The sequence below is a fragment of the Paenibacillus sp. fava2 genome, from assembly GCF_058313675.1.
The window spans coordinates 4,146,056-4,203,726 of the sequence record NZ_CM177755.1 but is presented as its reverse complement, the minus strand read 5'-3'; the positions used below and the strand labels follow the sequence as shown (position 1 = coordinate 4,203,726).

General features: G+C 52.0%; 50 protein-coding genes (2 of these 50 running past the window's edge). 38 read left to right on the top strand and 12 right to left on the bottom strand.

Going from position 1 to position 57,671, the window contains the following annotated elements; translation table 11 throughout:
- The 14 genes from metH to AC4G46_RS18130 all read left to right on the top strand — a co-directional run.
- Positions 1-926, top strand: partial view of a methionine synthase gene (gene metH, locus AC4G46_RS18195; protein WP_491128921.1) — the end only. It extends 2,452 nt beyond the left edge of the window; 926 of the gene's 3,378 nt are visible here — the last part of the coding sequence; its start codon lies beyond the left edge, outside the window; it ends in the stop codon at positions 924-926.
- A gap of 206 nt (positions 927-1,132) precedes the next feature.
- A complete protein-coding gene (rnz, locus tag AC4G46_RS18190; protein WP_491123967.1) occupies positions 1,133-2,062 on the top strand; it encodes a ribonuclease Z in 930 nt (309 codons plus the stop codon).
- Positions 2,063-2,393: 331 nt separating this feature from the next.
- Positions 2,394-3,182 (top strand): HAD-IIA family hydrolase, encoded by a 789-nt coding sequence (locus tag AC4G46_RS18185; RefSeq protein WP_491123966.1) that lies wholly within the window; start codon positions 2,394-2,396, stop codon positions 3,180-3,182.
- A gap of 46 nt (positions 3,183-3,228) precedes the next feature.
- Entirely contained in the window at positions 3,229-4,044 is an 816-nt protein-coding gene (locus AC4G46_RS18180; RefSeq protein WP_491123965.1) for an Fpg/Nei family DNA glycosylase, read from the top strand.
- On the top strand, positions 4,034-4,891 hold the full coding sequence (locus AC4G46_RS18175; protein ID WP_491123964.1) for a deoxyribonuclease IV: 858 nt from the start codon (positions 4,034-4,036) through the stop codon (positions 4,889-4,891). The genes AC4G46_RS18180 and AC4G46_RS18175 overlap by 11 nt, the downstream gene beginning before the upstream one ends.
- Positions 4,892-4,896: 5 nt before the next feature.
- The gene (locus AC4G46_RS18170) at positions 4,897-5,238 is read left to right on the top strand and encodes a cyclic-phosphate processing receiver domain-containing protein (protein ID WP_491128920.1); all 342 of its coding nucleotides are present in this window, start codon (positions 4,897-4,899) and stop codon (positions 5,236-5,238) included.
- The gene (locus tag AC4G46_RS18165; RefSeq protein ID WP_491123963.1) at positions 5,235-5,567 is read left to right on the top strand and encodes a thioredoxin family protein; all 333 of its coding nucleotides are present in this window, start codon (positions 5,235-5,237) and stop codon (positions 5,565-5,567) included. Before AC4G46_RS18170 ends, AC4G46_RS18165 begins: the two co-directional genes overlap by 4 nt.
- Positions 5,568-6,344, top strand: a complete 777-nt coding sequence (locus AC4G46_RS18160) for an ABC transporter ATP-binding protein (protein WP_491123962.1) — start codon at positions 5,568-5,570, stop codon at positions 6,342-6,344.
- Between the two features lies 1 nt (position 6,345).
- Complete coding sequence (locus tag AC4G46_RS18155) at positions 6,346-7,413, top strand: SAM-dependent methyltransferase (protein WP_491123961.1); 1,068 nt, start codon at positions 6,346-6,348, stop codon at positions 7,411-7,413.
- Positions 7,414-7,536: 123 nt separating this feature from the next.
- A complete protein-coding gene (locus AC4G46_RS18150; RefSeq protein WP_491123960.1) occupies positions 7,537-9,039 on the top strand; it encodes a serine/threonine-protein kinase in 1,503 nt (500 codons plus the stop codon).
- Between the two features lie 111 nt (positions 9,040-9,150).
- A complete protein-coding gene (locus AC4G46_RS18145) occupies positions 9,151-10,704 on the top strand; it encodes an ABC-F family ATP-binding cassette domain-containing protein (protein ID WP_491123959.1) in 1,554 nt (517 codons plus the stop codon).
- 78 nt (positions 10,705-10,782) lie between these two features.
- Positions 10,783-11,838, top strand: a complete 1,056-nt coding sequence (locus tag AC4G46_RS18140; RefSeq protein WP_491123958.1) for a ThiF family adenylyltransferase — start codon at positions 10,783-10,785, stop codon at positions 11,836-11,838.
- A gap of 17 nt (positions 11,839-11,855) precedes the next feature.
- On the top strand, positions 11,856-12,158 hold the full coding sequence (locus AC4G46_RS18135) for a Dabb family protein (RefSeq protein WP_491123957.1): 303 nt from the start codon (positions 11,856-11,858) through the stop codon (positions 12,156-12,158).
- Positions 12,159-12,299: 141 nt separating this feature from the next.
- Complete coding sequence (locus AC4G46_RS18130) at positions 12,300-13,007, top strand: winged helix-turn-helix domain-containing protein (RefSeq protein ID WP_491123956.1); 708 nt, start codon at positions 12,300-12,302, stop codon at positions 13,005-13,007.
- Between the two features lie 36 nt (positions 13,008-13,043).
- Here the strand turns inward: AC4G46_RS18130 and AC4G46_RS18125 are convergent, their stop codons facing one another.
- Complete coding sequence (locus tag AC4G46_RS18125; RefSeq protein ID WP_491123955.1) at positions 13,044-13,550, bottom strand: C40 family peptidase; 507 nt, start codon at positions 13,548-13,550, stop codon at positions 13,044-13,046.
- A 276-nt stretch (positions 13,551-13,826) separates the two neighbouring features.
- A complete protein-coding gene (locus tag AC4G46_RS18120) occupies positions 13,827-14,468 on the bottom strand; it encodes a thiamine diphosphokinase (protein WP_491123954.1) in 642 nt (213 codons plus the stop codon).
- Positions 14,469-14,648: 180 nt separating this feature from the next.
- Here AC4G46_RS18120 and AC4G46_RS18115 point away from each other — a divergent pair, with 180 nt between their 5' ends.
- Positions 14,649-15,113, top strand: coding sequence for a low molecular weight protein-tyrosine-phosphatase (locus tag AC4G46_RS18115; RefSeq protein ID WP_491128919.1), 465 nt, complete (start codon positions 14,649-14,651; stop codon positions 15,111-15,113).
- 177 nt (positions 15,114-15,290) lie between these two features.
- Here the strand turns inward: AC4G46_RS18115 and AC4G46_RS18110 are convergent, their stop codons facing one another.
- Positions 15,291-16,022: an alpha/beta hydrolase gene (locus AC4G46_RS18110; RefSeq protein ID WP_491123953.1), complete on the bottom strand. Its 732-nt coding sequence runs from the start codon at positions 16,020-16,022 to the stop codon at positions 15,291-15,293.
- A gap of 265 nt (positions 16,023-16,287) precedes the next feature.
- Between AC4G46_RS18110 and pdhA the strand changes: the two genes are divergently transcribed.
- The 8 genes from pdhA (at position 16,288) to AC4G46_RS18070 (ending at position 25,902) form a co-directional block, all read left to right on the top strand.
- A complete protein-coding gene (gene pdhA, locus AC4G46_RS18105; RefSeq protein ID WP_491128918.1) occupies positions 16,288-17,355 on the top strand; it encodes a pyruvate dehydrogenase (acetyl-transferring) E1 component subunit alpha in 1,068 nt (355 codons plus the stop codon).
- Positions 17,356-17,370: 15 nt separating this feature from the next.
- Positions 17,371-18,348, top strand: a complete 978-nt coding sequence (locus AC4G46_RS18100; RefSeq protein ID WP_491123952.1) for an alpha-ketoacid dehydrogenase subunit beta — start codon at positions 17,371-17,373, stop codon at positions 18,346-18,348.
- Between the two features lie 110 nt (positions 18,349-18,458).
- Positions 18,459-20,111 (top strand): 2-oxo acid dehydrogenase subunit E2, encoded by a 1,653-nt coding sequence (locus AC4G46_RS18095; RefSeq protein WP_491123951.1) that lies wholly within the window; start codon positions 18,459-18,461, stop codon positions 20,109-20,111.
- 3 nt (positions 20,112-20,114) lie between these two features.
- Complete coding sequence (gene lpdA / locus AC4G46_RS18090; protein WP_491123950.1) at positions 20,115-21,527, top strand: dihydrolipoyl dehydrogenase; 1,413 nt, start codon at positions 20,115-20,117, stop codon at positions 21,525-21,527.
- A 146-nt stretch (positions 21,528-21,673) separates the two neighbouring features.
- Positions 21,674-22,648 (top strand): S66 peptidase family protein, encoded by a 975-nt coding sequence (locus tag AC4G46_RS18085; protein ID WP_491123949.1) that lies wholly within the window; start codon positions 21,674-21,676, stop codon positions 22,646-22,648.
- Positions 22,649-22,851: 203 nt separating this feature from the next.
- Positions 22,852-23,646, top strand: a complete 795-nt coding sequence (gene thyA, locus AC4G46_RS18080) for a thymidylate synthase (RefSeq protein ID WP_491123948.1) — start codon at positions 22,852-22,854, stop codon at positions 23,644-23,646.
- A 43-nt stretch (positions 23,647-23,689) separates the two neighbouring features.
- The gene (locus AC4G46_RS18075; RefSeq protein WP_491123947.1) at positions 23,690-24,181 is read left to right on the top strand and encodes a dihydrofolate reductase; all 492 of its coding nucleotides are present in this window, start codon (positions 23,690-23,692) and stop codon (positions 24,179-24,181) included.
- Positions 24,182-24,414: 233 nt separating this feature from the next.
- Positions 24,415-25,902, top strand: a complete 1,488-nt coding sequence (locus tag AC4G46_RS18070) for a glutamate synthase subunit beta (RefSeq protein ID WP_491123946.1) — start codon at positions 24,415-24,417, stop codon at positions 25,900-25,902.
- A gap of 116 nt (positions 25,903-26,018) precedes the next feature.
- Here AC4G46_RS18070 and AC4G46_RS18065 read toward each other — a convergent pair whose 3' ends face one another.
- Complete coding sequence (locus AC4G46_RS18065; RefSeq protein WP_491123945.1) at positions 26,019-28,019, bottom strand: methyl-accepting chemotaxis protein; 2,001 nt, start codon at positions 28,017-28,019, stop codon at positions 26,019-26,021.
- Positions 28,020-28,557: 538 nt separating this feature from the next.
- On the opposite strand from AC4G46_RS18065, the gene AC4G46_RS18060 reads away from it, so the two are divergent.
- From AC4G46_RS18060 to AC4G46_RS18050, 3 genes are all read left to right on the top strand, one after another.
- A complete protein-coding gene (locus tag AC4G46_RS18060; protein ID WP_491123944.1) occupies positions 28,558-30,261 on the top strand; it encodes a proline--tRNA ligase in 1,704 nt (567 codons plus the stop codon).
- A gap of 119 nt (positions 30,262-30,380) precedes the next feature.
- Positions 30,381-30,956, top strand: a complete 576-nt coding sequence (locus tag AC4G46_RS18055) for a GNAT family N-acetyltransferase (protein ID WP_491123943.1) — start codon at positions 30,381-30,383, stop codon at positions 30,954-30,956.
- Positions 30,957-31,160: 204 nt separating this feature from the next.
- Positions 31,161-33,461 (top strand): type IA DNA topoisomerase, encoded by a 2,301-nt coding sequence (locus AC4G46_RS18050; RefSeq protein WP_491123942.1) that lies wholly within the window; start codon positions 31,161-31,163, stop codon positions 33,459-33,461.
- A 96-nt stretch (positions 33,462-33,557) separates the two neighbouring features.
- Here AC4G46_RS18050 and AC4G46_RS18045 read toward each other — a convergent pair whose 3' ends face one another.
- From AC4G46_RS18045 to AC4G46_RS18035, 3 genes are all read right to left on the bottom strand, one after another.
- A complete protein-coding gene (locus AC4G46_RS18045) occupies positions 33,558-34,319 on the bottom strand; it encodes a DsbA family protein (protein WP_491123941.1) in 762 nt (253 codons plus the stop codon).
- 100 nt (positions 34,320-34,419) lie between these two features.
- Positions 34,420-35,172, bottom strand: a complete 753-nt coding sequence (locus AC4G46_RS18040) for an HAD family hydrolase (protein WP_491123940.1) — start codon at positions 35,170-35,172, stop codon at positions 34,420-34,422.
- 55 nt (positions 35,173-35,227) lie between these two features.
- Positions 35,228-36,151, bottom strand: coding sequence for an ArsR/SmtB family transcription factor (locus AC4G46_RS18035; RefSeq protein ID WP_491123939.1), 924 nt, complete (start codon positions 36,149-36,151; stop codon positions 35,228-35,230).
- A gap of 143 nt (positions 36,152-36,294) precedes the next feature.
- Between AC4G46_RS18035 and AC4G46_RS18030 the strand changes: the two genes are divergently transcribed.
- From AC4G46_RS18030 to AC4G46_RS18010, 5 genes are all read left to right on the top strand, one after another.
- Positions 36,295-37,470 carry an MFS transporter gene (locus AC4G46_RS18030; protein ID WP_491123938.1) on the top strand — a complete coding sequence of 392 codons (1,176 nt, stop codon included), beginning with the start codon at positions 36,295-36,297 and terminating at the stop codon, positions 37,468-37,470.
- 90 nt (positions 37,471-37,560) lie between these two features.
- On the top strand, positions 37,561-38,286 hold the full coding sequence (locus AC4G46_RS18025; RefSeq protein ID WP_491123937.1) for a phosphonate ABC transporter ATP-binding protein: 726 nt from the start codon (positions 37,561-37,563) through the stop codon (positions 38,284-38,286).
- A gap of 30 nt (positions 38,287-38,316) precedes the next feature.
- Positions 38,317-39,606: a hypothetical protein gene (locus tag AC4G46_RS18020; RefSeq protein ID WP_491123936.1), complete on the top strand. Its 1,290-nt coding sequence runs from the start codon at positions 38,317-38,319 to the stop codon at positions 39,604-39,606.
- Positions 39,599-40,297: a response regulator transcription factor gene (locus AC4G46_RS18015; RefSeq protein ID WP_068725065.1), complete on the top strand. Its 699-nt coding sequence runs from the start codon at positions 39,599-39,601 to the stop codon at positions 40,295-40,297. Before AC4G46_RS18020 ends, AC4G46_RS18015 begins: the two co-directional genes overlap by 8 nt.
- Entirely contained in the window at positions 40,294-41,739 is a 1,446-nt protein-coding gene (locus tag AC4G46_RS18010; protein ID WP_491123935.1) for a sensor histidine kinase, read from the top strand. The genes AC4G46_RS18015 and AC4G46_RS18010 overlap by 4 nt, the downstream gene beginning before the upstream one ends.
- Before the next feature lie 101 nt (positions 41,740-41,840).
- On the opposite strand, the gene AC4G46_RS18005 is transcribed toward AC4G46_RS18010, so the two are convergent.
- The gene (locus AC4G46_RS18005) at positions 41,841-43,064 is read right to left on the bottom strand and encodes a glucose-1-phosphate adenylyltransferase (RefSeq protein ID WP_491123934.1); all 1,224 of its coding nucleotides are present in this window, start codon (positions 43,062-43,064) and stop codon (positions 41,841-41,843) included.
- Positions 43,065-43,366: 302 nt separating this feature from the next.
- Here AC4G46_RS18005 and glgB point away from each other — a divergent pair, with 302 nt between their 5' ends.
- Positions 43,367-45,211 (top strand): 1,4-alpha-glucan branching protein GlgB, encoded by a 1,845-nt coding sequence (gene glgB / locus AC4G46_RS18000; RefSeq protein ID WP_491128917.1) that lies wholly within the window; start codon positions 43,367-43,369, stop codon positions 45,209-45,211.
- A 30-nt stretch (positions 45,212-45,241) separates the two neighbouring features.
- Positions 45,242-46,666: a glycogen synthase GlgA gene (gene glgA, locus AC4G46_RS17995; protein WP_491123933.1), complete on the top strand. Its 1,425-nt coding sequence runs from the start codon at positions 45,242-45,244 to the stop codon at positions 46,664-46,666.
- A gap of 332 nt (positions 46,667-46,998) precedes the next feature.
- Here the strand turns inward: glgA and AC4G46_RS17990 are convergent, their stop codons facing one another.
- From AC4G46_RS17990 to AC4G46_RS17980, 3 genes are all read right to left on the bottom strand, one after another.
- Entirely contained in the window at positions 46,999-47,511 is a 513-nt protein-coding gene (locus AC4G46_RS17990) for a DUF4334 domain-containing protein (protein ID WP_491123932.1), read from the bottom strand.
- A 259-nt stretch (positions 47,512-47,770) separates the two neighbouring features.
- Positions 47,771-48,976 carry an IS4 family transposase gene (locus AC4G46_RS17985; RefSeq protein ID WP_491123931.1) on the bottom strand — a complete coding sequence of 402 codons (1,206 nt, stop codon included), beginning with the start codon at positions 48,974-48,976 and terminating at the stop codon, positions 47,771-47,773.
- A gap of 149 nt (positions 48,977-49,125) precedes the next feature.
- Positions 49,126-50,871, bottom strand: coding sequence for an alpha-glycosidase (locus AC4G46_RS17980; protein ID WP_491123930.1), 1,746 nt, complete (start codon positions 50,869-50,871; stop codon positions 49,126-49,128).
- A gap of 393 nt (positions 50,872-51,264) precedes the next feature.
- Between AC4G46_RS17980 and AC4G46_RS17975 the strand changes: the two genes are divergently transcribed.
- The 4 genes from AC4G46_RS17975 (at position 51,265) to AC4G46_RS17960 (ending at position 55,265) form a co-directional block, all read left to right on the top strand.
- Positions 51,265-52,083 carry a transporter substrate-binding domain-containing protein gene (locus AC4G46_RS17975; RefSeq protein WP_221797414.1) on the top strand — a complete coding sequence of 273 codons (819 nt, stop codon included), beginning with the start codon at positions 51,265-51,267 and terminating at the stop codon, positions 52,081-52,083.
- 154 nt (positions 52,084-52,237) lie between these two features.
- Positions 52,238-52,897: an amino acid ABC transporter permease gene (locus AC4G46_RS17970; protein ID WP_221797412.1), complete on the top strand. Its 660-nt coding sequence runs from the start codon at positions 52,238-52,240 to the stop codon at positions 52,895-52,897.
- On the top strand, positions 52,884-53,606 hold the full coding sequence (locus AC4G46_RS17965) for an amino acid ABC transporter ATP-binding protein (protein WP_090712050.1): 723 nt from the start codon (positions 52,884-52,886) through the stop codon (positions 53,604-53,606). The genes AC4G46_RS17970 and AC4G46_RS17965 overlap by 14 nt, the downstream gene beginning before the upstream one ends.
- A 129-nt stretch (positions 53,607-53,735) precedes the next feature.
- A complete protein-coding gene (locus tag AC4G46_RS17960) occupies positions 53,736-55,265 on the top strand; it encodes a Ppx/GppA phosphatase family protein (protein ID WP_221797410.1) in 1,530 nt (509 codons plus the stop codon).
- On the opposite strand, the gene ppk1 is transcribed toward AC4G46_RS17960, so the two are convergent.
- Positions 55,213-57,327 (bottom strand): polyphosphate kinase 1, encoded by a 2,115-nt coding sequence (gene ppk1 / locus AC4G46_RS17955; protein ID WP_491123929.1) that lies wholly within the window; start codon positions 57,325-57,327, stop codon positions 55,213-55,215. The two genes, AC4G46_RS17960 and ppk1, sit on opposite strands and share 53 nt — an antisense overlap.
- A 338-nt stretch (positions 57,328-57,665) precedes the next feature.
- Here ppk1 and AC4G46_RS17950 point away from each other — a divergent pair, with 338 nt between their 5' ends.
- Positions 57,666-57,671, top strand: the beginning of a protein-coding gene (locus AC4G46_RS17950; RefSeq protein ID WP_491123928.1) for a 3D domain-containing protein. Its footprint extends 669 nt past the window's final position; 6 of the gene's 675 nt are visible here — the first part of the coding sequence; it begins with the start codon at positions 57,666-57,668; its stop codon lies beyond the right edge, outside the window.

The window sequence follows — 57,671 nt, the reverse complement described above, 5'->3', positions numbered from 1 at the left end:
AGCGGGTCAAGCTGGAAGAAGAGGTGCGCCAGGAAGCTGAGGCTGCGGTAGCGGTAGCTCCGAAGCAGGAAATGCCGGAACTGACCCGGGCTGTCCGCTCGAAGATTTCAGCGGATGCGCCGGTGTTCACTCCGCCGGATCTGGAGCGGCATGTACTGCGGAATTATCCGCTTGGCCACATTGTTCCTTATGTGAATATGCAGATGCTGCTCGGCCATCATCTCGGCCTGCGCGGATCGGTGGAAGCCCAGCTCGCTGCCGGAGACAAGCGTACGGTTGAGCTCAAGGAGACGGTCGATGATATTCTGCATCAGGCCATGGTTGAAGGGACGATTGCTCCTCATGCAATGTACCAGTTCTTCCCGGCGCAGTCACGCGGCAACGATATTCTGATCTACGATCCGCAGGACCAGTCGAGCGTGCTGCATACCTTTACTTTCCCGAGGCAGAATGTAGAGCCTTATCTGTGCCTCGCTGACTTCCTGAAGCCTGTGGACAGCGGTGTAATGGACTATGTCGGCTTCCTGGTTGTGACGGCCGGGCACGGCGTCCGTGAAATGTCGACCGAGCTGAAGGAGAAGGGGGATTACCTCCGCTCCCATGCTCTGCAGGCTGTCGCGCTGGAGGTGGCCGAAGGGCTGGCCGAGCGTGTCCACCACATGATGCGGGATACGTGGGGCTTCCCTGATCCGGCGGATATGACAATGAAGCAGCGGCACGGTGCACGCTACCAGGGGATCCGTGTTTCCTTCGGATATCCGGCCTGTCCGGACCTGGAGGATCAGGGGCCGCTGTTCAAGCTGATGAAGCCGGAGGACATCGGCGTCCAGCTTACAGACGGCTTCATGATGGAGCCGGAAGCCTCTGTCTCGGCGATGGTCTTTGCCCATCCGGAAGCACAGTATTTCAATGTGGAGAAGCTGTAGTCTCCCGTACTGAACCTCAACTTAGCGAAGGAGGAGCGATCCTTTTTCGGCAGCGGACCTCCCGTAACCGGGAGGTTTTTTGCTGGTAATAGAGAGCTCTAGAAAGAAAATGTGCTTTCAGCGCCCAAAAAGGGTAAAATTCAGTTCAGAGACTAAGCGGCTACGGCTGCAGTGCATATTAAAGAGTGAAGAAGGGAGGATCTGGAATGGAAATCTATTTTCTTGGCACCAATGCCGGAGTGCCTACAATACAGCGCAATGTAACCTCGGTGGCCCTCAGGCTGATGGAGGAACGGCGCAGCTTCTGGATGTTCGATTGCGGGGAAGGGACACAGCATCAGGTGCTGCGCTCGCCGCTGCGGCTCGGCAAGCTGGAGAAGCTGTTCATTACCCATCTGCACGGTGACCACCTGTTCGGTCTGCCCGGCCTGCTGTCCAGCCGCGGCTATCAGGGAGGTACGGCCCCGCTGACGGTGTACGGGCCGCCGGGGCTGAAGGCTTTTCTGGATGTGTCCCTGTCAGTCAGCCAGTCAAGGGTTCCCTATAAGCTGGAGATTGTTGAGCATACAGGCGGACTGATCTTCGAGGATGACGCGTTCAAGGTAGAAGCGGGTCTGCTGGAGCACCGGATTGACAGCTACGGATACCGGGTAACAGAGAAGGACAGTCCAGGCAGCCTGAATACAGAGCTGCTTCTGAGTTACGGGCTGAAGCCCGGCCCGCTGTACGGAAGACTGAAGAAGGGTGAGGATATCACGACTGAGGACGGAACAGTCGTCCGGGCGGCTGAGGTAATCTGTGAGCCGAAGAAGGGGCGGATTGTAACTGTGCTGGGCGATACACGTCCATGCCCGGGCAGTCTGCCGCTGGCCCGGGGGGCGGATCTGATTATCCATGAAGCAACCTTCGCCCATGATCTGGCGGATATGGCTTATCAGTATCATCACAGCACGGCTGCACAGGCGGCGGAGCTGGCCAGTCAGGCGGGCGGCCGAGAGCTGCTGCTGACCCACTTCAGCTCACGCTATGTAACACAGGAGGAGCTGGCCCCGCTGCTGGCGGAGGCACAGGCCATTTTCCCGCAGACGCTGCTGGCCGAGGAGTTCTGCACATTCCCGGTATACCGGAGAAAGTAAGCGGACTTTAGGTCCGGAAAATAACCGGGGAAATCAAAATTATTTTCCGGGAAAGCGCAGGAAATGACAGGGAGCTGTCAAAAAAACACCGTCACTGCAGCCGTTCGCTAACGTTCGACTGGGTACGTTAAATTTTAAGTAAAGAGGTGCCGCTTACTCTACGAAGCAGTGGAGATTATGACGAAACCGGGACGCCGCTGAGGGGCTAATGGTACATTGTGACTAGTATTATCATCCGGCAAAAGCAGAGGTTTTGAGCTGTCTAACCTAATTTAATTGTGTTAATAGTTAATGATATTAATAAAAGATTCAGGAAGAAGGAGGCTGCTGTATGAAGAATATCGGAGGCTTGCTGATAGATCTGGACGGAACGCTGTTTCACGGCGGGCGGATGATACCCGGAGCGGATAAGCTGATCGAAGGGCTGCGGACGGCAGAAATTCCTTTTTTATTCGTAACGAATAATTCGTCACGGACAGCGGCCGGCGTGGCTGCGCATTTGCGGGGAATGGGGATTGCGGCAAAGCCGGAGGAGGTGTGTACCTCGTCGCTTGCGGCTGCTCGTTATATCGCCGGGGAATTACCGGAGGCGCGGGTGGCGATACTTGGGGAAGAGGGACTGGTTGATGCCTGTGCGGCAGCAGGCCTGAAGATTGTTGAAGATGATCCTCAGTATGTGGTTCAGGGCATTTATAGAGCTTTTACATATGATTCACTTGCAAGGGCTTCCCGCTGGATTATGGGCGGTGCAAAGTTCGTGCTGACCAATCCGGATTTGATGCTCCCGTCTGATGACGGGGTTATGCCCGGAGCAGGGACGATTGGTGCTGCAATTGAGGCGGCAAGCGGTGTTGCACCAGTGGTGATCGGCAAGCCGGAAGCGTATCTGATTACCTATGCGGCGTCTATACTTGGTATCAAACCGGAAGAAGCGGTTGTTGTCGGAGATAATATGCGGACAGATATTTCGGCAGGAGTGAATGCCGGCTGCAGGACGGTGCTTGTGCTGACAGGCCTGACTACAGAGGAGAATCTGGAGCATTATAAAACCGTTACAGGTGTGGCTCCTGACGAAATTTGCAGTGATTTAGCTGAACTTATGGCAATGCTCGGTGTATAATGGCAAAGGTGTGAGTTTTTTACCAACCTCGAAGGGACGATGATCAATGCCGGAATTGCCGGAAATGGAGAACTACAGAAGGCTGCTTAGCCAGCATCTTATAAATGTACCGATTACGGGTGTGACCGTAAACCGGGAGAAGACGGTTAACATGGAGGCGGAAGCCTTCAAAAATGCCCTGCTTGGTGCCCGTATTGTATTTGTGGAGCGCCGGGCGAAGCATATTCTGTTCCATCTGAATGACGGGCGCAGGCTGCTGCTGCATCTGATGCTGGGCGGGCTGCTGTATTACGGGACAGAGGCGGAGCGTCCGGACCGGACTACCCAGGTGGAGCTGGCCTTCGGTGACAAGATCCTGTATTTCATGGGACTGCGCCTGGGGTATCTGCATCTGCTGTCGGTGAAGGAGAGCGAAGCGGCGATGGGCAAGCTGGGACCGGAGCTGCTGGACCGCCGGATGACGGCGGAGCGGTTTGCGGCGCTGCTGAAGGGACGCAGAGGTGCGCTTAAGACGCTGCTTGTGAACCAGCAGGTGATGGCCGGCATCGGCAATTGCTATGCGGATGAAATTGCTTTTGAAGCAAGGCTGCTGCCGTCGGCCCTGGTACAGAATCTGTCCCCGGAGGCCGTTACGCGCCTGTATGACAGTGTGCGCAAGGTACTGACGGAAGCAACCGAAATCGGCGGATACATGGAAATGCCGTTTATGGCGGGCGACAGCGTGACCGGCTCGTATAATGACCAGTGCAAAGTGTATGACCGTGAAGGCGAATCGTGCCTGCGCGGCGGGGGAAACATTGTTAAAGTTGAGCTGTCCGGCCGCAAGGTGTTCTACTGCCCGGACTGCCAGCATGAAGGATAGCCCCAAGATCGGGGCGCATGTCAGCATCCGGGGCGGATACGGCCGTGCGGCCAGGTTCGCCTGGGAGAGCGGTGCGGCATGCTTTCAATATTTTCCGAAGAACCCGCGCAGCCTGAAGCTGAAGCCGCTTGATGTGCGGGATGCAGAGGAATGTGCGGACTTTTGCCGCAAGCATCAGATGGTGTCCATTGCCCATACCCCTTATCCGACCAATATGGCCGCGGGGGCTGCCGGTGCTTCCCCAAGAAAGGTTATGGTGGAGTCGCTGCGCAACGATCTGGAGATCGCCGAAGCCTGCGGCTCGCTGGGCATTGTTGTGCATTTCGGAACCTTCGGCGCGCTTGAGCCGTTACAAGGCTATCAAAATATTATACAATGTATGAATGAAACGCTGGAGGCCTGGGAGGGCCGGGCCAAGCTGCTAATTGAGAACCAGGCCGGCAATCACGGGCGTGAAGGCATGACGCTGGAAGAGCTGGTCAAGGTCCGCGAGCTTAGCCGTTATCCCGGCAAGATCGGCTTCTGCTTCGATACCTGCCATGCTTTTGCCGCTGGCCTCTGGAACCCCGAGCAGACTGAAGAGCTGCTCAGACGCGGAACAGAGCTGGGCTACTGGCCTCAGCTTGTTGCGGTTCATCTGAATGATTCCATGTTCCCTTACGGGCTGCGCCGGGACAGGCATGCGGGCATCGGGCAAGGGTATATTGGTGAAGACAAGCTGCGGGAGCTGCTGCTCACGGAGCCGTTCCGCCGGGCTGCCGTTGCCATGGAGACGGCCAAAGGTTCTGACGGTACCCACCGCGGGGAAATCACAGCTGTACGCAAATGGTATGAAGCGGAGGGTTAGCCGTGATTAATATATTTATGGATGATTACCGCAAGCGGCCTGAGGGCTTTACGCTGGCCAGAACGACTGAGGAATGCCTGCTGCTCCTGCGTGAATGTGAGGTCAATATTCTGTCTTTGGACTATGACATGGGTCCGGACGATTACAGCGGGGATGAGGTGGCCAGGCGGATTGTGCTGGAAGGGCTGTATCCGCGTGAAATCTATCTGCATACCTCAAGCCCTGCAGGCCGCAAAGCCATGTATGAGCTGCTCTATGCTGCAATACCTGAAGGGACCGTGCTGCATAATGGTCCGCCAGGTTATGAGCTGCTGGCAGCAATCGCAGCCGGAGTGACTGCGATATGAAGGTATTTAAGCAGATGAATGAACAGGAGCTGACGTTAGCATTGCAGCAGCCGGGCGAGCCGCTGGTGGTTTTCCTGCATACGCCGCTGTGCGGAACCTGCAAAGCCGCCCGGCGCATGCTGGAGGTGGCAGCGCATCTGCTGCCTCCCGGCCTCGTAATTGCTGAAGCGAATGTAAATATGCTTCCGGGGATCGTCAGCCGCTACCGCATATCAAGTGTGCCGGCGCTGATGACGGCCGCGGCAGACCGGACTGACGGGCCGGAAATTTTGTATTCGATGGGCTCTGTAGAGCAGATGCTGGATTACATAAGGAGAGTGGCCTCATAAATGATTTCATTACAACATCTTACCCTGCGGAGAGAGCAAAGCCTGATTCTTGATGATGTATCCCTGGATATGAAGCCAGGCGAAAACTGGGTCATCCTGGGACGGAACGGCTCCGGCAAAACAACGATTCTCGAAATGATGACGGGCTATCTGTTCCCGAGCAGCGGATCAGTGGAAGTACTCGGATACAAGTTCGGGCAATGTGATGTCCGTGAAGTGCGCAAGGAAATCGGTTATATCGGACCCTCCCTGATGGAAAAGCTGTCGCTGAGCGATCCTGTCTGGGAAGTGGTGGCTACCGGCGCATATGCATACCTGCGCTTCTATCAGGCAATTCCGCAAGAGGTTAAGGAACAGGCAATCAAATTGCTTGAAGATATGAATCTGGGCGGGCTGGCCTATCATCCGTTCGGCACCCTGTCCCAGGGTGAGCGCAAGAAGGCGATGCTGGCCAGATGTCTGATCGCTGAACCAAAGCTGCTCATCATGGACGAGCCCTGCGCCGGTCTTGACCTGTATGAACGGGAAAAAATGCTAGCGGAAGTTGACAAGCTGAAGCAGCGCAATGTTTCGGTCGTCTATGTTACTCATCATGTTGAAGAGATCGTACCGCTCTTTACCCATGTGGCGCTGATCCGTGACGGCAAGCTGGCCGGCTCCGGACCCAAAGAAGAAGTATTAACGAAGGAAATGATCATGGCTACATTTGATATTCCTGTGGATGTTGAATGGGATGGCGGTCGTCCCTGGATAAAAATCAGACCTGGAGGCAATTGATTTGAACGATTTAACACAAGAAACCGGAGCGCAGGCTGCTGCTCCTGAGGATAAAATCCTGTCCCGCTATATCTGCACCGCCAATCACGGCTTTGCCCCCTATGCCCAGGAGGAGCTTCGCCGCCTGTTCGGGGCGGTGAAGAGCACGCTGCTGCTGCCGGGAGAGATTTTTCTCGCTACGCTGGAGGGCGAACCTGCTGATATAGCAGAGGTGCTGAGCAGTAATCCGCCCATCTTCCTGCGGCATATCCAGCCGGTGGAATTTCAGGACCAGGGCGATATGTCCGCTTTGGAGCGGCTGGCGGTTTATCTGAGCCGGCGCAGTGAGCTGGAGGGCCAAAAGGTGTCCCTGCACGTCCGCAAGGGTACCGCTTCCTTCTGGCCGGACAGTCCCGGTGAGCTGCGCGAGTGGCTGCAGGAGCGGCTTTCAGACCTGGAAGCTGACTTTACAGTACAGGAGCCTTCCTGGATCATTTCCGTTTATGCGGACGGGGATGCGCTATACGCCGGGGTCTCCCGGCCGGAAGATAACCTGTCCAGCTGGAACGGCGGGATGATCCGCTTCCGCAAAGAGGACGGGCAGATCTCGCGGGCCAAGTTCAAGCTGATGGAAGCCGAAAAGGAATTTGCCATTCCGTTCTCAAGCTTCCGGAATGCTGTGGATATCGGCGCTTCGCCCGGCGGCTGGACTTCGTTCCTGCTGGAACGCGGCCTGAAGGTTACAGCAATTGATCCGGCGCTGATGCATGAATCGCTCCGCAATCAGCCGAACCTCAAGATTCTGCGCAAGAATGCCGGCGAAGTCAAATTCAGTGATAGTGAATTTGATCTGCTCGTATGTGACATGAGCTGGAGTCCCAAGCTGATGGCTAAGCTCGTCACCGGACTGCTGCATAGCCTCGCACCGGGCGGAACGGCCGTAGTTACCGTAAAGCTGATGCATAAGAAGCCTATGGCAGTGATCAAAGAGATCATCGCCATGTTCGAAGGGGAACGGATGCAGCTCCAGCGGGCAAAACAGCTTTTCCATAACCGAGATGAAATAACGCTTTATATGATTAAATATTAATCATGTAATTAACATGATTAACCGGGAAAGCCTCCCGTTGTCTGCGCCTCCGGCCTTGAGCCGGTCCGGCTGCAGCACGGGAGGCTTTCTTTTTTTATAATCCAATCGAAGGAGAGACAGCTAATGACTTTTGAATCGAAGCTTGCTGAAGGGCTTCTTCTGGGCGGGCGGTACCGGATTATACGGAAGCTTGCCTCGGGGGGGATGAGTCATGTATATCTGGCTGAGGATATGCGCCTGCCGGGCCAGTACTGGGCGGTGAAGGAGAGCTTCGGCCAGAACGAGTGTTACGCTGCTATAGAAGCGGAGGCAGGGCTGCTTATTTCCCTGAATCACCGGCTGCTTCCGCGGGTTACGGATTTCTTTCCGCCGGATGAACAGGGCTGCAGCTATCTGGTTATGGATTACATCGAAGGGGTAACTCTGGCCGAATACATAAAGACTAACTCCGGCCCGCTGGCGGCTGGAGAGGTGATCTCCTATGCCTGTCAGCTGCTTGAGGTGCTGCAGTATCTTCATAATCATCGGCCGCCTGTAATCTACCGGGATCTGAAGCCGGCCAATATCATACTGACCGGAGCCGGAGGGCTGAAGCTGATTGACTTCGGTATTGCCCGCAGCTTCAGAGCCGGAGCAGGAGAAGACACGGAGAAGCTGGGAACGGCAGGCTTCGCAGCCCCCGAGCAATACGGAGGCGGGCAGAGCGGACCGGCGGCAGATTTATATGGTCTTGGAGCGCTGCTGCTCTATATGGCTTCCGGCGGACTATACAGCAGCTGGGGACCCGGGATGGAGAAGGTGCTGCAGCCGCATTTTCCGGACCGGCTGATTCCGGTCATCCGCCGGCTGCTGCGTTATCATCCTGAGGAGCGCTATCAGAGTGCGGCTGAAGTGCTTGAGGTACTTCAGCCGCTGGTTGAGTCAACACAGAGAAAACGGACTGAATCACCGCCTGATAAGCCTGCTGCTGTGCGGACCACTGCCGTTATCTCCCTAATTGGCGTTGCTGCAGGTCTGGGAACTACCCATACCTCGCTGGCAGCGTGCAGCTTTCTGGCAGGGAGGGGGAAGACGGCATGGGTTGGCCTCAGTCCGGACTCTACAGTGTACGAACGTTTTTGCAGCCTGCTGGATTTGCCTCCGGGCTCGAAAGAAACAGGGGCAGAGAGGCTGCCTGTAAGCTGGAAAGGTATCGATTTCTGGCCGCGACCCGAGCAGGGGGAGCTGGCGGCGCTGACAGATGGAAGCTATGCATTCCTCGTTGTGGACCTGGGCACCGGAGGTTATGCAGGTGACCTTGAAGCTTTTAACGGTAGTGATGCAGCGCTGCTGCTGGCCTCCGGGGCAGACTGGCGGCTGGAGGATACGCTTCGCTGGCTGCGCCGGAGCGGTCTTTCACCGGAGACGGGAGCATGGCGGATTTGCCTGCCGCTGGCCGGACGCGGGTCTGTGCAGATGCTGTCCACTGCACTCGGCGGGCAGGTTAACGTATCGGCACTGCCATTTCAGCAGGACCCGTTTCAGCGTAAAGGCAAGCTGATCCATATGCTCGACCGCCTGCTGACAGAGACGGGAAAGCTCCATTTGCCTGTAAAACGCAGTGGAATATTTCAGAAAAGGATATAAAACCGCTAAATTCCTGTTTCAGAGGGGTAGGCCACTGTGCTAAAATGGTCGTTATATGCACAGACAGATATAGCGTCATGTTATAAATAGATAGGAGCTTAACGAGAATTTATGAGTTTACTTACTGTAGAAGATGTTTCACATAATTTTGGTGATCGGCAGCTGTTCAAGAATGTGTCATTCCGCCTGCTTGACGGCGAGCATGTCGGATTTGTTGGGGCGAACGGTGCGGGCAAATCGACGCTGATGAATATTCTAACCGGAACCCTGCTTAAGGACAGCGGAAGAGTGGAATGGACGCCGCGGGTACGGTACGGTTATCTGGATCAGCATACCAATCTTGCACCGGGCAAAACTGTGCGGGACGTGCTTAAAGACGCCTTTTTGCCGCTGCTGGAGCTGGAGAAGGAAATGATGGCAATTACGGATAGAATGGGCAAAGCTTCACCGGAGGAGCTTGAACTGCTTCTGGAGCAGATGGGTGAAATCCAGGAACAGCTCGATATCGGTGATTTCTATCTGATCGATGTTAAAGTGGAGGAAATGGGCAATGGCCTCGGACTCTCGGCGATCGGGCTGGACCGTGATGTAGCTTCACTGAGCGGGGGACAGCGGACTAAGGTGCTGCTGGCGAAGCTGCTTCTGGAGAAACCGAATGTACTGCTGCTCGATGAGCCTACCAACTACCTGGATGTTGAGCATATCGACTGGCTGACGAACTACCTGAAGCAATATCCGTATGCTTTTATGCTGATTTCCCATGATACCGAATTTATGAATAAGGTCGTTAATGTCGTGTATCATCTGGAATTCGGCAAGCTTACACGTTACACGGCTAACTATGAGAAGTTCCTGGATATGGCCGAAATGAACAAGAACCAGCATATTGAAGCCTATGAGAAGCAGCGCGAATTCATTAAGAAGCAAGAGGATTTTATCCAGAAAAATAAAGCGCGCGCCTCTACTTCGGGCCGGGCGAAGAGCCGTGAAAAGCAGCTCGACCGCATCGAGCGAATCGATCGTCCGGAGGAAGCGACCAAGCCGAGCTTCTCGTTCAAGGAGAGCCGCTCCAGCGGTAAAACCGTGTTTGAGGGGATCGACTTTGAAATCGGCTATGACCGCCCGCTGCTGCCGAAGCTGAATATGATGATTGAACGCGGTGACAAAATTGCGATCGTCGGCAGCAACGGAGTGGGGAAATCTACACTGCTGAGGACCATTCTGGGTGTGATTCCGCCAATCAGCGGAAAAACCTATCAGGGAGATTACCTGAACACTGCTTATTTCCAGCAGGAGGTGAAGGCTGCCAACGTTACGCCGATTGATGATGTTTGGAATGAATTCTCGAGCCTTACCCAGAATGAGGTGCGCGGCCATCTGGCCCGCTGCGGACTGAAAAACGAGCATATTACCCGCCCACTGAGCATGCTCAGTGGGGGCGAACAGGCTAAAGTACGCCTGTGCAAGCTGATGATGCGTGAGAGCAATTGGATTCTGTTTGATGAACCGACCAATCACCTTGATATTATTGCCAAGGCTGAGCTTAAGCGGGCATTACAGGAGTACAAAGGTACTGTGCTGCTTGTCTCCCATGAACCGGAGTTTTATGAGGATTGGGTAACGAAGACCTGGAATGTTGAGCAGTGGTCTGCACAGAGGGTATAGAATAATTTCAGAGATCCGGGTAAAAGCGGCTATGAAAGCTGCTGATTCCCGGATTTTAGTATAGGAGGTTGTTCAGGAATGAGTGACAGCAATCATACCCAAGTTACCGGCCGGAACGGGCGTTATTCCCGGCAGGTGCGCTTTGCACCATTCGGTGCCGGAGGTCAGGCAGGGCTTGCACAGGCCAATGTATTAATTGTAGGTACAGGTGCGCTGGGAACCGGCATTGCAGAGACTCTGGCCCGCTGCGGTGTGGGAAGGCTGATTCTGGCTGACCGGGATTATGTGGAGTGGAGTAATCTTCAGCGCCAGCAGCTCTACACGGAAGAGGATGCCCGTCTGCGCACTCCCAAAGCCGAGGCGGCCAAGGTCAGGCTGCAGCAGATTAATTCGGAGATTCAGATAGAAGCCCATGTGATGGATGTGCGTGCGGAAGAACTGGAGAGCCTGTTGTCCCGGGTAGATCTGATCATGGATGGCACAGACAATTTCGACACCCGTCTGATCATCAACGATATGGCTCAAAAACACGGCATTCCCTGGATATACGGGGCCTGTGTCGGCAGCTACGGCGTTACATACACCATTCTTCCGGGAGAGACACCGTGCCTGAATTGCCTGCTGGGAACCGTTCCCCTGGGAGGAGATACCTGTGATACGGCGGGCATTCTGCCGCAGGCGGCGCAGCTGGTAACTGCCAATGCTACCGCAGAGGCGCTCAAGCTGCTGGGCGGCCGGCGCGAACAGCTGCGCGGGAGACTGCTGAGCTTTGATGTGTGGCGTAATGAACACCAGGAAATAGGAGTGAAGGCTGCGAAAAAAGCAGACTGTCCGTCATGCGGCAGCCATGCGGTCTATCCTTATCTGACCGCAGCCAACACGGAGCGCAGCGATGTGCTCTGCGGCAGGGATACCGTGCAGATCCGGCCGCCTCAACGCCGGCAGCTTAATCTGCAGGAGACAGCTGCCAGGCTGGCCAAGCTGGGCACCGGCAAGGTGGACAGTAATCCGTATTTAGTCTCGTTTACAGAGGAGCCGTACCGTCTGGTCATCTTTGCTGACGGCCGGGCCTTGATTCATGGAACCAGTGATATTGCCGCAGCGCGCAGCATCTATCACCGGTATTTTGGCTGACGAAGGGAGAACACAGGATGGAGACAGGGACAATCCGGCACATGGCACTGTTTACGCTTAAGGTTCCGGCAGATTCCAGGGAGGCGCAGACCTTCCTTAAAGACGGCGAAGAGATTCTTAGCAGTATTCCGGTTGTACGCCAGTTTGAGGCGCTGCGCCAGATAAGTGCCAAGTGTGAATATGACTTCGGCTTTTCAATGGAGTTTGCGAATCAGGAGGACTACGACAGCTATAATAATCATCCGGACCATCAGGCTTTTGTAAGCGAGAGGTGGGAAACCGAGGTTGCGAAATTTCAGGAAATTGATCTTCTGAAATAATTCATTGCAGCAGACTGCAGGCACATATAGAGCAGGAAAGACCCTTCCTTCCGGAATGGTCTTTTTGCTTTGTGGGGACTCTAAGCATTATCTGCGGCGGGATTACCGTTCTGCAAGGCTGATGGATGCGGGGTAAAAACGATGAATGAAACAATCGTTTGGTTCAGGGCTGGGGGAAGAGATGGCGGGCAGAGGGAAGCGCAGCTGAGTGAGCTGGGGCTTCAGACAGCAATAAGCGAAGATCCTGAGGATCTTCGCTTATTGTTAACCAGAATGCAGCCTGTACTGCTGCTTGCGGAAATTTGTGATGCCGGGGCATGGCCGGGGTGGGAGATCATCTCGGAGTACCGGTCGCAGGGGACCTTTATACCGGTAATGGTAATAGCAGGCGAGGGAAGCAGCGAGGAGGCAGTTGCCGTATTTGAAGCAGGCGGAAATGAATATATGAACAGCCCGCTCCATGACGAAGAATTCAGATGCAGGGTGAAGAACCTGCTCTGGCTCACCGGACGCCGGCGCGGCATAGAATCATTGATCAAAATCGACGGCCTGATGCTGGATGCAAGCCGCAGGCTGGTCAGCCGGGACGGAATCAGGCTCAGCCTGACCCCCAAAGAATTTGACCTGCTGTATTATCTCGCTGTTAATCAGGGAGAAATCTGCCCGCGGGACGAGATTTTACGGCATGTCTGGGGATACCATTTTCATGCGGATACCAATGTGGTCGATGTGTACATCAGACATATCCGGATCAAAGTGGATAAAGGTCACCGGAACAAGCTGATTCATACGGTGCGCGGCACCGGTTATGTACTGAGGGCGCCTGGCGGCAGCCCCTCAGGTGTATAACTGTATTTTCAATACACGGTACAGATATATACAGCCCTACAGTACCCGGCGTGCTTTCAGATACGTTCTTTTCCAGTTGCCGGAATTCAGGTCAGAAACGGTTACGCCCGGGGAACCGTAAGTGTGCAGGATTTTGCCGTTGCCGGCGTAAACAGCCACGTGTGTAACGTTCTTGCCGTTAGCCCGGCTGCCGCTGGAGAAGAACACAAGGTCGCCGACACGGAGATTCGATTTGGATACCGCTTTTCCGACCTTGGATTGGGCTACAGAGGTACGCGGCAGGTTTACACCGTATTTTGCAAAGATATATTTAGTAAAAGAGGAGCAGTCAAAATATTTAGTAGTCGACGTGGAAGCGCCGAATTGATAGCGGGTGCCCAAATATTTTTTACCGAAGCTTACGATGCTTTGTCCGGTAGAGGCTGTCACAGATGCGGCAGCAACGGGTGCTGTGCCGGCTCCTGTAGCCATCAGAGTACTCAGTCCGATTGTAGTGCACATTCCCACGACTACCGCTTGTTTGAACCATTGGTGCTTTTTCATGTTGTAAAACCTCCCAGGTTTATATCTTTCTTGTATGTTTCTTTCTCTGTTTCGTAGTATAGCAGTTTATAGCAGGCCTATATTTTACCATAAATGTATCAAATTCAAGCCGGGCCTGGGTTGAAAGCGTTTTATTAAAAAAACATTAAAAGTTACAAAAAATTAATAATTATAAGAAAATGCATAACAAAAAAACCGGAAAACCCTTATGTATCAAGGGGAATCCCGGTTTTACACTTTTGAAACAAAGGTTACAACGATGTCTCCGGATATGTATTAATCCTTGCTCTGGATAATAAGCAGCAGGCCGCTTTCGATGGTAACCGTTCCTGTCTCTTCCAGCAGCCGGTTGCTGACAGCGAGGGACTGGCCCAGCTTGAGCGTTGCATTGTCCAGCGGGTATTGAAAGCCCTGCAGGGTAATCCCGGTTACTTCAGGGGTCAGCGGGAGCAGGGAGACATAGGTGAAGCCCTGTTCATGAACATGTACCTGAGATCCGGTAAGCGTGATAAAATTATTGGCATCCATTACAGAACAGCTTACCTGCCGCTGCAGCGCCCTCGTCATCATCTGAATGCTGGCCAGCGTATGGTCCATTCTTGTGCCTGTTACACCCATCATTAGGATCGATTCAGGCTGGGTGTTCAGCGCCAGGTCAAGCGCCAGCTCACTGTCAGTCAGGTCCTTGTCAACAGGATCGCAGGTAATGGTCTCTTTACTGCCTGCTCTGATCTGCTCCAGCGCCTCAGGGCTTACCGAATCAAAATCTCCGACGGCGATATCCGGCGTAATCCCGCGGCTGACAAGAAATAAAGCGCCGCTGTCCGCCCCGATAATAAAATCCTCTTCATCTATATGGTGCAAAAAGTCCTCGGAGAGCATACCTCCGGCAAAGATAACAACGCGTTTGGATGGCAAATTAATCTCCCTCCCTCTATTGGTGTTATAGTTTGTCATCCTTCACAAAGTATAATGCAGGATCCAAAAGTTGTACAATTACAGCTGATAACGCTAAAATAAAGACAGCGGATTTTTTTCTTCTATAGAATAAATCCTGCATACTACACAACAGAATCAGAGCTGCGGGAGGTGAGAGAAATCGTAAACGTATTATTCGTATGCCTGGGCAATATTTGCCGTTCGCCAATGGCGGAAGCGGTTCTCCGCAGCAAAATTGCAGAGCGCCGCCTGACGGAATCCATCAAGGTGGATTCAGCGGGAACAGGAGACTGGCATATTGGAAAAGTGCCGCATGAGGGAACACGGCGCATTCTCGATCAAAAGGGGATCAGCTATGCCGATATGAATGCACGCCTGGTGGACAGCGGCGATTTTGACAGCTTTGAGTACATAATCTGCATGGATCACTCTAACGCTGAGAATGTCCGCAAGCTGCCCGGAGGGGATAAGGCGGAGCTGCTGTTCTTCATGGATCTGCTTCCGGACGAGGAGCTGCGCGAGGTGCCTGATCCTTATTTCACCGGTAATTTCGAACAAGTATATGACCTTATTGATGCGGGCTGTGATGTGCTGCTGGACAAGATTATTCAGGAGAAGCTATAGCAGTCTACAGGCAAAAGCAGTAGTAGGTTAGAATTAGCGTTCAAAATTAGCCGGCCCGGTAACCGTCCTTAAAAAAGAGGACGGGCACCGTGTGCCCGTCTCGGAATGGAAGCGTAATCATACTGCATCTATACATAAGCTGACTGATTGTTCACTGTTTCGTCATTTTAAGCTGTTTCATGGGGTTAAGAAATAGAGTAATGATTCTGGGAGCTCTTTTTGCCAAAATCCCCAAAGATGCTTGCCGTCCTTCTCGCGGTAGGAGACGGTGGCTCCGCGGGCTTCAAGCAGCGCCTTCGTATCCCGGTTCATCTGAACGAAATCGTATACGCCGGTGTCTGTCTGATAATCGGTCTCCTGCAGGCCTACCACCATATTGATATCCAGCCAGGACAGATCATCCTCCCGGGCAATCAGATCACGGGATTCGGGATAATAAGCTCCTGATAGGCTTAACACACGGCTGAACAGGCCGGGATAGGCAAGGGCAAGATGCAGTGAGACGCTGCCGCCCAGCGAGTCTCCGGCGATGATCCGCTGATCAGGAGTGCGGCGGACCGGATAATTATGTTCAATGAAGGGAATAATTTCTTCGGCAAAGCAGGCAAGGTATTGCTTGAAGCGGCTGCCGAAGGGGGCGTACTCCTGTGTGCGGACGGCCACGTTCACCTCGACGCCTACAATTATGAACGGCTCGATGTCTTCTTCTATAATGAGCTGTCCGGCAAGGGTGGCGATCCGCCCGAAATTGAAAAATTCTTCGCCGTCCTGACAATAAATTACGGGATAGCTGAGTACTTCGTTGTAGCCCGGGGGAAGATAAATGCGAAGCTTGCGTTCCTCCTGCAGCTGCTCGCTCCAAAGGGTTTGCTTAACGATTGTTCGTTTCAGAAAAACAGGTTCGCTCATGACTGAATCGTCGCCTTTCTTGTCGAATTTTGCATTACACATGCGGTTACGTTAAAATTACCCAAGCGGTAAATGTGTGAAAAATCATTTACTCGCTCGAAAAAAACAAATCTGTTATAGGATATTCAAAATCCTGTTATACATACAAAATTTATGAGAACATAAATTTTATGCGTATTTCTTTGACGAAACAGATAAAACAGGTGTATAATAATTCTATAACAGATACCACTGATGTTCAAATTTTTTTATTGAGGTGAAAATGATGACTAGAGTTCCTTATGAAGTGTATACAGAGGACGTGGAGGCCCTTTCGGTGCTTTCTCCGGATGGAGAGGTTATCAACAAAGAGAAGATGCCTGCACTTACCGATGATCAGCTGAAAGAAATTATGTACCGTATGGTATTTACCCGCACTTGGGATGACCGTGCGGTTAACCTTGGCCGTCAGGGCCGCCTTGGCTTCTATGCTCCGGTATCGGGACAGGAAGCAACTATGATCGGCAGTGAGTTCGCACTGCAGAAAGAAGATTTCGTATGCCCGGGCTACCGCGATATTCCACAGCTGGTATGGCACGGACTTCCATTATATCAAGCATTCCTGTATTCCCGCGGTCACCAGCACGGCGGACAAATTCCGGACGGTGTTAATGTGCTTATGCCGCAGATCATCATCGGCGCGCAGATTCTGCATGCTACCGGAATTGCAATGGGCTTCAAACTGAAGAAACAGCAGAATGTTGCAATCACTTATACAGGTGACGGCGGTTCTTCCGAAGGCGACTTCTACGAAGGCCTGAACTTTGCAGGACGCTTCAAACTGCCGGTAATCTTCTTCGTACAGAACAATGGTTATGCGATTACGACTCCGTTCGCTAAACAGACGGCTTCCAAATCCATTGCCCACAAAGCAGTAGCCGTTGGTATTCCGGGAATCAAAGTAGACGGCATGGATGTCTTTGCTGTAATCGCTGCGGTTCAGGAAGCTGCAGAACGTGCACGCAGAGGCGAAGGTGCAACGCTGATTGAAGCTGTAACTTACCGTTTCCGTCCGCACTCCCTCTCCGATGACGCCAGCAAATACCGTTCCAAGGATGAAGAAGGCCAATGGAACGAGAAAGATCCTATCGCCCGTCTTGCCAAATACTTGGAGAAGAAAGGCCTGTGGACCGAAGAAGATACAGCTCGCGTGAGAGAAGAAGCGAAAGCGACTGTAAACGAGCAGATCAAAAAAGCAGAGCAAACCGAAAAAATGACCGTTTCAGGCTTGATCGACAGCATGTTCGAGGTAACTCCGAAGCATCTGGAAGAGCAAAAAGCCGATTTCGAATAAGGGGGATATCAGGCAATGGCACAAATGAATATGAAAGAAGCAATTCGTGACGCACTGCGCGTTGAACTGAATCGCGACCCTAATGTTATGATCTTTGGGGAAGACGTTGGTAATGTAGGCGGCGTTTTCCGCGTAACTGAAGGACTGCAGAAAGAATTTGGCGAAGACCGTGTATTTGATACACCGCTTGCCGAGTCCGCGATCGGCGGTCTGGCATTTGGTCTCGGGGTACAAGGTTTCCGTCCAATCGCTGAAATCCAGTTTATCGGCTTCATCTACGAAGCTCTTGACCAGATCGTTATCCAGGCAGCACGCCTGCGTTACCGTTCCGGCGGTAAATATAACGCTCCAGTCGTATTCCGTACACCATTTGGCGGCGGCGTAAAAGCGGCTGAGCTGCACACAGATTCCCTTGAGGGCCTGATTGCTCAAAGCCCTGGTATCAAGGTTGTTATTCCTTCCAATCCTTACGATGCCAAAGGTCTGATGATCGCTTCGATCCGCGACAATGACCCTGTATTCTTCATGGAGCACCTTAACCTGTACCATGCGTTCCGCGCTGAAGTACCTGAAGGTGAATACACCGTTGAGCTCGGTAAAGCAAATGTTGTCCGTGAAGGTTCTGATGTAACCATCATCGCTTACGGTCTGATGGTACATACTGCTACTAAAGCGGCTGATCAGCTGGAGAAGGAAGGCATCAAGGCTGAAATTATCGATCTGCGGACCGTTAGCCCGATCGATATTGATACCATTGTGGCTTCCGTGAAGAAAACTAACCGTGCGATTGTAGTGCAAGAAGCTCAGAAGAGCTCCGGCGTTGCTGCCGAAGTTATCGCGCAAATCAACGAAAAAGCAATTCTGCATCTTGAAGCGCCTGTACTCCGTGTAGCAGGTCCGGACACCATCTATCCGTTCGCACAGATCGAAGATAGCTGGATTCCTACACCGGCCCGCGTAGTAGCAGCTGTGAAGAAAGTTCTGGAATTCTAAGATAAATTTGTACTTGCCGTCCTTTTACAAGGGCGGCACCCTTTTCTGCAATATATCTTAAACTTAAGCTTATGCTTTCGAAGCACACAAACTTTTAGGAGGTTATCAAGGTGGCAAAATTTGAGTACCGGTTCCCTGAGCTGGGCGAAGGTTTGCATGAAGGTGAAATTATCAAAATGCACATCAAAGCCGGCGATAAAGTAACCGATGACGATATCGTAATGGAAGTACAGAACGACAAGGCGGTAGTAGAGGTTCCTTGTCCGGTTAACGGCACAGTGCTTGAAGTATTCACTAAAGACGGCCAGGTATGCCGCGTTGGTGAAGTTGTAGCTATTATCGATGCAGAAGGCGATGTTCCTGAGCAGGAAGGCGGCCATCCGGCAGAAGCGGCTTCCCAGGAAGCAGACGCAGCTAAGGGCGGAGCAGATACTACTTCTTCCCCTGCAACCAGTGCTCCTTCGGCCGGCGGCGCTGTAAACTTCGAATACCGTTTCCCTGAGCTGGGCGAAGGCCTGCATGAAGGTGAAATCATCAAGATGCACATCAAAGTCGGCGACAAGGTAACCGATGACGATATCATCATGGAAGTACAGAATGACAAGGCGGTAGTAGAAGTACCTTGCCCTGTTAACGGAACTGTAATTGAAGTTCGTGTTAAAGACGGACAGGTATGCCGCGTAGGCGAAGTTGTGGCGATTATCGCTGCAGAGGGTGAAGTTCCACAGCAGGAAGGCGGCCACGCTGAAGCTCCTGCAGCGCAGGAAGCTGCGGCACCAGCAGCTGCACAGGCTGCTGCTCCGGCACCTAACCGTGATATTCTGGCTACTCCAAGCGTCCGCAAAGCGGCACGTGAGCAAGGTGTTGATCTTGCGAAGGTGAACGGCAGCGGCAAAAACGGCAAAATTACCCATGACGATATCGCAGCCTTCCTGAAGGGCGGCTCCGCAGCTCCGGCTGCAGCAGCAGCGCCTGCAGCGGCGGCATCCGCACCTGCAGCAGCTCCGGCAGCTGAAGCCAAAGCACCTGCGGCAGCTCCAGCTGCATCCGGCAATGTTAGCCTTGAGGAAGAACGCGTACCATTCAAAGGTATCCGCAAAGCGATCTCCAATGCTATGGTTAAATCGGCCTACACAGCGCCGCATGTTACCATCATGGACGAAGTGGATGTTACCGAGCTGGTGGCTTTCCGTACCCGTATGAAGCCTGTAGCCGAGAAGAAGGGCGTGAAGGTTACTTACCTGCCATTCATCGTTAAGGCTCTGGTTGCAGCATCCCGTCAGTTCCCTGCGCTTAACGCAATGATTGACGAAACCACTAACGAAATTGTGTACAAAAAGTACTACAACATCGGTATCGCTACAGATACAGACAACGGTCTGATCGTACCGGTAATCAAGGATGCTGACCGTAAGAGCATCTGGATGATCGCAAGTGCAATCACTGATCTGGCTGTGCGCGGACGCGACGGCAAGCTGACTGCTAACGAAATGAAGGGCAGCACGATCTCCATCTCTAACATAGGCTCCGCCGGCGGTATGTTCTTTACTCCGATCATCAACTTCCCTGAAGTTGCGATTCTGGGTACAGGCCGCATCACTGAGAAGCCTGTTGTGAAGAACGGTGAAATCGTAGCAGCTCCAGTAATGGCGCTGTCCCTGAGCTTTGACCACCGTATCATTGACGGTGCAACTGCACAGAACTTCATGAATTACATTAAGACCCTGCTTGCAAATCCTGATATGTTAGTTATGGAGGTGTAATAAATGGTAGTCGGAGACGCTTCAATCGAAATCGACACATTGGTTATTGGTGCAGGTCCCGGCGGGTATGTGGCGGCAATTCGTGCCGCCCAGCTCGGCCAAAAAGTCCTTATTGTAGATAAATCGGAGCTCGGCGGTGTCTGCCTGAACCGCGGCTGTATTCCTTCCAAAGCGCTGATCTCTGCAGCACACAGCTATGAAGCTGCACAGCACGGCGATGTTTTCGGTGTTACTGCCGAGAACGTAAAGGTAGACTGGGCCAAAACCCAGGAATTCAAAAACGGTGTAGTTAAGAGAATGACCACCGGCGTAACCAGCCTGATGAAGGGCAACAAGATTGAAGTATTCAGCGGCGAAGCGATGTTCATCAGCACAAACGAAGCCCGTTTGTTCAATGACCATGAATCCCCGCGTTACAAATTCAACAACTGCATCATCGCGACTGGCTCCCGTCCGATTGAACTGAAGCCATTCCCGTTCGGCGGACGCATCCTGTCCTCTACGGAAGCTCTGGATCTGCCGGAAATTCCTAAGAGCATGATCGTAATCGGCGGCGGCTACATCGGTGCTGAGCTTGGCCAGATGTACTCCAAATTCGGCACTAAAGTAACGATCATTGAAGGTCTGGATACTGTGCTGCCAGGCTTCGATAAAGATATGACCCGTCTGGTTGCCAAGAACATGGCGAAGACAGGCATCGAGATCGTAACCAATGCCAAAGCGGAAAGTGCTGTTCAGAACGACAAGGAAGTAACCGTTAAGTACTCTGTCGGCGGCGAAACCAAAGAAATTACTGCAGATTACCTGCTGGTAACTGTAGGCCGCCGTCCAAATACTGACGGTGAGCTGGGTCTTGATCTGATCGGCGTTGAGCTTGACGAACGCGGCCTGATCAAAGTTGACCACCAGGGCCGTACCAACATCCCTAATATCTACGCTATTGGAGATATTGTTCCTGGTCTTGCGCTGGCACACAAAGCATCCTACGAAGGTAAGGTTGCTGCTGAAGCGATCTCCGGCCACAAATCCGTGGTTGACTACAAAGTTATTCCGGCCGTTGTGTTCACAGATCCTGAATGCTCCAGCGTAGGCTTGACCGAGAAGGAAGCAAAAGACAAGGGCTACAAGGTAAAAGCAGGCAAGTTCCCGTTCGCGGGCAACGGCCGTGCAGTTTCCCTGAATGCTCCGGAAGGCTTCATCAAGATTGTGGCTAACAGCGAGAACAACCTCGTACTGGGCGCACAAATCGTGGGTCTGGAAGCTTCCAACCTGATTGCCGAGCTGGGTCTGGCGATTGAAATGGGCGCAACGCTCGAAGATATCGCACTGACAATCCACGCGCATCCAACCCTTGGCGAAATCGTCATGGAAGCGGCTGAGCTGGTAGAAGGCCACCCGATTCACGTAGTGAAATAATACATTACCGTCTGCTGTAAGGCAGAATCATCATAGAAGGGACTCCCAATGTCATGGTAATGGCTGAGGGAGTCTTTTCTTTTATTCAGCAGTCTATTAAATATGTTGAAGCAATAGAAAAGGACTGTTACGAGAGGAGTTATCCTATGAAGGCACCAAAACTGCAGGCAGGCGACGGAATCCGTATCATCTCGCCGTCAAACAGTCTCGGCATTATCGCACCTGAGCAGATAGAGGCTTCTGCCAGGCTGCTGGAGAGCTACGGCTTCAAGGTTTCTTTTGCAGCACATGCTTATGAAATGGATCAATTCTCCTCGTCCTCTGTCCGCTCCAGGGTGGAGGACATTCACGAGGCTTTCCGCGACCCGGATGTCAAAGGTATTCTAACTACACTGGGAGGGCATAACTGCAACCAGCTGCTGAGGGAGCTCGATTACAGGCTGATCGCAGACAATCCTAAACGTCTTTGCGGGTACTCCGATATAACGGCGCTCGGCAGTGCGATTTACCGCAAGACCGGATTGATTACATACTCAGGACCGCATTTCTCCACCTTATCCATGCGGCTAGGCAATGAATATACGGTCAGGCATTTTATCCAAATGATGATGGAGGATGAACCGGTCCTAGTGCAGCCTTCGGCTGAGTGGAGTGACGATGCGTGGTTCCTTGATCAGGAGAACCGAAGCTTTGAGGCGAATGAAGGGCCTTATACAATCTGTTCCGGATCAGCAGAAGGTACAATAATCGGCGGTAATCTGTGCACAGTGAACCTGCTGCAGGGTACTGAGTTCATGCCAACCCTGAAGGATGTTATTCTGTTTCTGGAGGATGATTTTGAATCGGGGCCGGAAGTCTTTGACCGTGATCTCCAGTCGCTGATTCATCAGCCGGACTTTGAGCAGGTGAGGGGGCTTGTAATCGGCAGGTTTCAGCGGGCGTCAAGGATAACAAGGGATATGCTGGAAGCAATCATCCGTAGCAAGAAGGAGCTGCTGCAACTTCCGGTTGTGGCTGACGTAAACTTCGGCCATACCTCGCCGCTGATTACTTTTCCTGTTGGGGGCCGGGCCAAGCTGAGAGCAGATGCAGATACTGTAGAGCTGAGAATCTGGGAATAGCAGGAGAACCAGGTGCAATCAGGATCACGGATTAACCGGTATATACAGCCTGTCCTCCCACTATTTTCGTGCAAAGGAAATCACTGTGCGGAGGAGGGCTGGTGAACGACAGGAAATTGCATTTTCTACGCTTAATTAAGTTACAAGGGTGGTCAGGTCATGGTAAACTGGGATAAGAAAAAAAGGGGAGAGGAGTTTAAACTTTGCGCAACTACTTAGATTTACTTCAAGATGTATTTGATCACGGCACGCCCAAAAGCGACCGCACCGGAACAGGCACCATTTCCGTGTTCGGGCGTCAGCTCCGCTTTGATCTGTCCGAAGGCTTTCCGCTGGTTACGACCAAGCGCATTCATCTGAAATCCGTTGTTCATGAGCTCCTGTGGTTTTTAAAGGGAGATACCAATATCTCTTACCTTAAAGAAAACGGTGTTTCGATCTGGGATGAATGGGCCGATGAGAATGGTGAACTGGGACCGGTATACGGCTCGCAGTGGCGTGCCTGGGAGAGCAGTGACGGCCGGCATATTGACCAGATCGCTGCAGTCATTGATTCCATCAGGAACAATCCGGACTCCCGCCGTCATATTGTAAGCGCGTGGAATGTCGGGGAAATTGAGCAGATGAAGCTTCCGCCGTGCCACTTTGTGTTTCAGTTTTATGTAGCTGACGGCAAGCTGAGCTGTATGCTGACCATGCGCTCTGTAGATACGTTCCTCGGCCTGCCTTTTAATATTGCAAGCTATGCCCTGCTCACCCATATGGTCGCCCAGCAGACAGGTTACGAGGTGGGGGACTTCATTTGGTCCGGAGGGGATGTGCACATTTATACAAATCATCTGGAGCAGGTGGCCACCCAGCTGTCCAGAGAGCCGCATCCGCTGCCGAAGCTGAATATCCTCAGAAAGCCGGATAGCATTTTTGATTATACATTTGATGATTTTGAGTTTGAAGGGTATGTCTATCACCCGGGGATCAAAGCACCGGTTGCCATTTAATCTTTCCGGGACATGATGATTCTTGGTAAAGGAGGGCATAGATATGAGTATCAGCATGATTTGGGCCATGGCGGAGAACGGTGTAATTGGTAAGGATAACGATATGCCGTGGCATCTGCCGCTGGATTTTGCCTATTTTAAAGAACAGACGCTGGGTAAAAGAATGCTTATGGGCCGCAAAACCTGGGAGTCACTTGGCGGGAAGCCGCTTAAGGGCAGAACGAGCATCGTTATTACGAGAGATGCCGGATTTCAGGCGGAGGGGGCACAGGTCGTCCATACGCTGGAGGAAGCGCTGGCTGAAGGACGTAAGGACGATGAGCTTATGATTATCGGCGGAGCTGAAATCTACGGGATGATGCTGCCGTACGCCGACAAGCTGCTTGTAACCCGGATTTATGAGGATTTTGAAGGTGAAACGAAATTTCCGGATGTCCGCTGGGAAGAATGGAAAGAGGTCTCCAGCATTCAAGGGATCCGCAATGAGCAGAACCCGTATGATTACCGTTTTTACGTTTATGAACGTACGGTTTAAGGAAAAAGCGTTTTCTCTGACACAACATGTGAAATAGTACAAATAATCAGCAGATTAATCCATTACAGTGCGAAAGTATAGAATGCTACTATAGTTAAAATTACAATTGCTAAACTTAAAAATAGTATAGAATGTGCAGGTACTTCATTGCGCTGAATCGACACGAATCTGCCGCAGTATGCTACAATGTACTATACATCAACACGAAGAGAACGGATGGGGGAAACGTAAATATGTCTACACCTACTGGATTTATGGAGTATAAGCGCCAGCTCCCAGGTGACCGGGATCCTGAACAGCGCGTTAAAGACTGGGAAGAATTCCATCATCACCTTACCGAGGACGAGCTCCGCACGCAGGGCGCGCGCTGCATGGACTGCGGAACCCCCTACTGCCATACCGGCATTGATATGACCGGAGGCACATCTGGGTGCCCGGTTCACAACCTGATTCCCGAATGGAATAATCTGGTTTACCGCGGCCTGTGGAAGGAAGCGCTGGAGCGTCTGCACAAGACGAATAACTTCCCTGAGTTTACAGGCAGCATCTGTCCTGCGCCTTGCGAAGGCTCCTGTACCGTCGGTCTGATCGGACAGCCGGTTACGATCAAGACCATCGAGCTTGCAATCGTGGATAAAGGCTTTGAGGAAGGCTGGGTTGTCCCTAATCCGCCCGAGAAGCGCACCGGCAAGCGAGTAGCCATCGTCGGCTCCGGACCGGCCGGACTTGCTGCAGCAGCCCAGCTGAACAAAGCAGGACATACCGTGACTGTATATGAACGCAGTGACCGCGTCGGCGGTTTGTTGACATATGGCATACCTACAATGAAGCTGGATAAGCGCGTCGTTCAGCGCCGGGTGGATCTGCTGGCTGCTGAAGGCATCACCTTTGTTGTAAACACCGAGATCGGCAAGGATATTCCGACCCAACAGCTCGTCGATGACTATGATGCGGTCGTACTGTGCGGGGGAGCAACTAAAGCGCGCCAGTTCAATGTCGAAGGCAGTGAGCTGAAGGGTGTCATGTACGCGATGGATTATCTGACCGGCACGATCAAGAGCTACCTGAACTCCAATCTGGAGGATGGCAACTTCGTCTCGGCAGCAGGTAAAGATGTAGTTGTACTGGGCGGCGGGGATACCGGTTCTGACTGTGTAGCAACCTCATTGCGCCATGGCTGCAATAGCATTACCCAATTCGGCACACATGACAAAGCGCCGCTTGAGCGTGATCCGATTGCCAACCCTTGGCCGCAGTTCCCGAACGTGTACACTCTTGATTATGCACAGCAGGAAGCCAAAGCCATCTTTGGCGATGATCCGCGCGAATTCTCGATCATGACGACCAAGTTTGTCGGTGATGAAGAGGGCAAGCTGAAGGAGCTGCACACCGTGCAAATCCGCCGTATGGTGGATGAGACAGGCCGCAAGATCTACCAGCCTGTACCGGGTACAGAAGCTGTCTACCCGGCTCAGCTGGCGCTGATCGCGATCGGCTTCGACGGACCGGAGCAGGATATCATTCAGGAGCTGAGCCTGGAAACGGACCGCCGCAGCAATGTGAAGGCCCGTTACGGCAAATTCAATACCAATGTGGATAAAGTTTTTGCTGCAGGTGACATGCGCCGCGGACAGAGTCTGGTGGTCTGGGCGATTAACGAAGGCCGCGCTGCCGCACGTGAAGTTGATAAATATCTGATGGGATCGACCGTTCTCGTCTAATTGATAGCCTGTGGATCACCAAGAGCCGCCCTTCCAGCAATTGCTGGAAGGGCGGCTCTTGTTATACATCATAAGAGATGCCGCGGGTAAACTACGGCATCTCTTTAAGGAGTTCTCTAATCCTCCAGCTTAAAGCGCTCGATCTTCACCTGCAGGTCTGAGGCCATCTTGGACAGCTCACCGGAAGAAGCGGTAATCTCGTCCATGGAGGCAAGCTGCTCCTGGGTCGCTGCGGTTACGCTCTGGAAGGCATCAGAGGTGGACCGTGAGATATTGGAGATTTCAACGACGGAAGCTGCGACTTGCTCGGCTCCGGCAGACATCTGCTCCGTAACGGCGGAAATATCATGGATCTGGCCGTTGATTCTGGCGGTGGATTGTTCAATATTCGCAAACGCCGCTTTGGCCTCATCAGTCACTTGAATCCCCAGTTCCACGTCAGCCGATACCCGGTTATGGATTGTCTCATAGGTCTGGTCAATAAGGACGGTCATCTGTTCAATCGTCTCCTGGATATTACCGGCAGTCGTCTTGGACTGGTCTGCCAGCTTGCGTACTTCAGTTGCCACTACAGCGAAGCCCCGGCCATGCTCACCGGCGCGGGCGGCCTCAATTCCGGCGTTCAGCGACAGCAGATTGGTCTGTACGGCAATATTGGAGATCGCACTGCTCATCGCTGACACCTGGGAGTTCAGGCCGTTCAATTGGCCGATCAGCTCGGAGGACAGGTGAGTGGACTCGCGGATCGCATCCATCTGCCGGCTGACCAGGCTGATTTTTTCGCTGCCGCTATGCACATCCGCTTCGGTGTCTGCGGATGAGCTGACGATGGAGGAAGCGGCTTCGGCAATTTTTGTGATGCCGGCGGACATTTCTTCCATCGCCCGGGACGTCTCGGCCATGGCTGCGGTCTGAGTCTCGGCTCCGGCAGATGAATCCTGGACCATCTCGGCCACATAGGCTGTGGCTTTGGCATTTTCTTCGGTGGTAGCGGTCAGCTGCTCGCTGGAAGCGGCCAGCAGGCCTGAGGTCTCGGAGATGTCTGTCACGATATTCCGCAGTGATTCCACCATGAGATTATAGTTTTTGGCCAGCTCACCAATCTCATCGGCACGGTCAATTGTGATCTGTTCGTTCAGATACCCTTCGCTTACACGGCGTGCAGACTGGTTAAGCCGGGTGATTGGCCGCGAGATGGCTCTTACGATGAAATACATCAGAATGAGGGCGATCACCAGCGCACAGCCCAGCACGATCAGGCCGTTATACAATACAGGTAGCGAAGCGTCTGAAAATTCCTTGGTTTTGATTACACCCACGACAGTAAAGCCTGTTACTGGATCTGTCGTATAATAGCCGCTCATGTCCAGTCCGGTATCAGGATTGGTATAGGCCAGATTGCCTTTGTCTCCAACCAGCAGCTCAGCGACATAAGGGGCAATATCTTCTCCGGCCTTTTTCACTGGATGTGACACAAACTTGTTATTCCGGTCAATAACATAGTAGTAGCCCTCTTTACCGAGCTTATTCTTACTGATCCGGTCACTCATTGCTTTAAGATTAAGAGTCGTGGCAAGGGCGCCCTTGCCGTCCTTGAGGGTTTCGGAAATAAACAGCGTATAGTTGCCGGTAGTTAAAGATACAGTTGGATCTGTAAGGGTAACCTCACCGGGATTGCTCACAGCAGCAGTATACCAGTCACGGGTACGCGGATCATAATCCTGCGGGCCTGGGTCAGGCGCTTTCATCCAGGCACCGTTCTGATTCCCGGCCACAAAAAGTTCAAGCTCGGGGTGCTCTTTTATAAACAATTCAATCAGTGTACGGGTAGCCGCATTTTTATTGTCAAGATCGGCAGATGTCAGTTGCTGGCTTAGTTGTGAGACATTCTGTTTGGCGGCAGTAACCGATTCATTAATATTCGTAGCCAGCAGGTCTACGCTGGTGTGCATGGATTCCTGCATTTTGAATTCCAGCTGCTTACTGGAGCTAGTGTAGGAAAAGTAGCTTACCAGCACAACCGGAATGACCAGCATGACGGTAAAAATCAGGAGCATTTTCCTCTGCAGTGAACGGGATGTTAGATTTTGAGCGGCATTCTTGATTTTTGTGAACATAGCGATGATTCCCCCTTGAATACATTTACACAGAGGCATTGACAGGCGTTTCCTCTTGAAATGCTCTATTCATATATTTCGGTTTATTTTCAAAAAAATTTCATATGTAAGCCGGTTTATCAGAAACATTTAATTTACAAATGGACAAGAATAGTGTAAACGCATACATGAAAAGTTGCCGGAACTGGTTCAAACATGGCATTTTCATGACAGGCTTGACGCATTTTGTAATTTCGGATACATTAAATAACAATTCAATAACGCAGCAGCGTTGACCAAGGATCTGCATCCCGCATATCGCCAGAACAGAGAGAGGATTCACCGGCTGAAAGGTCCTCCAAGCCGCGAAGGGAGCGCACCCTGCCTTGAAAGCTGCAGCAATGGAGGTAAGCCTTTATTTGCTGCCGGCCCCGGCCGTTATCCGGATAGAGGACTGCCAGGCATAGCCAGGCGGTTGAAATAGGGTGGTATCACGACGCATTCGTCCCTGACGGATGCGTCTTTTTTGCGTTTCAAACAATCAGAGGAGATGATTTCAATGCGCCAAAGCCAGCTTTTACTGACAACACTACGCGATGCACCTGCAGATGCGGAAACGGCAAGCCACCAGCTGCTCTTGCGTGCCGGCTATATCCGGATGCTCGCAGCGGGAATATACAGCTACCTGCCGCTGGGCCGCAGGGTGCTGCGCAATATTGAGAATATTGTCCGCGAGGAAATGGATGCCGCCGGTGCTCAGGAGGTGCTGCTGCCATCTTTGCTGCCGGCTGAGCTGTGGAAGGAGTCAGGGCGATTCGAGCCGTATGGTAAGGATCTGATGACCCTTATGGACCGCCATGAGCGCCAGTTTGTGCTCGGCCCTACCCACGAAGAAGCTATAACAGCCCTGGTCCGGGGTGAGATCAGCTCCTACCGCAAGCTGCCGGTTACGCTCTATCAGGTTCAGACCAAATTCCGCGATGAACGCCGCCCGCGATCCGGTCTGCTGCGGGGCAGGGAGTTTCTGATGAAGGATGCCTATTCTTTTGACACGGACTGGGAAGGGCTGGACGCAGCATATAACCGTATGTTCACAGCCTATGAACGGATTTTTACCCGCTGCGGGCTGAACTTCAAGGCGGTTCAGGCTAATGCCGGTGCAATGGGCGGGGAGGGTGGAAATCATGAATTTATGGCGCTCGCGGAGGTTGGTGAGGACACACTTGCTGTATGCTCGAGCTGCGATTATGCTGCTAATCTGGAGGAAGCCGAGGCTGGCATAGCGGTAAGCGGTATCTCACCTGGAGAGACAGACCAGCCGTCTGCTCAAAAGTTTCATACGCCAGGACTGCGGACGATCGACCAGCTGGAAGAGGAACTGCAGCTTGCACCGCATAGCATCATCAAAACACTGATTTATATCGGTGACGGCACCATATTTGCCGTACTCGTCCGCGGGGATCATGAGGTGAATGAGCTCAAGCTTGCGGCTGCTGCGGGCGTTACCTCAGTGTCTCTAGCAGATAATGATGCCGTCAGGGCGGCTGCCGGTGTAGAGAGCGGATATGTCGGACCGGTCGGCCTGCAGCTGCCGCTGATCATTGACAAAGCCGTGGCATCGATGGAAACCGGGATTGCAGGCGCCGGAGAAAGAGATTACCATCTGCGGAATGTGGTGCCAGGACGTGACTTTTTGCTTGAGCATGTGGCTGATATCAGAAACGCTGCCGAAGGGGAGACTTGTCCGAAATGCGGAAAGGGTGTGTACCATTTTCATAAAGGAATCGAGATCGGCCACATCTTTAAGCTGGGTACAAGGTACAGTGAGAAGCTCGGGGCAGTTTATCTGGATGCCTCAGGCAGAAACAAACCTATGATAATGGGCTGTTACGGCATTGGCCTCTCCCGGCTGCTGGCAGCAGTAGCCGAGCAAAGCCATGATGATGAAGGGCTGATTTGGCCCGGGGAGCTTGCACCTTACCGGGTGCATATCCTGCAGCTGTCTGCCAAGGATCAGGAGCAGGCTGAGCTGGCTGAAGCACTATACAACCAGCTTAACGGGGCAGGTATAGGGGCACTGCTCGATGACAGGGATGAACGGCCAGGGGTAAAATTCAAAGACGCCGGACTGATCGGCATTCCGGTTGTGCTGGTGGTCGGCAAGTCGGCCGGCGAAGGCAAGGTTGAATTCTGGCACCGGAAGAGCGGTACGAAGGAGATTATCACCAGCGCAGAGGCAGTCTCCCGGATTGTGGGGGAATGAAATAAGCGTCACGGTCAACATTTGTATTTATCCTCCAAGTAGAAGATGTTTATAAGAATTATCTACATTTCAGCAGAATGCCTTTGATGCTAGAATTTAGGTAAAGGAGGCGGATTTGGATGAACGTACCGGGGCATTATTTTTGGCAGGGCACGCTGGTCAGACTCAGAGCAACAAGGAGAAGTGACTGGGAAGTGTGGCGCAGGGAGCAGGAGGACAGTGAAGTTGTCCGGCTGATGGAGTGGAGTGTTGAGCTGCCGAAGAATGAGGCGAATGAACTGGCGATGTCGGAGGAATATGATAACTTCAAAAGCGAATTACGCTGGATGTTTGCTGTTGAGACGTTAGATAATGTCCTGGTGGGGTTTGTAAATCTGAGTGCGCCGGATTATAAGAACGGTACATTCGGAATGTCCTTCTGTATCAACAGTCCGTATCGGCAGAACGGCTACGGGCTGGATGCGGCACGGATTGTTCTGCGGTATGCGTTTCATGAGCTGAGGCTGCAAAAATGCAACAGCGGCTGTGTCTCCGTCAACGCCGCATCCAGAGCGCTTCACCTGAAGCTTGGCTTCAAGGAGGAAGGCCTGCGGCGCAGAAGCATTTTTATGAACGGCCAGTATTATGATGATCTTATGCTTGGGCTGCTGCGTGATGAATTTGATGAGGCGGAAGCAATGCGGAGCAAAGCTTAATATATTTTCATCAAACAAATTGGAGTGCTTCCGGTGTAAGCCGGCGGCAGCTCCATTTTTTTTAGCACTGCATATGGGTTAAAAAGAGATAATCGTACTTTTTTGCTGAGTCACTTCTATTAATAGCAGGTAATTATTTTAGCAAAATGGTATAATAAAAAACTGGACGTGTTTAGGAACAACGATAGGTAAGGAGCGATATTTTTGAAAACACTCATTATTGCGGAGAAACCGGACATGGGGCGGAATATCGCCGCCGCAATAGAACCGAAAGCCAAAAACTACCGTTCCTATTTAGAAGGGGACCAGTACATCATCACCTGGGCAATCGGACATCTGATTGGGCTTGCCGAGCCGGAAGCTTATGATGGCAAATACAAAAAGTGGAACATTAACGACCTGCCGATTATACCCGACCAGTTCAAGCTGGTGCCGAATGCGCGCACGATTGATCAGCTGAAGGTGATCGGCGAGCTGGCCAAACGCAGCAACCTGCTGGTTAACTCCTGTGACGCCGGGCGGGAGGGGCAGCATATTTTCTCGCTGATTCAGCGGCATTTGAAGCTCAGCCAGCCGGTGAAGCGGCTGTGGATTTCCGACCTGACGCCGGAGACGATCCGCAAAGGCTTCCAGGAGCTGAAGGACGGCTCGGAGTATGAGAATCTGACCAAAGCGGCCAGAGCGCGCAGTGAGGCTGATTGGCTGATCGGGATGAACGGCTCACGCGCGTTTACTACGAAGCATAATGTATTGCTGTCCGTGGGCCGGGTGCAGACGCCCGTGCTGGCGCTGATCTACGACCGGCAAAAGACGATTGAGGCGTTTTCGTCGCTGAAATTTTTTGAGGTCGAGGGCCATTTTACACAGAATGAGGTTGTCTATAAAGGCATGTGGCAGGGGGACAGGCTGACCGACAAGGAGAAGGCCGATGCGCTTGCAGCCAAGGTAAAAGGCAAGCCCGGAAGGATTGCCTCCTATGAGGTTAAGGATACGAAAGAGTATCCCAACAAGCTGTATGATCTGACGCTGCTGCAGCGTGAAGCGAACGGGAAATACGCATTTTCCGCCAAAAAAACCCTAGATATCGCCCAGGCGCTCTACGAAAAGCACAAGGTCATTTCGTACCCCCGGACGAATTCCAACTATGTTACCGAACAGAACATTCCGGAGATGCACAAGACGCTGAATGCGCTGCAGGGTACCTCCTACGATGAACTGGTTAAAGGTGCCAACCGCAGCCTGGTCCATAAAGGCAATAAATTTGTCTGCAATCCGTCCAAGGTGGAAGACCACCATGCGATCCTTCCGACCAACCGCAAGGCTTCGGGGCTGAGTGCAGATGAGGCGAAATTATATGATCTGATTGTGCGCCGTTTCTTGTCGCAGTTCTATCCGGCTGCCGAGTATAAGGTACACACTGTCTTTACTGAGGTGGAGGGTGAGAGCTTCAAGACTACGGTCAAGGAGCTGCTGAGTCTGGGCTGGAAGGTGATCTATGCCGACCAGAAGAAGGACAAGGCGAAGCCGTCCAAAGGAAAAGGCAAGGATGAGGAGGAGGAAGAGGAGATCGAAGTGAACGAGCCGTTCTCTATCTCCCCTGCCGATGAAGTGCTGTGCAGCGATGCGGTGGTCAAAGAGAAGGATACGCAGCCGCCCAAGCACTACACCGAAGGCACCCTGCTCAAAGCGATGGAAAGCGCGGGCAAGCAGATTGAGGACGAGGAGCTGCGCGATGCCATGAAGGATTCCGGACTCGGAACTCCGGCAACCCGGGCGGCTACTATTGAGCGGCTGAAAAATGTCGGCTACGTCGAAATGCAGGGTAAAAAGATTGCCATCACCCAGAAGGGGAGGACGGCGATCGAACTGATCCGCGGAGCGGGCATCGAGCTGCTGACCTCACCGGAGATGACCGGTCAGTGGGAACGGCGGCTTAATGAAATCGCCAGAGGTACGGCGGCAGACGGGCAATTCATGGAGAATGTGAAGCGCTTCGCTTCTATGATCGTCGACAAGGTGAAGGTCCAGTCCCGTGCGGCCAAAACCTCCTTTGAAGGCGAGACGCCTTCCGTTCGGGCCGGCTCCAAAGGCCGGGGCAGCGGTGCCGCTTCCAAGGATGGCGCGGACAAGCCGGCCGCCGGTACACGCAGGCGCAGCGGTGCGGGAGAGGGCGGGGCTGGCGCCAAGCCGTCCGGAGCAAGAGCGGCGAAGCCGGCTGAGCAGGGGGACAGCGGGCCGAAGATTATCGGCGGCTGCCCGCGGCCGGGCTGCGGCGGCACGATCTTTATGGGCCGCAAGGGCTACGGCTGCTCTCATTACAAAGAGGGCTGCAAGTTTGTCATCTGGAAGGAAACCCATGGCCGTACGCTGACGGATACTCAGGTAAAGGCGCTGATTGAGAAGGGGAAGACCGGCAAGCTGAAGCTGGCTGCCGAAGACGGCTCACCGCTGGAAGGCAAGCTGGTATTAGCGGATATGGCTACGGGACAGCTTAGTGTAGAATGATGACGCGCTGCCCCGGGCAGTAACGAATAAGAGGATGCAGCCTGGCGGCGGGATCTCCCGGCAGGCTGCATCCTCCTCTTTTTGATACACATATGTTTATTTCGCAGATTCAGCCAGACTGCTCTCAATAGCAGCCGTAAGCCCCTCATATGAGGAATCAGGCAACAGAACACCGTTCACCATAAATTTGGGAGTGCCGTTAACACCATAGGCTCCGGCAATCTTGAAGTCTTCCTTAACATCATACATGTAGGTGTGATTCTTCACATCCTGCTCGAACCGGGCATAGTCCAGGCCTTCGATGTTGTCTTTGACAAACTGAAGGATGAACTTCTGGGTGGCCCAGATGGTGCTCTCATCACCCTGATTGGCGTAGAGCTCATGAACATATTCCCAGAACTTCTCGTTGCTCTGCTTATAGATTGCTTCTCCTGCGCTGGCGGCCAGGTAAGAGTCGCGGTCAATGAAAGCGAAGTTCATGAAATAGAGCTCGGCTTTTCCGGTGTCCACATAGTTTTTAATGAAAGTATCCAGATTGGCTTCGGTCCATTTCTTGCAGGCCGGGCATTTGAAATCGGCGAACTCAATGACCTTGACCTTGGCGTCCGGACTGCCCAGATGCGGCTGCTTCTCATACTTCAGGCCGTCAACGACAATAGTACCCTTGACATCCGTATAGTTAGGCAGACCCTCAAGCATATTCTCCTCTTTGGATTTGCCGTCTGTAAGGACATAGATAAGTACAATTGCCAGAATGACCGCGATGATACCAAGCAGCATGGGCAGCAGACGGGAGCCGGCAGTGTTCCGGGCAGACTGCTTATTCGGTGTGCGGTTAGGACTTGCTTGCTTGTTCATTCCAAACCTCCTGAATGAGATGAAAAATCTACTCAAACAGTATAAACACTGCAGCTGCCGGATGCCTATGGCATTTGTAACAGGAGGCCTGCCTTAATGATCAGCCGTGGCTTTGCAGCTTGGACGCCGTCCGGATAACCGGCGGAACCTCGCTGATGGAGGAGATGGTCATGACCGACTGCTGCATCTCCCGCTGAAGCTCAATGAGGTTATACAGCCATTCATTCTGCTGCTTCAAGTAGATGCTGTTAATGCCGGCCGTCAAGGCCGGAAGCACATCGGTGCGCAAGGAATTGCCGATCATCCAGGTGCGCTTGCGTTCAAACGGATAGGACACCAGGATATTTTCCAGTGATTCGATATTTTTATGCTGGCGGATAAAGATCCGGTCGTCAAAATAGACATCGAGCTTCATCTGTTCGATTTTGCGCTGCTGGATGGTGTCGTCTCCGCCAGTGTACAGGTAGAGGTTATGCCCGTCATGCTTGAGCGCATCGAGGGTTTCCACCATGCCGGGATACGCTTCGACCTCCTGATCGTAGACGCTCAGCCCGAGCTTCATCAGCTGCTGCTCATGATATGGATCGGCAGCCCGGTTATATTTGGCACAGAAAAAGCGGTAGGTGGCGATCAGCGATTTGGGGAAGTTGTCGCTGGCCAGTCCGCTGGTGCTGACGGTTTCCACATCGATTTCCACCTGTTTGTTGCGGAATTCTCCGGTTGTCGGGCCATATTCCCCGAACCAGTCGGACATCAGCTCGAAATACTGCCCCAGAATGAGGTCAAAATATTTGTTGCAGTGTACCAGGGTGTCGTCCAGATCAAAAATAACTTGTTGCGGCAAATACTTCATAACGCTCACTCCTAAGCCTGTAAGTTTGTCAGCAATCTCTGCTTTTGTATTGTTATTATAAACGAATATAAGACTCAAGGAACATCTGCAGATCCGATGCGCCGTCCGGACGGACACTGTAGCGTTCATTCCCTTCGCCTTCACTGCCCAAATGAACCCGCAGCAGGCCGGCGACACGCAGCATCAGCAGATGATGCATCATGGTGTCACTGGTCTGGCCAAGCACAGACTGTAGCTCCCACAGCGTTTTGGGTTCATGGGCCGCATAGCGCAGCAGCCGGAGCCGGGTCGGGTCCGAAAGTGCTTTGGTCAGGCGCAGCAGAACGGTGGGCGGTTCATCTTCATTGTCCGAAGGGACATCAACAGGGTACTGGATAATCATGAGTGTATTATAGAAGCAGTACATATTGATCGGCCGGTTATGAATGGTCGGCAGCAGCACAACCGTCTGCAGATCAGGAATATCCTCGATGACTACACCGCCCGAAGCATACTCAATCAGCGCTGCTGAACCCATTTTGCTCTCGAGCAGCTTTTTCTCTGAGGCGTCCTCGATCAGGAGCGGCAGCAGCTTCTGCTCGGCATGGCGGAAATACTGCTCATACCACAGCCGCAGGAGCGGGGGATAATCCCGCTTGATCCGTTCACATTCATGCATTGTAAAATCAGGGAACAGCGGGGCGGTCTGCTCAAAGCACGCTTCCAGTGACTGCGTTTCCAGTTCATCCAGAAACTGCAGCACCTTCGATGCAGGCCGGCGGCGGTAAGCCCAGACGTACAGGACATCATAATCGGTAAAAGGCCATTCGGCTGCCTGCCGGAGCGCGGATACCTGCTGCGGAGGAATGCGGCCGTCTATATCGCGGATCCAGTCAGGACCGATGTCCAGGTTGGAAATCCATTTCCTTGTTACATATAACATGAAACTGTCGATCAGTTCATAGACAGGCGAGACATCTATTTTGAGTTCATAAGTCATGAAGCTTGCACCCCCAGGAAATCGGTCACTTCTATATATTATCTCTTGTTTTGAAGAAGGTTGTCCACTATAATGTTCCATGTTTGCCTGCAGGGCGACTTTTGTCCGCATTTGCCTGATCAACGTTCAAGGAGGATTCACCTGTGTCAGACCAGCTTTTACTTAAACGTTCCAACAGTAAACTGAATTATTTTATTCTCATTACCGTCATTATTGCCGCAGGCCTGAGCCAGGGGCTTCTGCTGCCGGTGCTCTCGATTCTGCTTGAACAAAAAGGGGTTTCCTCCTCACTCAACGGACTGAATGCCGCTGCTCTTTATGTCGGTTCGTTCGCAATGACTCTTGTTGCTGAACGTGTGCTCGGAGCTATAGGCTTCAAGAGACTGATAGCCGCCGGCCTCAGCCTTGTCCTGGTAACACTGCTGCTGTTCCCGCTGCTGCCGGGAGTCAAGGTCTGGTTCATCCTGCGCCTGCTGGTCGGCATAGGCGATTCGGCGATTAATTATGCCGCCCAGCTCTGGGTGCTGCTGATGGCACCTGCAGAGCACAGGGGACGCAATCTCTCGCTCTATGGTATGTCCTACGGCCTGGGCTTCAGCCTGGGCCCGGCCGGCATCAGCCTGCTGCGCTTCGGCGAGGCCGCTCCTTTTCTGATCCTGGCCGGATTATTTATGCTCGCGCTCCTCTTGGTGCTGTTCAAGCTGCCAAACTCCCGGCCTGACAAAGTTGAACACAATGAAGGGCAGGCCCGCCGGTTCGGCCGCAGCTACAGCCTGGCCTGGTACGCACTTATTCCGGCGCTGCTGTATGGTTATATGGAAGCGAGCCTGAACAGCAACTTCCCGGTCTACGGGCTGCGTTCCGGGTTCACTACAGACCAGATCGCCACCCTGCTGCCGTTCGCGGGCATCGGAGGCCTGCTGCTCCAGCTGCCGCTGGGCTTGTGGAGTGACCGGTACGGACGGAAAAAAATCCTGATTTTTGCCGGCACCGCCGGAGGTCTGGCTTTTACGCTGCTCCCGCTTGCGGGCGGGCATTTTGTATTTACGCTGCTGCTGCTGCTGGCAGCCGGGGGCCTGGTCGGCTCCTTCTTCTCGCTGGGGCTCAGCTATGCCGCAGACATCCTGCCGCGTAATCTGCTGCCTGCAGCCAATGTCGTTTCTTCTTTTCATTTCAGTATAGGCAGCATTATCGGCCCGGGCATCGGAGGCCTGCTGCTTGAATTCGGCTGGGGCAGCGGTATATTCGTGCTGCTAGGCGGTTTCTATATTTTGTTCGGCCTGACCGGGTTATTATTCTCGCCACGGGAGCTGAATTGAGGTAAGATAAGAACGGATGTACGCATGGAAATTGATCCCGCTTTCAGAGTACACTATAGAGTAGAGACGAAAACAGGGAGAGGCTGAACTATGATTACAGTAGAACATCTGGCCAAAGCAGTCGGAGAAGACAAATTGCCGGTACTGCAGGATATCGGTTTTCAATTAGAGCCCGGGGAGCTCGTAGTGCTGGTGGGAGCCAGCGGAAGCGGCAAGTCCACGCTGCTGCGCTGCCTGGCGCTGCGCGAGAAATGGGATAGAGGCAATTTCCGGGTAGACGGGATCGACATTATGAAAAGCCCGCTCGCCGGCAGACGCAAGATCCGCCGTGAATGGGCGTACCTGGAGCAGAACGCCGAGCTGAATCCGAACCGGACCGCACTGAAGAATGTACTGATCGGCCAATCCTCACAGACACCGCTGTGGCGGATGGTGACGGGGATGGTGCGGCAGGATGATTATATGGGGGCAATGGACGAGCTTGATAAGCTCGGCCTGCTGGACAAGGCCAAGCTGAAGACAAGCCAGCTCAGCGGGGGCGAGCGCCAGCGTGTAGCCATTGCCCGTGCGCTTGTGCACGGCGCCAAGGTTATTCTGGCCGACGAGCCGGTAACCGGTCTGGACCCGCGGACGGCTGAAGGCGTCCTGGAGACGCTGCGCAGTCTTTGTAAAGAAACGGGGTTAACCGTTATTACTGTACTTCCGCTGGAACTGGCGGAACGTTATGCAACAAGGCTGTGGGTACTGGAGAACGGCAGAATCAAGCATGATGTCAGAGGACGCCGCCTGACTTCCCAGGAACGCCTGAACCTGTAGCAGATTTGAGCATGAAATAAGGAAAGAGTGATGAAGTTGAATCTTAGTGTTCCCAGACGTCTGGCGGCGGCTGTCCTGTCATTGTCCGTACTGTCGGGCTGTACCTTCATCAGCGATCCTGTTTCGAAGATGAAGTCTCCGGAGCTGACCGCCGACAAGGCTTCACTGATGACGGCCATCAAGTCACAAATGCCGGCCAGCGCCTCGCTGATCCGCCCTTCCGGGGATGAGGACAGCTCCATATTCACAGAGGATTTCGATAAAGACGGCACGATGGAGACACTGGTCTTTTACTTGACCGAGAATGAATCCGTCCTGATCCACGGCATGATTCTGGAGAAGACGGAGGACGGCTGGGTGAAGAAGCTTGTCTTCGACGGTGACGGTACGCAGCTGGAGTCAGTTGACCTGGAGGATGTAACGGGTGACGGCAAGCTGAATATTATTACCGGGTATTCACGCGGAGAAGAGAAGGGGGTCGTCGTCTATTCCTATTCCGGCGGCGAACTGGAAGAGCTGCTGGCCCAGCCTTATACCAAATATATGATCGATGACCTGAATGAGGATGGGGCTGCGGATATTACTCTGGTATATTTCAAACGCAATGAACTTAACAAAATTACCACTTACCAATATAATGACGGCTTTAAGGTACTCGATCAGCTGGACGACCTGGACCCGTATTTTAATAATTATTACAATATTGTCTCAGGAAAAGTGGCCGAGCATAAAGAAGGTATAGTTCTGGATTCGGCTGTGGATTCCCGCTCGGCCTATACCACCGTGGTTGTGATGGAGAATAACAAGCTGCGGGTAGTCATTCCGGGCGATGCCAATACCTTTAAAGACAGAAAAATTGTCAGCGAGGACATCGACGGTGACGGCATCATTGAGATTGGCATGCTGGAGCCGCCGGGAGGCTGGGAGTATTTTGACCCTGAAGCCATTCCTTACTTCACCTCATATTACAAATGGGACGGCAAGGACGGCCTCAGCTTCACCTCGCAAAAGTACCGTGATCCGGCGGACCGCTTTGTCATTGATTTCCTGCCGGAGTGGCACGGGAAGATAACGGTAGACACCAAATCCGTGCAGGATAAATCGCTGAAGTTCATCCTGTCGGATACGGGAGAGACGGTTGTTGAGGTGACCTTCTTCACCCAGATGGAATGGGATCGTGTGAAGAGCAGCGGCTGGAAGGTGCTTGGCAGGGATATGGACAAAATTATCGGCTACCGGGGTGAGCTTGTACAGAGCACGGGCGGGGGCGACAATGATAAAATAACCGCTCCAATTGAAAGGAAGGGAATCGATGAGTAAAGTACTGATACTGGAGGATGAGGAATCCATCCGCAGTTTTATTGTGATCAATCTGAAACGTAACGGATTCGAAGTACTGGAGGCGGCTGACGGCAATGAAGCGCTGCACAAGCTGACTACCGTGCCGGATATTGATATCGCACTGCTGGACGTTATGGTGCCGGGTATTGACGGTTTTGAGGTTTGCAGACGCATCCGTGAGACCAATGAGCGTCTCGGGATTATTTTTCTGACGGCCAAGGTGCAGGAGCAGGATAAGGTCTATGCGCTTTCCGTAGGTGCCGATGACCATGTCAGCAAGCCGTTCAGCCCGACCGAACTGATTGCGCGCATTCAATCTCTGCTTCGCCGGGTTAACGTGCACCGTGAGCAGTCGGCCAAGGTCTCCTTTCACTCAGGCCCGTTTACGCTGGATCTGATCTCCAAGCAGTTCAAGCGCAGCGGGGAAGCGATCGAGCTGACTCCGACAGAATTTTCGCTGGTGCAGTTTTTCCTGGAAAAAGAAAATACGCCGCTCAGCCGTGACTCCTTGCTGGATCATGTCTGGGGCAAGGAGTACATGGGCGATCCCAAGATTGTCGATGTAAACATCCGCCGGCTGCGCCAAAAAATCGAAAACAACCCGTCGGAGCCCGAATATCTGCAGACTGTATGGGGGCACGGCTATAAATGGAAAGGTCAGGGACAATGATCAAGAAGGGGATGCGCAGGCAGATTGTACTGCACTATATTTTAGTAGTCTTTGTGGCGCTTCTCCTCGTAGAGGTTATCTTCCTTCTGGCGATACGGACGTATTATTATGACAGTGTGTACAGTAAGATTACGATCCATATCAGCACGGCAGAGGAGTTCCTGAAATACGAAATTTCGGGGGAGCGTTCTCCCAACCAGCTGCAGAAGGTGCTCGATTTCTTCAGTATGGATTATACAGAGCTTGAAGTGCTGTCCACAAGCGGGGATATTCTGACCAGCTCAACAGGCTTTCAGCCTGACCGGACAATTACAACCAGCGATGTTCCTGAGGCCGTCGGCGGAAGCATCGGCAAATGGGTAGGCAGGCAGGCGGGAACGAATGAGAGTGTCATGGCAGTCTCCAAGCTGATTCAGCTGAACAGCCGTGATAAATATGTGATCCGTTATCTCACCTCGATGGAGCTTATTGATAAGGACCTGCTTAACCTTACCCTGGCGTCGATCGGTATCGGTGCGGCAGTCATGGTGATCGTTGTCCTGTTCAGCTTCGGGCTGGCGAATTCCATTGTGAAGCCGCTGAATAATATAACGGCGGTCTCTGCGCAAATGGCCAAGGGAAGGTTCACCGCCCGTATCAAAGGGGACTACAAATACGAAATCGGTGATCTGGCGACTACGCTGAATTATATGGCCGATGAGATTATCCGCAGTAATCAGATCAAGGATGATTTTATCTCCTCGATCTCCCATGAGCTCAGGACTCCGCTGACCAGCATCAAGGGCTGGAGTGAGACACTGATTTCTGGCGGTTATGATCCGGAGGAGACGAAGCTCGGCGTAGGGATCATCTCCAGGGAAAGTGACCGTCTGATCGGCCTGGTGGAGGAGATTCTGGACTTCTCCAAGCTGCAGCAGAATGAAATGAAGCTGTCCATAGTGCTTACAGATATAAAGGTAGTGCTACAGGAGACTCTTCTGAATATCTGGGCCAAGGCGGAGAAGAAACGGATTCATCTGGTGCTGGAATGTGAGGATACCATTTATATCAAGGGGGACCCGAACCGGCTCAAGCAGGTGTTTCTTAACCTTGTGGACAATGCCGTCAAATTCTCCCCCGAGGATTCCAGCATAGTCCTGTCAGCTCATCGTCTGTCAGGGACTGAAATGGCGGTAATCGTCAGGGACAGCGGGATCGGGATCAGTGAAGCGCATCTGTCCAGGGTAAGGGACCGCTTCTTCCAGGTTGATGCGCTGAATGGCGGAACCGGCCTGGGGCTTGCTATCTCCCAGCAGATTGTTGAACTGCATCACGGCAAGCTGGAGCTGGACAGCGAGCTTGGCAAAGGAACACAGGTTACGGTTATTCTCCCGCTGACTGATGAGCGTCCGCCGGCGGCTGAGCCGCTGCTGACCGAAGAAGGGGACGATTACGAGTTATAAGGAGTCTTTAACTCGCTACACGGCAAAAGGGCTGCAATACGGTCACATGACCAGTATTGCAGCCCTTTTTTTATCGTCAAATGATTAGGGAAGGATAGGGTTTAAGACGGGAGCCCTTCGGCCCGCAGTCTGCCTGTCTTCTCGTAGACCTCCTGCAGCAGGCGGGAAGGCTGTGTACGGATGACCGGTTTGGCGGCTACAATCTCATTAGGACCGACAACGACAATGTTGTCAGGACTGCCTTTGATCACAGCTCCATCCTTAATGACAGCACCCTCACCGATAATTGCATTCTCAATCAGTACACCGCGGCCGATATAAACACCCGGCATTACGATACTCTGATGAATCCGGCTGAGCTTGCCGATCTCCACACCGCCAAAAATAACGGAACGCTGCAGGCTGCCTTCCAGCAGGCAGGTCTCATTTACCAGGCAGTCGTCAGCTTGAGCCGGGATACGGGGCTTAACAGCTGCCGGTTTAGTGCGCCGTGCACGGCTGTACATCGGCCAATGGGCATTATTCAGCTTGAAGCCGTTATCCTCCTGCAGCAGATCCATATGAGCTTCCCAAAGGCTGTCAACAGTACCTACATCTCTCCAGTAACCCTGGAAACGGTATGCGAACAGATCGTCGTTGCTGTCCAGCATCGCGGGAATCACGTCTTTGCCGAAATCATGGCTGGAAGACGGGTTAGCGGCGTCATTCAGCAGGTAGTCCTTCAGATAGGCCCATTCAAAGAGATAGATGCCCATTGAAGCGAGGTTGCTCTTGGGCACCTTAGGCTTTTCGGCGAATTCGGAAATCTTCAGCTCGTCATTGACGTTCATGACGCCAAAGCGGCTAGCTTCATCCCAGGGAACCTCCATGACCGAAATCGTTGCTTTGGCGGATTTGCTGATATGATAATCCAGCATTTTGCGGTAATCCATGTGGTAGATATGATCGGCAGAAAGGATTAGCACATGCTCCGGATTTTGGCTGTCGATAAAATCAATGTTTTTATAGATGGCATCTGCTGTCCCGGTATACGTGCTCCGTCCGTCCACACCTGAAGGCAGCAGTCTGACACCCTGATCAGGTTTGGAATGCAGCCCCCATGGCTCACCTGACCCGATATGCTGATGCAAGGAATTGGCTTCGTACTGTGTTAGTACACCTACAGTATCGATACTTGAATTTACACAATTGCTGAGGGGAAAGTCAATGATTCTATACTGTCCTCCGAAAGGGACTGCAGGCTTTGCCATCGTGGTGGTTAAGGGGGCCAGTCTGCGGCCTTCCCCGCCAGCCAGCAGCATGGCGACACATTCTTTTTTACTCATTTGTTATCCCTCCCATTTTTTTGTCAATGCTTGTAATATAAACTCCCCACAAGCGCTTGAAACGGCATAAGTGAAATATATTGAGGTCCTACTGTAAAAATTACATTTTTATTTTCTTCGTTCAGAAAAAGCCTATTTTTTCCTTAAAACGCATTTTCAAAAGCCGGACATTCGGGTAATGTTATAGGTGCATCCTATACGATTAAGGTGGTGATGATTTGCCTGACATACAACAAACAGTAAACCTCCCGTCAACTGAAGATATTTATCTGTTCCATGAAGGCACGAATTATCGCAGCTATATGATGCTGGGCGCGCACATTGCCGCTGAAGAAGGAAAGAAGGGCGTTCGCTTTACCGTGTGGGCTCCTCATGCGACATATGTAGGACTGGCTGGTAATCATAACGGCTGGGATGGAACACAGGAAGCGGACTCATTCATTAAGATACCCGATTCGGGATTTTGGAGTCGTTTTTTTCCGGGAATAGAGCCGGGAACTTTTTACAAATACAGGATTGTCTCAGCTGGCGGTGACAGCTTCCTGAAGGCAGATCCTTATGCCTTTAAAGCTGAGGTTAGACCTGCTACAGCATCGGTTGTAGCGGATCTGTCCGGTTACCAGTGGGGGGACAATCTGTGGAGACGCAGAAACAAAGCCCCATACAACGGGCCGATGAACATTTATGAAATGCATTTTGGCACATGGAAGCAGAAGGAAGACGGTGAATTCTATACTTATAAAGAAATGGCCGATCTGCTGATTCCGTATCTGGTGGAGATGAGCTATACTCATGTGGAATTTATGCCGCTTGCCGAACATCCTTATGATTTATCGTGGGGGTATCAGGGAACCGGATACTTTGCTGCTACCAGCCGTTACGGTGAGCCCCAGGAGCTGATGTATCTGATCGACAAGCTGCATCAGGCCGGCATTGGTGTCATTCTGGACTGGGTACCGGCGCATTTTGCGAAGGACGCACACGGTCTAAGAATGTTCGACGGCTCTCCGCTGTATGAATATGCCGATCCGCTGCTGGCCGAAAAGCCGGGCTGGGGCACCTTGTCTTTTGATTTCAGCAAGCCCGAAATTACATCTTTCCTCATTTCCAACGCGCTTTTCTGGTACGATGTTTATCATATAGACGGAATGCGGGTCGATGCCGTAACAAGCATGCTGCGTCTCGATTTTGAGAAGCAGAGTCATCAGTACAGACGTAACGTCAACGGCGGACTGGAGAATCTGGAAGCAATCCGGTTTATTCAGCAGCTGAACAAGACCATTTTTCACTATTATCCAAAAGCACTGATGATGGCTGAGGAATCCAGCGCCTGGCCTGGGGTTACTGCTCCGGCACACGAAGGCGGGCTTGGGTTCAACTACAAATGGAATATGGGCTGGATGAACGACACGCTGGGTTACATAGAACATGATTTCGGGGCGCGCCCCTATCATCATAATTTGTTGACCTTTCCGATTGCCTACGCCTATTCTGAGAACTATACGCTGCCATTGTCCCATGATGAGGTCGTACACGGCAAAAAATCGCTTCTGGACAAAATGCCCGGCTCCTACGAGCAAAAATTTGCCGGCTTACGCCTGCTGCTCGGATATCAAATCTCCCATCCCGGCAAAAAACTGCTGTTCATGGGCGGTGAATTCGGGCAATTCATCGAGTGGAAGGATCAGGACCAGCTGGACTGGCTGCTCATGGATTACGAAGCTCACCGCAGAATGCTGGCTTTCACTGCAGCGCTTAACAAGCTCTATGTAACCGAGAAGGCATTTTGGGAGCTAGATCATGACCTGGAGGGCTACCAGTGGATCTACGCAGACGATAACCACCAGAGCGTGATTTCCTATATCCGCCGGGGCAAAAAGCCCGTTGATACGCTGGTTGTTATTATCAATTTTCAGCCGGTGGAGCGGAAGAATTACCGGATCGGGGTTCCGCGCCAGGGCACTTATGAAGAGATTTTCAGCTCAGAGACTGTGGAGTTTGGCGGTTCCGGTTATCATAACGGTCCGATGAAGAGTACCAAGAAAGAAATGCATAATCAGGTGAACAGCCTGGAGCTGACGATTCCGCCGCTAAGCTTTCTGGTTCTAAAAAAGGCAGGACGCAAGCCCGAAGCAGTTGAGGAATAGAGAATCCGTACTTTTAAGGGGGAAATCTGCATGAAAGTATTATTTGCTGCCGCTGAAGCCCATCCGTTTATCAAAACGGGAGGCCTGGCCGATGTCATTGGAGCTCTGCCCAAAGCGCTGAAGGGAGCCGGGGTAGATGTACGTGTAATATTGCCAAAATACAAAGGGATTCCCGAAGCCTACACAGCCGAACTGGAGCATGTAGCGGTAGTGGATGTGCCGGTAGGCTGGCGCAACCAGTATTGCGGAGTTGAGCGGCTTGTATATGACGGTATCCCGGTCTATTTCATCGACAACGAATATTACTTCGGCCGGGATGGCATTTACGGGTATATGGATGACGGTGAGCGCTTTGCCTTCTATAACCGGGCTGTGCTGGAGTGCCTGCCGGCAATCGGATTTCAGCCGGATGTGCTGCATTGCCACGACTGGCATGCTGCCGTTATTCCGCTGCTGCTGAAGGCACATTACCGTCATGATGAATTCTATAGCGGCATGCGTACCGTATTCACGATCCATAACCTGCTGTATCAGGGAGTATTCCCGTATTCGGTCCTAAGTGAGCTGCTGGATCTGGATCACAGCTATTTTGACAGTGTGGAGTATTACGGCAATGTGAACTATATGAAGGCCGGGATTGTCCACAGCGATCATGTCACTACGGTCAGTCCGACCTATGCGGATGAGATCCGGACTCCGTATTACGGCTATGGCCTCGACGGACTGCTGAATCACCGGGCGGACAGCCTGAGCGGGATCGTCAACGGTATTGATACGAAGAGCTATAATCCGAATGCGGACAATAAGATTTTTACGAAATACCGTTCCAATCTGGCTAAAAAAGCGGAAAACAAGCTCGGTCTGCAACAGGAGCTGGGCTTACCGGTCGCACCTTACATTCCTATGGTGGCGATGGTTACCCGGCTGGTTGATTCCAAGGGTCTTGATCTGTTGACGCGGGTACTCGACGAAATCCTGTATTATGACGATATCCAGTTCGTTCTGCTCGGCACCGGGGATGAGGCGTATGAGCGCTGGTTCCGTGAAGCGGCGTGGCGTTATCCGACCAAGCTGTCGTCACAGATCCTGTTCAATGATGCATTATCCCGCAAAATTTATGCGGCCAGTGACATTTTCCTGATGCCGTCCAAATTCGAGCCGTGCGGAATCAGCCAGCTGCTCGCCTTGCGCTATGGCAGTATTCCGGTCGTACGCGAGACAGGCGGGCTGAACGACACTGTCCAGTCCTACAATGAAGAGACGGGTGAGGGGAACGGCTTCACCTTTAAGGATTACAACGCCCATGATATGATGTTCACCCTCCGCCGGGCCGTCTCGCTCTACCACAAGCCGGAGCACTGGAAAAAGGTAACCAAAAACGCCTTCGCCGGCGACTACAGCTGGAACGTTTCTGCCCAGCAGTATATGGATATTTACAACAAGATTAGTGAATAAAAAGTACAGGCTGTATAAAAGGCATTACACCAAAACACTCCGTAAAGCGATAAGCTTTACGGAGTGTTTTGGTGTGGGCATATGCGGTTCGGTGTGCAGGGGACGAGAGGAGTGGAAGGGAAAAATCCCCTTGAATGGAGCAGAAAGTGTGCTAAGAGAGCCAACCAAAGGGAAAAATCCCCTTGAATGGAGCAGAAAGTGTGCCAAGAGAGCCAGCCAAAGGGAAAAATCCCTTTGAATGGAGCGAAAAGTGTGCTAAGAGAGCCAACCAAAGGGAATAATCCCTTTGATTTTAGCCACGTACCGCAGCGTCACAGTTTATAGTCCAGCGCCTACTCCGTCACCCTCCGCAAAATAAAAAAGAAACCCAGCTCATGCTGGTTTTTAAAATCCATCACGCCAAGCAGTGTATCCTCATCGATCCGCCGGAAGTGATCGATAATTGCCTTCTGGTCATAGACCATGGAGGCGCTGGTCTTTCCCCGGTATCCGATCATCCGCAGCCGCGCTTTACCAGAGCCGGTCCTGATCAGCGGTGATATCAGCCTGAAGAGGGGGCCGACTATCCTCCGGGGGATAAGCTGAAAGGGCAGCGTTAGCGGTAGCAGTCCGGGATTCACGCGGAAGAGCCGGCCATTTCGCTTTTCGAACAGGAGGGGATGTACGGTCTCAGCGTCCAGAAACTCTTTTCCGTACCAGCCGGTCAAATGAAGCAGGCCGTCCATGGGATGGCCGGAAGGAAGCTCGCTGCCGCGCCATCTGCCCCATATCTGATCCATCTCCACAGTTTCGAGCAGATCGAACCAGGCGAAGGCCTCCTCCTGCGTCAGCTGCCCATTTTGCAAGTATAACTCCTGAAAATCGTTTGCACTAAACTGCGACAACACTGATCCCTCCGATTAAATAACGGTACACGCATGTGAATAAGCGCTTCAGAGCTGATATTGCTCCAGATTCCTCACTAGACATGCATACAAACTTACATGAGAGCTAAATTAAACCGAAAGTAATAATTTTACAGTTAGTTTTATAGACTCAATGAAAAAAGAACAGTGGCGTCTTAAAACGTAGGTTTGGTTACCAATAAATGGTATATTATGTTTGTTATCTGAGAATTATCTTTACCGTCGCTCGTTTCTCTTTCGTTTGTTCTGGAGTTTCTGCGGGCTTAGGGATCTTTTGCCGACCTTTAGAACGACGAGTCGGTTCACGATTCAGCGCTTCAATAAATACATCCCAGTCTTTCATGGCGTAATACCTCATCTTTCGCAGCATGCTCCATACACTTAGGGTGGACTGCACTTCTAAATGGATGAGCTGACAAAGTAGCGCCGTAATGATTCCGATGTAACATTGGACCCATACTGCGTGGGGGTGGTGATTATGGAACGTTACGGTGGCCAGATGCTGCTTGATCCATTTAAAAAACAGCTCAATTTGCCAGCGACAGCGATAAATTTCACCAACGTCTTCGGCTGAAAGATCCTGACGATTTGTGATGACCTCGTAGATTTTTCCATGCTTATCTTGGAATTGTACAAGGCGAACGCAAAACGTTTTGCCCGATTTTTTATCCAGAATCTCAACGTCAGCGTCCCGAGTAATATTGCTGCTACCCGAAAGGGGATGTTCGGTCAGCACGGTGTACTTTGTTTTTGCACGGATCCGGGCTACAAAAAGCACCGTCCCTTCCGACCATTCTCTGAAGTTTCCATAATGCACATAGCCACGGTCGAAAATGTAGGTGAATTCTCCAGGCACAACCAGATATTTGACCGCTTGTTGATCCGACACACCGATAGTGGAAAGGATAATCTCATCCGGAAAATGACACCCTGCTTCCAGCGAAAGCAGCCGCGTATGGATTTTGACACCCTTGGTCTTATTTTGATAAAACGCCCAATCGCCGAGTATTTTGGGTAGCGAAAGGCTCGTTGAATCGACGGGTGCTAACTTTCCAAGATGCTTGATGCCCTTGGCTTCCGCTTTTCGCAATTTTAATTCCTGAACAAGATCGGTAAACAACCACTCGAGATAAGCAAGAGGGATGGTGCCGAGCTTGCGGTTCAAGGTCGATTCGTGAATGGTCGTGAGTCCGGTAATGTCCTGAAGTTCTGCATTCGTTTCCAAATGGAGCACAATGTCGGAAAGAGTCCGCCTCTGCTGCAACTGAGCTTCTACAAAAAGGGTAATCGCGGACCCAACGGTAAGTTTTTTCGAATAATGATCTGCGAATGGACAACGAAAAGAATGTAACATTAAATGCTGTAAGTACTTGCGTAAAACTGAATTTTGCGATATGTTACCCATGGATTAGCTCCTTTTGTGGAGAGATGTGGGTAACCTGCCTACTCTCTCTACATTAGGGCTTTTTTCATTTTTCACCAGAGTAAACTCATCTTTTTTATCCATAATTAGCTAACTATTTCAAAAAAATTTATGTTAGGTTTGCCGCATGTCTAGTGCAGGTTCCTGCACAAAATCCGGTAGCCGTAAGGGTCCAGGGAGATATGCATCAATCCGTCCTCAGGTGCTACACTGTCTCCGGTCAGCGCATCCTGCCAGTCGTCGGTCTCCATCGGATGGCTGAGTGTACGGGGAACAGGGGAGTTATTCATCCATACTGTGAAATGGATTTTCTCGTCAGCCCGCTCATACACAATGCAGGGATCGTTCTCACAGGCCTGCAGAATGCGGAAACGGCCTTCCCGCAGTGCTTTGTGCTGCTTGCGCAGTGCAATCATCATCCGGTAGAAATCATACAGCTCCCGGTCCTGCTTGGTTTTGTCCCATTCCATACATTTGCGGCAGTCGGGATCTTCATGGCCGGTTAAGCCGATCTCGTCGCCGTAATAAATGCAGGGCGTTCCCATAAAGGTAAAAAGAAATACAACCGCAAGCTTCAGCCGCCGTTTATCTTCACCAACTACAGTCAGCAGGCGGGGAGTGTCATGGCTGCCGAGCAGATTGAAGACGACCTCGTTCGTCTGCTGAGGATAACGCATCAGCAGGCCGCCGATCCGGTGTCCGAAGGTGATGCCGTCCATACCGCCGTTGAAAAATTCCAGCACAGTGCCGGAGAAAGGATAATTCATAACTGAATCGAACTGGTCGCCGAGCAGCCACGTCAGAGAATCGCTCCATACCTCTCCTACGATATAAGCATCCGGGTTGGCTGCCTTAACGACCTTGCGGAAATCACGCCAGAAATGATGATCCACCTCATTGGCCACATCCAGCCGCCAGCCGTCGACCTTAATCTCCTTGATCCAGTATTCCGCTACCTCCAGCAGGTAGTTTTTGACCTCGCGGTTTGCTGTATTGAATTTGGGCATATTGCCAAAAAAGCCGAAAGTGTCATAGGTAGGGATACCGTTGACAACCTCAGCGGGAAAGGAATTCATATGGAACCAGTCTTTGTATACGGAATATTCACCCTTTTCCAGCACGTCCTGAAACGGCGGGAACTGGTCACTGCAATGGTTGAATACAGCGTCAAGCATCACACGGATGCCGCGGCTGTGGCATTCTTCGACGACACGCTTCAGCAGCTCATTATCCCCGAAATGCGGGTCGACTCTTTTATAATCCACAATGTCATATTTATGATTGGAAGGGGAGACGAAGAGCGGCGTAAAATAGACCGCGTTGATCCCCAGCTCCTGCAGATCATCCAGATGCTCCAGTACACCTTGCAGATCCCCGCCAAAAAAATTGCCAAACTCCGGCTTCCCGCCCCAGGCTTCGGTACCTTCAGGGTCGTTGTCCGGATCACCGTTGGCGAAACGCTCGGTCATAATCTGGTAGAAGACAGCATCCTTCGCCCATTTGGGAACCTGAAAGAGGTCAATCTGATGTATATAAGGAAATTCATAAAAATGGCTCGGCGGCTGAGGACATTCCGGTCGGATGCTGTTATCCAGCAGATACACATTGTCCGAACCTTTGCTGACACGGAAGGTGTAGCTGAGCCGTTTGTATTTTGGCCGGACGGCACATTCCCAGTAATCGAATTTGTCATCCGAGGCTGCTTTTTCCATCATAATCTCATAAAAAGTATGGTCCCAGTCATATTTGTCACCGGTGAGGGCTGTAACACAGTCCACATCGTCCCGTTTGGTGCGCACACGCAGATGTATAGTTTTTGTATCGTAAGCATAGGCCCACTTGTCACGGGGCACATGGTACATAGCTTCCAGCAGCATGATCGCACCTCCTCAAAAGTTTTGTGAGCATAACCTGCCTGAGACCCATCGAGCAAAACTCACTTCGGAAGCATCCGCTTGGTTTTGTGAGCATAACCTGCCTGAGACACCTCGTGCAAAACTTGCTTCGCCTGGTTCAGGTAAATATTACCACCCGTGGTGTAGCTCTGAATCAGTCTGGTTATTTTGTGAACGGCTGGAGATAGTAGTAGTATACCCCTCTTTTCCTGGAATGTGCAAAAGAGCCGGGCTTGTCAAGAAACTGATAGCGTTTTCCTGTCAAAATACCATTTGATGATAAAAAATGTCTTTGCATATTCATACGCAGTGATTTATAATAAATCGGTCATGACAACCTAGATAACTTAATGAGAGAATAGGGGAGATATAAAGATGAAAAAATGGGGTAAACTTTCACTGGGAATGCTGCTTGCAGTTGGTCTTTTGGCAGGCTGCGGCAATAACAACGATAATGCTGCTTCAACAGATAACGCTGCAGGCAACACTGGCGCTGCTGCTGCCAAGACGCTGACACTGGGAACAAGTGCAGACTTCCCGCCGTACGAATTCCACAAAGTCATCGACGGTAAAGATACCATCGTAGGCTTTGATATTGATATTGCCAAGGATATTGCAGCTGACATGGGCGCAGAGCTTGTGATCAAGGATCTGCCATTTGACTCCCTGCTGAATGAGCTGTCCAGCGGAAGAATCGATCTGGTTATTTCCGGCCTTAGCCCGACCGAAGAACGCAAAAAAGCGGTTGATCTGTCCGACATCTACTACAAAGCCGAGCAGGCGGTAGTTGTACGTGAAGCTGATAAAGATAAATTCGCGACAATGGATGCCCTGAAAGGTGCCAAGATCGGTGTTCAGACCGGCTCCATCCAGGAAGAAATCGCAAAGGGCATTGAAGGCGCACAGCTGACCTCCCTGGGCAAAATTTCCGAAATCGTCCTGCAGCTGAACTCCAACCGTGTTGACGCTTCTATTATGGAAGGTCCGGTTGCCAAGTCTTTTGTCAAAAATGTTGAAGGACTGGTTATTACCGACGCCAAGCCTGAGGTTGAAGATGACGGCTATGTAATCGGCGTGAAGAAGGGCAACACGGAGCTGCTTAACCAAGTGAATACTACCTTGACCCGCCTGAACTCCGAAGGCAAGATCGAAGAGTATGTAGCGGCAGCAAGCGAGCTTGCTGAGAGCGAATAAGTTTTTGCCAAAAGATATAACCTGCGTTGCGGCCATCATATCTGTGGGGTTTCGTCAACCGCAGGGCAATGAATGCTCTTTAAGTAGAAAATAGCGGTAATACGCTGTTTTCTATTTTTTTGAAAAGGATAAGAAGAGGAGGTTTTGCCGTCAAATGAATATTTTTGATATGGCTTATGAATACCGCAATTTTTTCTTTGCAGGTCTGAAGTATACATTGCTGCTGGCAGTGCTCGGGGTGTTCTTCGGCTTCGTGCTGGGGATTATCGTTGCGCTGCTGCGCATGTCCAAGTGGAGAGTCCTGCGTTTCATCTCAACCGCCTGGGTTGAATTTTTACGCGGTACGCCAATGCTGGTACAGCTGTTCCTGATCCACTACGGCTTAACGGAGCTGGGACTGGAATTTACACCGATTCAGTCGGGGGCGATCACCCTTACGATTAACAGCTCGGCTTACCTGGCGGAAATCTTCCGCGCCGGTATTCAGGGTGTGGACCGCGGCCAGGTTGAGGCAGCACGTTCACTGGGGATGAAGCAGGGCATGACAATGCGCTATATCGTGCTTCCGCAGGCGCTTAAGAATGTACTGCCGGCAATCGGGAATGAGTTCATTACGATTATTAAAGAATCTTCAATTGTATCCATGATCGGGGTAGCGGATTTGTTCTTCCAGGCCAAGACGATTACAACGATTACTTACGAGGGTCTGACCCCTTATGTCATCATTGCGTTAATGTACTTTGTATTGACCTTTACCTTGTCCAAGCTGCTGGGCATACTGGAACGGAGGCTGAACACCGATGATCACCGTTAAGAATCTGCAGAAGCATTTCGGCAAGCTGGAAATCCTGAAGGGGATTGACCTGGAAATCAAGAAGGGTGAGGTTGTCGTCGTAATCGGCCCCAGCGGTTCGGGTAAAAGCACCTTCCTGCGCTGCCTGAACCTGCTGGAGGAGCCAACCGGCGGTGAGATCACCTTTGAAGGCCAGTCGATCACGGCTAAGAAGCATGATATTAATCAGACCCGTGAGAAAATGGGGATGGTGTTCCAGCAGTTCAATCTGTTTCCGCACATGTCGGTACTGCAGAATATTACCCTTGCCCCGCTGAAGGTGAAGAAGCAGCAGGCTGCGGAAGCGGAGAAGATTGCCGTCGATCTGCTGCGCACCGTAGGGCTTGAAGACAAACGCGATGCTTATCCGGCCCAATTGTCCGGCGGACAGAAGCAGCGCATTGCCATTGCGCGGGCGCTGGCGATGCAGCCGCATGTGATGCTGTTCGATGAGCCTACCTCGGCGCTTGATCCTGAAATGGTCGGAGAAGTGCTTGAGGTTATGAAGAAGCTGGCTGAGCAGGGGATGACCATGGTCATCGTAACGCATGAGATGGGCTTTGCCCGCGAAGTGGGTGACCGCATCCTGTTTATGGACGGCGGTTACATCGTTGAGCAGGGGACTCCGGCTGAAGTATTCGGCAATCCGCAGCATGCCCGGACCCAGGATTTCTTAAGCAAAGTGCTGTAAACATCCAATAACGGCCTCCGGATATGCTCCGGAAGCCGTTTTTATTTAACTACATATTATTTTGGCGTCAGGGCAATTGGTGATATAGTATAACAAATGGCCAATCAACTTGAAAAGGAGTACATACAGATGAGGAATGAACTTTGCCGGATTGGCATCATTGATATTGGTTCCAACTCCATCCGGCTCGTAATCTACGATACGACCCCGGAAGGCGGCTTCAAAATTATTAAAGAGTGCAAATACTCTGCGCGCCTGAGTGAGAAGATTACAAAGGAAGGCAGACTGGAGCGCAAGGATATGGATACGGTAATTCCGGTCCTGCGCCAGTTCAGGGAAATCTGCAGCGCCTTCGGTGTCGAGAAGATCCGTGCCGGAGCAACCGCAGCAATCCGCAATGCTTCCAACTCTGCCGAGATTATAGAATATCTGTCTTCAGCCTCTTCCATTACGATTGAGATCATTACCGGCTATCAGGAGGCCTATTTCGGATTCCTGGGAGTGATTAATGCCTCCGATGTCCAGGACGGATTCGTGATTGATATTGGCGGTGGCAGCACGGAGGTTACCCTGTTCCGCGGACGCCGGTATCAGCATAGCATCTCCTTCCCGTTCGGTGCGGTCAACACGAATCTATTGTTCAGCCATAACGGGAACTGGAATGCGGAGCAGGTCAAGAAGCTCCAGGCTTATGTGACCGGCAGGTTGGTCGAGCATGACTGGCTGGGAACCGGCGAAGGGCTGCCGCTATACGGCCTGGGTGGAACCCTCCGCTCCCTGGGCAAGCTTGACCAGAAAAACCGGGATTATTCCCTGCCGAATTCACACGGCTATACTTTATCCGGTGAGACGATCAACCGGTTCATGGAGATTCTGCCGGCTACACCTTTTGACAAGCGCAAGGAGCTGGACGGGCTGTCCAAGAGCCGCGCGGACATTATCGTTTCCGGGCTGATTATTTTCCATACGGTATATCATTATATCAAGGCAAGCCAGGCTGTAATCAGCGGGGAAGGGCTGCGTGAGGGCATGCTGCATGATCTGCTGCGGCCGGAGCAGCCGGTATGTGACAGTGCACTCGAATTCAGCCTGGACAGGATCATCCGCTTTGACATTCACACCTCCAAGCAGCATCTCGATCATATCAACAAGCTGGCCCAGCGTTTATTCAGCGCCTTTGAGCTGGGCGGGGACAGGGCGGAGCAGGAGATGCTGATCTATGTCTCGGTCATGCTGCATCGCACAGGCTCCAACATTAACTACTACCAGTCCAAGCGGCATACCCGCTACTGGCTGATGAATTCACCGATCCGCGGGCTGAGCCACCGCCAGCTGATACTCTGCGCCCTGATCGCCTCCTACAGCACAAAAAGCCGGAAGCAGAAACTGTCCCAGGCGCATAAGGACATTTTGCTGGCTTCCGACGAAGATCTCATTCATAAGCTGGGCACGCTTGTACAGCTGAGCATCGCGCTGGACAGCACCGAGATCGGCATCATCCGCGATCTCAGCGTCCGCCTGCACGGCGGAACGCTCGATCTGGAACTGCATGGTACGACAACCGTGCTTATCGGCCAGGAGGACATTGAGAACGCCCTTAAGGCGTTCAGGAATGCTTGGGCGGTGAAGATAAAGCTCGGCTACCTTTCCAACGGCTGACATCCATAGCGGCGAACTGGCTCCGGAACGGGGCCTTTTTGTCGTCCGGGCGTTCATAATAACCATTAGGCTGGAGGAAGCTTGCTTTTACGTTGTCATTTAACGACATCTCCAGAACCTTGACAATCTGCTTCCTGATGACACTGTCCTTCACCGGACACATCAGTTCAATCCGCCGGGTCAGATTACGCGTCATCCAGTCTGCACTGGACAGGTACACCTCCGGCTTGCCACCGTTCTCAAAATAGTAAATCCGGGAGTGCTCCAGGAACCGGTCGACGATGCTGCGCACCGTGATCCGCTCGCTGAGGCCTTCAATGCCGGGACGCAGGCAACAGACCCCGCGGACGATCAGATCGATGGAAACCCCGCTTTGGGCTGCGCTGTACAGATTGTCGATGACCTCCTGGTTGGAGAGCGAGTTCATCTTGGCGATAATCCGTGCAGGCCGTCCTGCGGCGGCATGTTCCGCTTCGCGCAGAATCAGCTTCTGCAGCGACAGGCTCATATTGGTCGGTGCCACGATAAAGGCATTCCAGTTATAGTTTGCCGAATAGCCGGTCATTTGATTGAACAGCTCGGAAGCATCCAGCCCGATCTCATCGTTCGCAGTGAACAGACTTAGATCCGTATAAGCCTTGGCTGTGCTGTCGTTATAGTTGCCGGTGCCGACATGCACATAACGGCGCAGCTCATTGCCTTCCTGGCGGACAATCAGCGTAACTTTGGCATGCGTTTTGAGGCCGACAAGGCCATACACGACATGGCAGCCGGATTGCTCCAGCTTGCGCGCCCAGGCGATGTTACGCTCCTCGTCAAACCGGGCTTTCAGCTCAACGACGACAGTAACCTGTTTGCCGGACTCGGCAGCATGGGCGAGTGCAGCAATCAGCGGGGAGTTGCCGCTTACGCGGTACAGCGTCATTTTGATGGCCATGACGGATTCGTCCTCGGATGCCTGGGTAATGAAATCGACCATGGCGTCAAAAGATTCATATGGATGATATACGAGCACATCGCGTTCGCGAAGCACCTCGAAGAAATCCTCGTTCTCATCAAACTCCACCGGATACTGCGGTTCAATCGGCGCGTCATACAGGTAGTTGAAGCCCTTCAGACTGCCCGCAAAGCCGCGCAGAAACCCGAGATCAAGCGGCCCTTCAATCTCGAATACGAAATCCTCCAGTTCAAATTCAGCCTGCAGCTGCTCAAGTGCATATGGGTGTATGCCTTTTTGTACTTCCAGCCGGGCCGGTACGCCGCGGCGGCGTTTGCGCAGCTCCTTTTCGATCTCCTCTAGCAGATCCTCCGCACCTTCCTCATCAATAGTCAGGTCAGAATTGCGCGTCAGGCGGAATTCGTTAACAGCTACAGGCTCATAGCCGCTGAACAAGGTCTGGATGTGATGGCGGATCACGTCTTCAATGAACACGAACTGCCGTTTTTTGCTGTTGGAGCGGTGGGGAAGGGGGATACATCTCGGCAGATTGGACGGAATTTGCAGAATAGCAAAATAAGGCTCTTCTTCCTGAGCATTCTTACGGGTAAGCACGACAGCAAGATAGATGAACTGGCTGTGCACAAGCGGAAAAGGACGGCTCTGGTCAACGGCCATCGGTGTAAGCACCGGGAAGATGATATCCCGGTAATATTCCTCTATGGACTGCTCCTGCGCATGAGTAAGGTCTTCATAATTGACGAATACAATGCCTTCCTTGTGCAGATTCCGGGACAGGTCGCGGAAGGTGCGGTACTGGTCGGCGATAATTTTGGTGACACGTTTGATCAGACGTTTGTATAAGCCTGAAGGCGTATATCCGGTAAAATCCTTTTTGGTGTAGCCTGCTCTAATCTGATCCTGGATTCCTGCAACACGGACACTGATGAATTCATCAAGGTTGCTGGACACGATCGCCAGAAACTTTGCCCGTTCCATCAGCGGATTCTCGGGATCCTGCGCCTCCAGCAGTACCCGGCGGTTAAATTCAATCCAGCTGAGATCACGGTTAAGATATGCAGTAGCAGGGCTGTTGTGGATGTTTTTTTTGTCTTCTGTACTCACGTTGATTGACCCTCCAAGTATGCTTCAATGTCTAAATGGTCTAAACTTATTAACCTTATTCTATTATTCTACTATCTGCCACAGCTAGAAATGTTAACTCTGTGTAAAATTTTTGCCGCCGTCTTGCGGGCTTTCGTATTTTTTTGGCACTACAACTGCAATTCTAACAGAATGGTAACATTTTCTTAGGCATTGGTTACAAAATTGTGATATATTCGATACTGTCATTTAACAAAATACTGCATCTTAGCTGCCGGGCAAAAAGGCAGCCAGGTCCAGAATGATTTCGGTGTGAGAACGGTAAATTCCTGCACACCCCCTTATTGAAGGAGGAACACATGAAG

Excerpts from the sequence above, each read along its gene's own strand:
- AC4G46_RS18130 (WP_491123956.1), top strand. The coding sequence starts at position 12,300 with ATGAATGAAACAATCGTTTGGTTCAGGGCTGGGGGAAGAGATGGCGGG.
- AC4G46_RS18065 (WP_491123945.1), bottom strand. The coding sequence starts at position 28,019 with ATGTTCACAAAAATCAAGAATGCCGCTCAAAATCTAACATCCCGTTCA.
- pdhA (WP_491128918.1), top strand. The coding sequence starts at position 16,288 with ATGACTAGAGTTCCTTATGAAGTGTATACAGAGGACGTGGAGGCCCTT.
- AC4G46_RS18100 (WP_491123952.1), top strand. The coding sequence starts at position 17,371 with ATGGCACAAATGAATATGAAAGAAGCAATTCGTGACGCACTGCGCGTT.
- AC4G46_RS18110 (WP_491123953.1), bottom strand. The coding sequence starts at position 16,022 with ATGAGCGAACCTGTTTTTCTGAAACGAACAATCGTTAAGCAAACCCTT.
- AC4G46_RS18060 (WP_491123944.1), top strand. The coding sequence starts at position 28,558 with ATGCGCCAAAGCCAGCTTTTACTGACAACACTACGCGATGCACCTGCA.
- AC4G46_RS18045 (WP_491123941.1), bottom strand. The coding sequence starts at position 34,319 with ATGAACAAGCAAGCAAGTCCTAACCGCACACCGAATAAGCAGTCTGCC.
- AC4G46_RS17975 (WP_221797414.1), top strand. The coding sequence starts at position 51,265 with ATGAAAAAATGGGGTAAACTTTCACTGGGAATGCTGCTTGCAGTTGGT.
- AC4G46_RS18085 (WP_491123949.1), top strand. The coding sequence starts at position 21,674 with ATGAAGGCACCAAAACTGCAGGCAGGCGACGGAATCCGTATCATCTCG.
- AC4G46_RS18125 (WP_491123955.1), bottom strand. The coding sequence starts at position 13,550 with ATGAAAAAGCACCAATGGTTCAAACAAGCGGTAGTCGTGGGAATGTGC.
- AC4G46_RS18075 (WP_491123947.1), top strand. The coding sequence starts at position 23,690 with ATGAGTATCAGCATGATTTGGGCCATGGCGGAGAACGGTGTAATTGGT.
- AC4G46_RS18010 (WP_491123935.1), top strand. The coding sequence starts at position 40,294 with ATGATCAAGAAGGGGATGCGCAGGCAGATTGTACTGCACTATATTTTA.
- AC4G46_RS18005 (WP_491123934.1), bottom strand. The coding sequence starts at position 43,064 with ATGAGTAAAAAAGAATGTGTCGCCATGCTGCTGGCTGGCGGGGAAGGC.
- AC4G46_RS18180 (WP_491123965.1), top strand. The coding sequence starts at position 3,229 with ATGCCGGAATTGCCGGAAATGGAGAACTACAGAAGGCTGCTTAGCCAG.
- AC4G46_RS18070 (WP_491123946.1), top strand. The coding sequence starts at position 24,415 with ATGTCTACACCTACTGGATTTATGGAGTATAAGCGCCAGCTCCCAGGT.
- AC4G46_RS17970 (WP_221797412.1), top strand. The coding sequence starts at position 52,238 with ATGAATATTTTTGATATGGCTTATGAATACCGCAATTTTTTCTTTGCA.
- AC4G46_RS18150 (WP_491123960.1), top strand. The coding sequence starts at position 7,537 with ATGACTTTTGAATCGAAGCTTGCTGAAGGGCTTCTTCTGGGCGGGCGG.
- AC4G46_RS18055 (WP_491123943.1), top strand. The coding sequence starts at position 30,381 with ATGAACGTACCGGGGCATTATTTTTGGCAGGGCACGCTGGTCAGACTC.
- AC4G46_RS18140 (WP_491123958.1), top strand. The coding sequence starts at position 10,783 with ATGAGTGACAGCAATCATACCCAAGTTACCGGCCGGAACGGGCGTTAT.
- AC4G46_RS18145 (WP_491123959.1), top strand. The coding sequence starts at position 9,151 with ATGAGTTTACTTACTGTAGAAGATGTTTCACATAATTTTGGTGATCGG.
- AC4G46_RS18040 (WP_491123940.1), bottom strand. The coding sequence starts at position 35,172 with ATGAAGTATTTGCCGCAACAAGTTATTTTTGATCTGGACGACACCCTG.
- glgA (WP_491123933.1), top strand. The coding sequence starts at position 45,242 with ATGAAAGTATTATTTGCTGCCGCTGAAGCCCATCCGTTTATCAAAACG.
- AC4G46_RS18025 (WP_491123937.1), top strand. The coding sequence starts at position 37,561 with ATGATTACAGTAGAACATCTGGCCAAAGCAGTCGGAGAAGACAAATTG.
- AC4G46_RS18035 (WP_491123939.1), bottom strand. The coding sequence starts at position 36,151 with ATGACTTATGAACTCAAAATAGATGTCTCGCCTGTCTATGAACTGATC.
- AC4G46_RS18160 (WP_491123962.1), top strand. The coding sequence starts at position 5,568 with ATGATTTCATTACAACATCTTACCCTGCGGAGAGAGCAAAGCCTGATT.
- AC4G46_RS18020 (WP_491123936.1), top strand. The coding sequence starts at position 38,317 with ATGAAGTTGAATCTTAGTGTTCCCAGACGTCTGGCGGCGGCTGTCCTG.
- AC4G46_RS18165 (WP_491123963.1), top strand. The coding sequence starts at position 5,235 with ATGAAGGTATTTAAGCAGATGAATGAACAGGAGCTGACGTTAGCATTG.
- AC4G46_RS17980 (WP_491123930.1), bottom strand. The coding sequence starts at position 50,871 with ATGCTGCTGGAAGCTATGTACCATGTGCCCCGTGACAAGTGGGCCTAT.
- glgB (WP_491128917.1), top strand. The coding sequence starts at position 43,367 with ATGATGCTGGGCGCGCACATTGCCGCTGAAGAAGGAAAGAAGGGCGTT.
- lpdA (WP_491123950.1), top strand. The coding sequence starts at position 20,115 with ATGGTAGTCGGAGACGCTTCAATCGAAATCGACACATTGGTTATTGGT.
- AC4G46_RS17985 (WP_491123931.1), bottom strand. The coding sequence starts at position 48,976 with ATGGGTAACATATCGCAAAATTCAGTTTTACGCAAGTACTTACAGCAT.
- AC4G46_RS17960 (WP_221797410.1), top strand. The coding sequence starts at position 53,736 with ATGAGGAATGAACTTTGCCGGATTGGCATCATTGATATTGGTTCCAAC.
- rnz (WP_491123967.1), top strand. The coding sequence starts at position 1,133 with ATGGAAATCTATTTTCTTGGCACCAATGCCGGAGTGCCTACAATACAG.
- AC4G46_RS17965 (WP_090712050.1), top strand. The coding sequence starts at position 52,884 with ATGATCACCGTTAAGAATCTGCAGAAGCATTTCGGCAAGCTGGAAATC.
- AC4G46_RS18135 (WP_491123957.1), top strand. The coding sequence starts at position 11,856 with ATGGAGACAGGGACAATCCGGCACATGGCACTGTTTACGCTTAAGGTT.
- AC4G46_RS18015 (WP_068725065.1), top strand. The coding sequence starts at position 39,599 with ATGAGTAAAGTACTGATACTGGAGGATGAGGAATCCATCCGCAGTTTT.
- AC4G46_RS18185 (WP_491123966.1), top strand. The coding sequence starts at position 2,394 with ATGAAGAATATCGGAGGCTTGCTGATAGATCTGGACGGAACGCTGTTT.
- AC4G46_RS18175 (WP_491123964.1), top strand. The coding sequence starts at position 4,034 with ATGAAGGATAGCCCCAAGATCGGGGCGCATGTCAGCATCCGGGGCGGA.